This window comes from Streptomyces sp. GLSS-08 (assembly GCF_056387915.1).
This window is the reverse complement of sequence record NZ_JBWJAQ010000008.1, coordinates 113,805-170,043: the sequence shown is the minus strand read 5'-3', so window position 1 is coordinate 170,043 and position 56,239 is coordinate 113,805. Positions and strand designations below refer to the sequence as shown.

Annotated in this window: 50 protein-coding genes and 2 pseudogenes (2 of these 52 only partly in view); 22 read left to right on the top strand and 30 right to left on the bottom strand. The window is 72.5% G+C overall.

Features of this window, described 5'->3' with window-relative positions; genetic code table 11:
• From AC0ZLC_RS16610 to AC0ZLC_RS16600, 3 genes are all read left to right on the top strand, one after another.
• A protein-coding gene (locus AC0ZLC_RS16610; protein ID WP_476752726.1) for a hypothetical protein crosses the window boundary here: on the top strand, positions 1–120 show its 3' portion. The gene continues 99 nt to the left of window position 1, outside the view; only the last 120 of its 219 coding nucleotides appear in the window; its start codon lies beyond the left edge, outside the window; it ends in the stop codon at positions 118–120.
• A 135-nt stretch (positions 121–255) separates the two neighbouring features.
• Positions 256–1,743, top strand: coding sequence for a flotillin family protein (locus AC0ZLC_RS16605; RefSeq protein WP_476752725.1), 1,488 nt, complete (start codon positions 256–258; stop codon positions 1,741–1,743).
• A 134-nt stretch (positions 1,744–1,877) separates the two neighbouring features.
• On the top strand, positions 1,878–2,321 hold the full coding sequence (locus AC0ZLC_RS16600; protein ID WP_476752724.1) for a type II toxin-antitoxin system PemK/MazF family toxin: 444 nt from the start codon (positions 1,878–1,880) through the stop codon (positions 2,319–2,321).
• A 77-nt stretch (positions 2,322–2,398) separates the two neighbouring features.
• On the opposite strand, the gene AC0ZLC_RS16595 is transcribed toward AC0ZLC_RS16600, so the two are convergent.
• Positions 2,399–3,226 (bottom strand): TIGR02452 family protein, encoded by an 828-nt coding sequence (locus AC0ZLC_RS16595; protein WP_476752723.1) that lies wholly within the window; start codon positions 3,224–3,226, stop codon positions 2,399–2,401.
• 257 nt (positions 3,227–3,483) lie between these two features.
• On the opposite strand from AC0ZLC_RS16595, the gene egtA reads away from it, so the two are divergent.
• From egtA to egtD, 4 genes are read left to right on the top strand one after another with little or no spacing between them, the layout of a single operon-like run.
• Complete coding sequence (gene egtA, locus AC0ZLC_RS16590; RefSeq protein ID WP_476752722.1) at positions 3,484–4,758, top strand: ergothioneine biosynthesis glutamate--cysteine ligase EgtA; 1,275 nt, start codon at positions 3,484–3,486, stop codon at positions 4,756–4,758.
• Positions 4,755–6,077, top strand: a complete 1,323-nt coding sequence (egtB, locus tag AC0ZLC_RS16585; RefSeq protein ID WP_476752721.1) for an ergothioneine biosynthesis protein EgtB — start codon at positions 4,755–4,757, stop codon at positions 6,075–6,077. Before egtA ends, egtB begins: the two co-directional genes overlap by 4 nt.
• Positions 6,077–6,886, top strand: coding sequence for an ergothioneine biosynthesis protein EgtC (gene egtC, locus AC0ZLC_RS16580; protein WP_476752720.1), 810 nt, complete (start codon positions 6,077–6,079; stop codon positions 6,884–6,886). The genes egtB and egtC overlap by 1 nt, the downstream gene beginning before the upstream one ends.
• The gene (gene egtD, locus AC0ZLC_RS16575) at positions 6,883–7,845 is read left to right on the top strand and encodes an L-histidine N(alpha)-methyltransferase (protein ID WP_476752719.1); all 963 of its coding nucleotides are present in this window, start codon (positions 6,883–6,885) and stop codon (positions 7,843–7,845) included. The genes egtC and egtD overlap by 4 nt, the downstream gene beginning before the upstream one ends.
• 61 nt (positions 7,846–7,906) lie before the next feature.
• Here egtD and AC0ZLC_RS16570 read toward each other — a convergent pair whose 3' ends face one another.
• The gene (locus AC0ZLC_RS16570; protein ID WP_476752718.1) at positions 7,907–9,172 is read right to left on the bottom strand and encodes an extracellular solute-binding protein; all 1,266 of its coding nucleotides are present in this window, start codon (positions 9,170–9,172) and stop codon (positions 7,907–7,909) included.
• Positions 9,173–9,514: 342 nt separating this feature from the next.
• Between AC0ZLC_RS16570 and AC0ZLC_RS16565 the strand changes: the two genes are divergently transcribed.
• Positions 9,515–9,730 (top strand): dodecin, encoded by a 216-nt coding sequence (locus tag AC0ZLC_RS16565; protein ID WP_358850678.1) that lies wholly within the window; start codon positions 9,515–9,517, stop codon positions 9,728–9,730.
• A gap of 48 nt (positions 9,731–9,778) precedes the next feature.
• Here AC0ZLC_RS16565 and AC0ZLC_RS16560 read toward each other — a convergent pair whose 3' ends face one another.
• Genes AC0ZLC_RS16560 through AC0ZLC_RS16550 form a run of 3 tightly spaced genes read right to left on the bottom strand, consistent with a single transcriptional unit; the run spans position 9,779 to position 12,089 of the window.
• A complete protein-coding gene (locus AC0ZLC_RS16560) occupies positions 9,779–10,267 on the bottom strand; it encodes a phosphatase domain-containing protein (protein WP_476752717.1) in 489 nt (162 codons plus the stop codon).
• A 41-nt stretch (positions 10,268–10,308) separates the two neighbouring features.
• Complete coding sequence (locus tag AC0ZLC_RS16555; protein ID WP_476752716.1) at positions 10,309–11,082, bottom strand: TIGR03943 family putative permease subunit; 774 nt, start codon at positions 11,080–11,082, stop codon at positions 10,309–10,311.
• Entirely contained in the window at positions 11,079–12,089 is a 1,011-nt protein-coding gene (locus AC0ZLC_RS16550; RefSeq protein WP_476752715.1) for a permease, read from the bottom strand. The genes AC0ZLC_RS16555 and AC0ZLC_RS16550 overlap by 4 nt, the downstream gene beginning before the upstream one ends.
• Positions 12,090–12,345: 256 nt before the next feature.
• On the opposite strand from AC0ZLC_RS16550, the gene AC0ZLC_RS16545 reads away from it, so the two are divergent.
• Both AC0ZLC_RS16545 and AC0ZLC_RS16540 read left to right on the top strand, forming a co-directional pair.
• Complete coding sequence (locus tag AC0ZLC_RS16545; RefSeq protein ID WP_476752714.1) at positions 12,346–13,341, top strand: LLM class flavin-dependent oxidoreductase; 996 nt, start codon at positions 12,346–12,348, stop codon at positions 13,339–13,341.
• Positions 13,342–13,380: 39 nt separating this feature from the next.
• Positions 13,381–15,741: an ATP-binding cassette domain-containing protein gene (locus AC0ZLC_RS16540; protein ID WP_476752713.1), complete on the top strand. Its 2,361-nt coding sequence runs from the start codon at positions 13,381–13,383 to the stop codon at positions 15,739–15,741.
• 46 nt (positions 15,742–15,787) lie between these two features.
• Here AC0ZLC_RS16540 and AC0ZLC_RS16535 read toward each other — a convergent pair whose 3' ends face one another.
• The 5 genes from AC0ZLC_RS16535 to AC0ZLC_RS16515 all read right to left on the bottom strand — a co-directional run bounded on the left by AC0ZLC_RS16535 (position 15,788) and on the right by AC0ZLC_RS16515 (position 21,206).
• On the bottom strand, positions 15,788–16,726 hold the full coding sequence (locus AC0ZLC_RS16535; RefSeq protein ID WP_476752891.1) for a lysophospholipid acyltransferase family protein: 939 nt from the start codon (positions 16,724–16,726) through the stop codon (positions 15,788–15,790).
• Between the two features lie 68 nt (positions 16,727–16,794).
• The gene (locus AC0ZLC_RS16530; RefSeq protein WP_476752712.1) at positions 16,795–17,577 is read right to left on the bottom strand and encodes a GNAT family N-acetyltransferase; all 783 of its coding nucleotides are present in this window, start codon (positions 17,575–17,577) and stop codon (positions 16,795–16,797) included.
• A 260-nt stretch (positions 17,578–17,837) separates the two neighbouring features.
• Positions 17,838–18,587, bottom strand: a complete 750-nt coding sequence (locus AC0ZLC_RS16525) for a succinate dehydrogenase/fumarate reductase iron-sulfur subunit (protein ID WP_476752711.1) — start codon at positions 18,585–18,587, stop codon at positions 17,838–17,840.
• Positions 18,584–20,533 carry a fumarate reductase/succinate dehydrogenase flavoprotein subunit gene (locus tag AC0ZLC_RS16520; protein WP_476752710.1) on the bottom strand — a complete coding sequence of 650 codons (1,950 nt, stop codon included), beginning with the start codon at positions 20,531–20,533 and terminating at the stop codon, positions 18,584–18,586. The genes AC0ZLC_RS16525 and AC0ZLC_RS16520 overlap by 4 nt, the downstream gene beginning before the upstream one ends.
• Before the next feature lies 1 nt (position 20,534).
• The gene (locus tag AC0ZLC_RS16515) at positions 20,535–21,206 is read right to left on the bottom strand and encodes a succinate dehydrogenase (protein WP_476752890.1); all 672 of its coding nucleotides are present in this window, start codon (positions 21,204–21,206) and stop codon (positions 20,535–20,537) included.
• Between the two features lie 120 nt (positions 21,207–21,326).
• On the opposite strand from AC0ZLC_RS16515, the gene AC0ZLC_RS16510 reads away from it, so the two are divergent.
• A complete protein-coding gene (locus tag AC0ZLC_RS16510) occupies positions 21,327–22,208 on the top strand; it encodes a LysR family transcriptional regulator (protein WP_476752889.1) in 882 nt (293 codons plus the stop codon).
• A 125-nt stretch (positions 22,209–22,333) separates the two neighbouring features.
• Here the strand turns inward: AC0ZLC_RS16510 and AC0ZLC_RS16505 are convergent, their stop codons facing one another.
• From AC0ZLC_RS16505 to AC0ZLC_RS16485, 5 genes are all read right to left on the bottom strand, one after another.
• Positions 22,334–23,788, bottom strand: a complete 1,455-nt coding sequence (locus AC0ZLC_RS16505; protein ID WP_476752709.1) for a serine/threonine-protein kinase — start codon at positions 23,786–23,788, stop codon at positions 22,334–22,336.
• Between the two features lie 29 nt (positions 23,789–23,817).
• On the bottom strand, positions 23,818–25,953 hold the full coding sequence (locus AC0ZLC_RS16500) for a putative bifunctional diguanylate cyclase/phosphodiesterase (protein WP_476752708.1): 2,136 nt from the start codon (positions 25,951–25,953) through the stop codon (positions 23,818–23,820).
• Positions 25,950–26,762, bottom strand: coding sequence for an SAM-dependent methyltransferase (locus tag AC0ZLC_RS16495; protein ID WP_476752707.1), 813 nt, complete (start codon positions 26,760–26,762; stop codon positions 25,950–25,952). The genes AC0ZLC_RS16500 and AC0ZLC_RS16495 overlap by 4 nt, the downstream gene beginning before the upstream one ends.
• Before the next feature lie 359 nt (positions 26,763–27,121).
• On the bottom strand, positions 27,122–28,060 hold the full coding sequence (locus AC0ZLC_RS16490) for an SCO0930 family lipoprotein (protein ID WP_476752706.1): 939 nt from the start codon (positions 28,058–28,060) through the stop codon (positions 27,122–27,124).
• Between the two features lie 214 nt (positions 28,061–28,274).
• Positions 28,275–28,790: a hypothetical protein gene (locus AC0ZLC_RS16485; protein WP_476752705.1), complete on the bottom strand. Its 516-nt coding sequence runs from the start codon at positions 28,788–28,790 to the stop codon at positions 28,275–28,277.
• Between the two features lie 34 nt (positions 28,791–28,824).
• On the opposite strand from AC0ZLC_RS16485, the gene AC0ZLC_RS16480 reads away from it, so the two are divergent.
• The 3 genes from AC0ZLC_RS16480 (at position 28,825) to AC0ZLC_RS16470 (ending at position 30,480) form a co-directional block, all read left to right on the top strand.
• Positions 28,825–28,953 (top strand): hypothetical protein, encoded by a 129-nt coding sequence (locus AC0ZLC_RS16480; RefSeq protein WP_355794043.1) that lies wholly within the window; start codon positions 28,825–28,827, stop codon positions 28,951–28,953.
• 15 nt (positions 28,954–28,968) lie between these two features.
• Positions 28,969–29,733, top strand: a complete 765-nt coding sequence (locus AC0ZLC_RS16475; protein ID WP_476752704.1) for a bestrophin-like domain — start codon at positions 28,969–28,971, stop codon at positions 29,731–29,733.
• A 216-nt stretch (positions 29,734–29,949) separates the two neighbouring features.
• Positions 29,950–30,480, top strand: a complete 531-nt coding sequence (locus AC0ZLC_RS16470; RefSeq protein ID WP_476752703.1) for a hypothetical protein — start codon at positions 29,950–29,952, stop codon at positions 30,478–30,480.
• 88 nt (positions 30,481–30,568) lie between these two features.
• Here the strand turns inward: AC0ZLC_RS16470 and AC0ZLC_RS16465 are convergent, their stop codons facing one another.
• Positions 30,569–31,060, bottom strand: coding sequence for a hypothetical protein (locus AC0ZLC_RS16465; protein WP_476752702.1), 492 nt, complete (start codon positions 31,058–31,060; stop codon positions 30,569–30,571).
• 332 nt (positions 31,061–31,392) lie between these two features.
• Between AC0ZLC_RS16465 and AC0ZLC_RS16460 the strand changes: the two genes are divergently transcribed.
• Positions 31,393–32,061 carry a class F sortase gene (locus tag AC0ZLC_RS16460; RefSeq protein ID WP_476752701.1) on the top strand — a complete coding sequence of 223 codons (669 nt, stop codon included), beginning with the start codon at positions 31,393–31,395 and terminating at the stop codon, positions 32,059–32,061.
• A gap of 66 nt (positions 32,062–32,127) precedes the next feature.
• Here the strand turns inward: AC0ZLC_RS16460 and AC0ZLC_RS16455 are convergent, their stop codons facing one another.
• Positions 32,128–32,973, bottom strand: a complete 846-nt coding sequence (locus AC0ZLC_RS16455) for a polysaccharide deacetylase family protein (RefSeq protein WP_476752700.1) — start codon at positions 32,971–32,973, stop codon at positions 32,128–32,130.
• A 231-nt stretch (positions 32,974–33,204) separates the two neighbouring features.
• Here AC0ZLC_RS16455 and AC0ZLC_RS16450 point away from each other — a divergent pair, with 231 nt between their 5' ends.
• Positions 33,205–33,669 carry a universal stress protein gene (locus tag AC0ZLC_RS16450; protein ID WP_476752699.1) on the top strand — a complete coding sequence of 155 codons (465 nt, stop codon included), beginning with the start codon at positions 33,205–33,207 and terminating at the stop codon, positions 33,667–33,669.
• A 96-nt stretch (positions 33,670–33,765) separates the two neighbouring features.
• Positions 33,766–35,205 carry an amino acid permease gene (locus AC0ZLC_RS16445; RefSeq protein ID WP_476752698.1) on the top strand — a complete coding sequence of 480 codons (1,440 nt, stop codon included), beginning with the start codon at positions 33,766–33,768 and terminating at the stop codon, positions 35,203–35,205.
• Here AC0ZLC_RS16445 and AC0ZLC_RS16440 read toward each other — a convergent pair.
• Positions 35,129–35,599 (bottom strand): annotated as a pseudogene (locus AC0ZLC_RS16440) (hypothetical protein); the annotation flags it as partial. The gene AC0ZLC_RS16445 and the pseudogene AC0ZLC_RS16440 overlap by 77 nt on opposite strands.
• Positions 35,600–35,825: 226 nt before the next feature.
• On the opposite strand from AC0ZLC_RS16440, the gene AC0ZLC_RS16435 reads away from it, so the two are divergent.
• From AC0ZLC_RS16435 to AC0ZLC_RS16425, 3 genes are all read left to right on the top strand, one after another.
• Positions 35,826–36,374 carry a sigma-70 family RNA polymerase sigma factor gene (locus AC0ZLC_RS16435; protein WP_476752697.1) on the top strand — a complete coding sequence of 183 codons (549 nt, stop codon included), beginning with the start codon at positions 35,826–35,828 and terminating at the stop codon, positions 36,372–36,374.
• Between the two features lie 136 nt (positions 36,375–36,510).
• Positions 36,511–37,026 (top strand): hypothetical protein, encoded by a 516-nt coding sequence (locus AC0ZLC_RS16430; protein WP_476752696.1) that lies wholly within the window; start codon positions 36,511–36,513, stop codon positions 37,024–37,026.
• Between the two features lie 157 nt (positions 37,027–37,183).
• A complete protein-coding gene (locus AC0ZLC_RS16425; RefSeq protein WP_476752695.1) occupies positions 37,184–37,834 on the top strand; it encodes an anti-sigma factor family protein in 651 nt (216 codons plus the stop codon).
• A 39-nt stretch (positions 37,835–37,873) separates the two neighbouring features.
• On the opposite strand, the gene AC0ZLC_RS16420 is transcribed toward AC0ZLC_RS16425, so the two are convergent.
• Together AC0ZLC_RS16420 and AC0ZLC_RS16415 are read right to left on the bottom strand one after the other, a co-directional pair.
• On the bottom strand, positions 37,874–38,734 hold the full coding sequence (locus tag AC0ZLC_RS16420) for an Fpg/Nei family DNA glycosylase (RefSeq protein ID WP_476752694.1): 861 nt from the start codon (positions 38,732–38,734) through the stop codon (positions 37,874–37,876).
• A gap of 47 nt (positions 38,735–38,781) precedes the next feature.
• Positions 38,782–40,854 carry a SpoIIE family protein phosphatase gene (locus tag AC0ZLC_RS16415; protein ID WP_476752693.1) on the bottom strand — a complete coding sequence of 691 codons (2,073 nt, stop codon included), beginning with the start codon at positions 40,852–40,854 and terminating at the stop codon, positions 38,782–38,784.
• A 205-nt stretch (positions 40,855–41,059) separates the two neighbouring features.
• Between AC0ZLC_RS16415 and AC0ZLC_RS16410 the strand changes: the two genes are divergently transcribed.
• Positions 41,060–42,481: a lipase maturation factor family protein gene (locus tag AC0ZLC_RS16410; protein WP_476752692.1), complete on the top strand. Its 1,422-nt coding sequence runs from the start codon at positions 41,060–41,062 to the stop codon at positions 42,479–42,481.
• Here AC0ZLC_RS16410 and AC0ZLC_RS16405 read toward each other — a convergent pair.
• From AC0ZLC_RS16405 to AC0ZLC_RS16390, 4 genes and pseudogenes are all read right to left on the bottom strand, one after another.
• Positions 42,469–43,308: an amidohydrolase family protein gene (locus AC0ZLC_RS16405; protein WP_476752691.1), complete on the bottom strand. Its 840-nt coding sequence runs from the start codon at positions 43,306–43,308 to the stop codon at positions 42,469–42,471. The genes AC0ZLC_RS16410 and AC0ZLC_RS16405 overlap by 13 nt on opposite strands.
• Before the next feature lie 115 nt (positions 43,309–43,423).
• Positions 43,424–44,416 carry an aldo/keto reductase gene (locus AC0ZLC_RS16400; protein WP_476752690.1) on the bottom strand — a complete coding sequence of 331 codons (993 nt, stop codon included), beginning with the start codon at positions 44,414–44,416 and terminating at the stop codon, positions 43,424–43,426.
• Entirely contained in the window at positions 44,413–45,168 is a 756-nt protein-coding gene (locus tag AC0ZLC_RS16395; RefSeq protein WP_476752888.1) for an SDR family NAD(P)-dependent oxidoreductase, read from the bottom strand. Before AC0ZLC_RS16395 ends, AC0ZLC_RS16400 begins: the two co-directional genes overlap by 4 nt.
• Positions 45,169–45,182: 14 nt before the next feature.
• Positions 45,183–46,537 (bottom strand): annotated as a pseudogene (locus AC0ZLC_RS16390) (L-fuconate dehydratase).
• Between the two features lie 222 nt (positions 46,538–46,759).
• On the opposite strand from AC0ZLC_RS16390, the gene AC0ZLC_RS16385 reads away from it, so the two are divergent.
• Complete coding sequence (locus AC0ZLC_RS16385) at positions 46,760–47,533, top strand: FadR/GntR family transcriptional regulator (RefSeq protein WP_476752689.1); 774 nt, start codon at positions 46,760–46,762, stop codon at positions 47,531–47,533.
• A 314-nt stretch (positions 47,534–47,847) separates the two neighbouring features.
• Here AC0ZLC_RS16385 and AC0ZLC_RS16380 read toward each other — a convergent pair whose 3' ends face one another.
• The 6 genes from AC0ZLC_RS16380 to AC0ZLC_RS16355 all read right to left on the bottom strand — a co-directional run.
• On the bottom strand, positions 47,848–50,865 hold the full coding sequence (locus tag AC0ZLC_RS16380; RefSeq protein WP_476752688.1) for an alpha-mannosidase: 3,018 nt from the start codon (positions 50,863–50,865) through the stop codon (positions 47,848–47,850).
• A gap of 27 nt (positions 50,866–50,892) precedes the next feature.
• Complete coding sequence (locus AC0ZLC_RS16375; RefSeq protein ID WP_476752687.1) at positions 50,893–52,899, bottom strand: endo-beta-N-acetylglucosaminidase; 2,007 nt, start codon at positions 52,897–52,899, stop codon at positions 50,893–50,895.
• 63 nt (positions 52,900–52,962) lie between these two features.
• A complete protein-coding gene (locus AC0ZLC_RS16370; RefSeq protein WP_476752686.1) occupies positions 52,963–54,195 on the bottom strand; it encodes a glycoside hydrolase 5 family protein in 1,233 nt (410 codons plus the stop codon).
• A gap of 83 nt (positions 54,196–54,278) precedes the next feature.
• A complete protein-coding gene (locus tag AC0ZLC_RS16365) occupies positions 54,279–55,196 on the bottom strand; it encodes a carbohydrate ABC transporter permease (protein WP_476752685.1) in 918 nt (305 codons plus the stop codon).
• The gene (locus AC0ZLC_RS16360) at positions 55,193–56,140 is read right to left on the bottom strand and encodes a carbohydrate ABC transporter permease (protein WP_476752684.1); all 948 of its coding nucleotides are present in this window, start codon (positions 56,138–56,140) and stop codon (positions 55,193–55,195) included. The genes AC0ZLC_RS16365 and AC0ZLC_RS16360 overlap by 4 nt, the downstream gene beginning before the upstream one ends.
• Positions 56,141–56,146: 6 nt before the next feature.
• On the bottom strand, positions 56,147–56,239 hold the 3' portion of the coding sequence (locus AC0ZLC_RS16355; protein WP_476752683.1) for an ABC transporter substrate-binding protein. Its footprint extends 1,194 nt past the window's final position; 93 of the gene's 1,287 nt are visible here — the last part of the coding sequence; the start codon falls outside the window, past its right edge; its stop codon occupies positions 56,147–56,149.

The following is a 56,239-nucleotide window of genomic DNA, read 5'->3' as shown; positions in this document are numbered from 1 at the left end:
GAGCACTTCCTCGCGTATCCGGCCGCCGCGACGGAGCGCATCGAGCGGGGCACGGTGGTGATGGTGGTGGAGTACCTGCCGCCGAGGACGGTCTACGTGTCGGCGGCGTACGGCAGTTGAGCCCTCCGCGGCCCAGGTGAGCGGCTTTGGGCATCAAGATTGCAACAAGGATCAGCCGACTGCTGTACCCGGCCTCTCGTCAGGAGCACACTCCCCTTCGTTCGGTGCCGACAGGGCACCATCCAAAGGGGGCGTATGCCGATGATCGTCGGCGTCGTGGCGGGGGCTGTTCTCCTCGCACTGATCTTCATCGTTGTGGTCTTCAAGCTCATGTGGCGCGTCGCGGAGCCCAACGAGGCACTGATCATCTCCGGTTCGAAGCATCGGACCGAAGGCCTTGAGGAAGGCATGGGGTTCCGCATCGTGACGGGACGCGGCACGCTCGTGACGCCCGGCGTCCAGGCGGTGCGCAAGCTGTCGTTGGATCTCAACGAGACCGAGCTGTCCGTGGACTGCGTGACGCACCAGGGCATCCCGCTCAAGGTGCGGGGCGTGGTCATCTTCAAGGTGGGCGACGACTTCGTGTCGATCGCCAACGCGGCCCGCCGTTTCCTCGATCAGCAGAAACTGATGGCGGAGCGGGTGCACAACGTGTTCGCCGGTCATCTGCGGTCCATCGTCGGCGGGTTGACGGTCGAGGACATGATCCGCGACCGGGAGAAGCTCACCGGGCAGACCCGTGCCGCCTGCGGCACGGAGATGGAGAAGCTGGGCCTGATCGTCGACTCGCTGCAGATCCACGAGATCGAGGACCCGACCGGGTACATCAAGAACCTCGCCATGCCGCACGCCGCCGCCGTGCAGCGCGACGCGCGGATCGCGCAGGCCGAGGCCAACCGGCTGGCCACCGAGGCCGAGCAGCAGGCCGCGGCCCGGATGTCGGAGGCGACCCGGGACAGCGAGATCCTCCAGGCCGGCTACCAGGCGGAGCGCGACAAGGCGGCGGCGAAGTCCCGGCAGGCGGGACCGCTCGCCGACGCCGCGTCCCGGCAGGAGGTCGTCGTCCAGGAGACCCGCGTCGCCGAACTGGAGGCGCAGCGCCGTGAGCAGCAGCTCCAGGTGGACGTGCGCAAGCCGGCGGACGCGAAGGCGTACGAGAAGCGCACGCTGGCCGAGGCCGAGCGCGACGTCCGGATCTCCGCCGCCGAGGCCAAGGCGAAGGAGACGGAGCTCGCCGCGGCGGCCGAGGCGACCCGCGTCAAGACGGCCGCCGGGGCCGAGGCCGAGGCGACCAGGGCCCGGGGCGCGGCCGCCGCGACGGCGACCCGTGCGACGGGTGAGGCCGAGGCGGCCGCCGCCCAGGCGAAGGGCCTCGCGGCCGCCGAGGCGACCCGCGCGCAGGGGCTCGCGGAGGCGGAGGCCATCGCGGCCAGGGCCGCGGCCCTGGCCGAGAACCAGGAGGCCGTGGTCGCCCAGCAACTCGCCGAGAACTGGCCGGAGATCGTCCAGGCGGGAGCGAGCGCGTTCAACAACGTCGAGCACATGGTGCTCCTCAATGGCGCCGACGGCATGTCCGACATGTTCGCCAAGGCACTCACCATGGGCGGTACGGGGCTCGGCCTGGCCCGTCAGCTGCTCTCCTCGATGAGCCAGAACGGGACGCCGGCCGAGGGAGCCGCCGGACTCAACGGCTTCGTGCCGCCGCGCACTCAGAAGGTGCCGGTGGAGAAGGGCGACGAGTGAACTGATCCCGGTCGGGGGGCACGCCCGGCATCCCTGACGGGACGAAGGCCGCGGCCACTGTCGGGAGGGGTCGCGGCCGCTGTCGTAGGGACCCGTGGGGCGGGGCGGCGTGAGCGGGCCCTACCGTGCTGCCTGTGACTGCGAACATCGACGAAGTCCCCGGCCGCCACGGACCCTCGGCGACCACCGAGGCCGAGCCGCGCGAGGTGGGCCGGGTGCGCACCGAGTACTCGCCCGCGCACGACGGTGACCCCGACCCCGGCGAGATCGTCTGGACCTGGGTGCCCTACGAGGAGACCGACGGCCGGGGCAAGGACCGCCCGGTGCTCGTCGTCGCGCGGGAGGCCGGGGGCACGCTTCTCGCCGTCCGGCTGTCGAGCAGGCGGCACGACGGCGAGCGCGAGTGGGTGCCGATCGGCAGCGGGCCCTGGGACCGCTCGGGGCGGGACTCGTGGGTGGCCGTGGACCGCGTCCTGCGCCTGCACGAGGACGGCATGCGCCGGGAGGCGTGCGCACTGGACCGGATGCGGTTCGATCTGGTCGTCCACCGGCTCCGGGAGCGCTACGGCTGGCGCTGACAGCCCGGCCGGGAGCGCTACGGCCGGCGCTGGCAGCCCGGCCGGGGACGCGGACACGGCCCCGGCGGCACGGCCCCCTACAGCCGGGCCCCCTCGCTCAGGGCGAACGCCTGCTCGAAGGCGCGGCGGGTCACCGAGCCCCGGGTCCGGTCGAGCACGCCGAAGACGACGTGCTCGAACGCTCCGGCGAACCGGCCGCCGTCGCCCAGCAGGGTCCGGAAGGCGCCCGCCACCTGCGCGGGATCGTTCTGGAAGACGCCGCAGCCCCAGGCGCCGAGCACCAGCCGCGGGTAGCCGTGGGCCAGCGCCGTCTCCAGCACGCGCTCGGCCCGGACGGCGAGGGCCCCCGGCAGTGCCTCGGCGCGCTCCGGCGCCGTACGCAGGACGACTCCGGCGTTGGGGGCCGCCGCGGTCAGGAAGCCGACCGGGTACGGCTCGTCCAGCAGCCGGCCGCGGTCGTCCCGGAAGACGGGCACCCCGGGTGAGTGGATGACACGGTCCGTGTAGAACGGGTCGCGGTGCGCGCGGTGGTGGTCGTAGAACGCGCGGGAGCGCAGCACGCACGTGTAGAGGGCGGAGGCCCGGCAGAGGGCCTCTTCCTGGGCCTGCGCGCCGTTCAGATAGCCGCCGCCCGGATTGCGGGCCGAGGCGTAGTTCAGCACGGCGACGGGTCCGGCGAGGCGCCGGGCGGCCTGAAGGCTGCTCTCGCCCGTGACCTCGACCACCGTGTCCACCGGGCTGACCTGCGGTGTCCGCACCGGTTCCGGCCCGTGCAGGCGGGTGCCGGCGCGGGCGGCCTCGACCGCCGCGGCGATCGACACCGTGCGTCCGTCGGACGCGCGGTACCGGCCCGCCGCGACGATCTCCTCCGTCTGATGCGCGATCCCGCGCAGCCGCGCGCTCATGGCGCGACCCCCGTACACGCCTCGAACGCGCCCTGCGCGAGCTCCCCCGTCGTGCTCATGAACGCATCGTGAGCGATGCTGGTCATGCGACGCAACAGAGTTTTCCGGGTGCTCGTACACCGGTCACCGGACCCCGAATGCGGCGATCTGCACTCTTGTGCGAACCGGCTCGGTTGGTCTTGGGTGGTACGAGCGAGCCGGTCCGGCGCCTCGAAAGCCGGGTCGGCGGCATGATGGCATCTCAGGAGGATCCCGACATGTCCGATTCGGTGAGTGACTGTACGGAGCACCGCTCCGTGGTCACCGAAGCAGAGGTGGAGGCGCTGGTCCGGGGCATCTGCTTCAAGACAGGACCGCCCCGCTACCTCGGCGTCGAAGTGGAATGGCTCGTCCACGAGCTGCGCGGCCCGCAGCTCCCGGTAACACCCGCACGACTCGAAGGGGCTTACGCCGCCCTGCGGACCCTGCCCCTGCGTTCGGCGCTCACCGTCGAACCGGGCGGCCAGCTGGAGCTCAGCTCCCTCCCCGCCACCTCCCTGATGGAGTGCGTCGGGTCCGTGTCCGCCGACCTCGCCGCCGTACGCGAGGTGCTGAGCGAGGCGGGGCTGGGCCTGAGCGGATACGGCCAGGACCCCTGGCGCCCCCCGAGCCGCTTCCTCCGTGAACCGCGTTACGACGCCATGGAGCGCTGCCTCGACCGCGCCGGCCCCGAGGGCCGCGCCATGATGTGCTCCTCCGCCTCCGTCCAGGTGTGCCTGGACGCCGGGTACGAGGAACCGGGCCCGCTCGGACACGGGCGGCGCTGGTGGCTGGCCCACCAGCTGGGCGCGGTCCTGGTGGCCGCGTTCGCCAACTCCCCGATGGCGGAGGGCCGCCCGACCGGCATGCGCTCCACTCGCCAGTCGCTGTGGGCGGCGATGGACCCCGGCAGGACCGGCGCACCCGCCCTCGGCGGGGACCCGCGGGCCGCCTGGGCCCGGCACGTCCTGGACGCGCCGGTGATGTGCGTACGGCGCCCGAGCGGTCCCTGGCCGGCGCCGAAGAACCTCACCTTCCGGGAATGGACCCGGTCCGGCACGCCGCCGGACCGGACCGACCTGGAGTATCACCTCACCACCCTGTTCCCGCCGGTGCGTCCGCGCGGGCATCTCGAACTGCGCATGATCGACGCGCAGCCGGGCGACGACGGGTGGATCGTGCCGCTCGCCGTCACGACCGCGCTGTTCGACGACGCCGAGGCCGCCGAGACCGCGTACCGGACCGTGAAACCCCTGGCGGAACGTGCCGGTCCGCGGTCCGCTCCGCGCAATCCGCTGTGGGCCGAGGCCGCCCGCGGCGGTCTCGCCGATCCCGAGCTGCACGAGGCGGCCGTCGTCTGTTTCGCGGCGGCGGCCGAGGCGCTGCCCCGCCTCGGCGCCTCCCGCGAGGTGCGGGAGGCGGTGGCGCGGTTCACCGGCCGCTATGTGGCCCGGGGGCGCTGCCCCGCCGACGATCTGCTCGACCAGTTCCACGGGAAGGACATCCGCACATGACCGCCGCCGAACCCCTCACGGACCCGGAGTCGCTCAGGGAGCGCGCCCTGGACGCGCTGGTGACGGCCCGCGACCGCACCGCGCTCCTGACCTCCTGTGTGGAGGAGCCCGAACTGACCGCGCAGCACTCCCCGCTGATGTCCCCGCTGGTGTGGGACCTCGCCCACATCGGCAACCAGGAGGAGCTGTGGCTGCTGCGCGCGGTCGCGGGGCGGGAGCCGATGCGCCCGGAGATCGACGGTCTCTACGACGCCTTCGAGCACCCGCGTGCCGAGCGGCCGACGCTGCCGCTGCTGCCGCCCGAGGAGGCCCGCCGCTATGCCGCGGACGTGCGCGGGCGGGCACTGGACGTCCTGGAGGGCAGCACGCTGCGGGGCACGCGGCTGACCGAGGCGGGTTTCGCCTTCGGCATGATCGCGCAGCACGAACAGCAGCACGACGAGACAATGCTGATTACCCATCAGCTGCGCCGGGGGCCGGCGGCTCTGACCGCGCCGGACCCCGTCGCCGGCCCCCCTTTCACGGGGCCGGCCGAAGTCCTGGTGCCGGGCGGCCCGTTCACCATGGGCACGTCGGCGGAGCCCTGGTCCCTGGACAACGAACGCCCCGCGCACCAGCGCGAGGTCCCCGCCTTCCACATCGACACCACACCGGTGACCAACGCCGCCTACCAGGCCTTCATCGAGGACGGCTGCTACCAGGACGCCCGCTGGTGGGCGCCCGGGGGCTGGGACCACATCCGCGAGCACGCGATCGAGGCGCCGCTGTACTGGCGCCGGGAGGGCGGGCAGTGGCTGCGCCGGCGCTTCGGCGTGACCGAGGTCGTGCCGCCCGACGAGCCGGTGCTGCACGTGTGCTGGTACGAGGCCGACGCGTACGCCCGCTGGGCGGGGCGGCGGCTGCCCACCGAGGCCGAGTGGGAGAAGGCCGCCCGTCACGACCCGGTCTCGGGCCGTTCCACGCGCTACCCGTGGGGTGACGCCGACCCGACCCCCGACCACGCCAATCTGGGCCAGCGCCATCTGCGCCCCGCGCCGGCCGGCAGCTATCCGGCCGGCGCGTCCCCGCTCGGCGTACGGCAGTTGATCGGCGACGTGTGGGAGTGGACGGCGAGCGACTTCGAGCCGTATCCGGGCTTCGCCCCGTTCCCGTACAAGGAGTACTCGGAGGTGTTCTTCGGACCCGAGCACAAGGTGCTGCGCGGCGGCTCGTTCGCCGTGGACCAGGTGGCCTGCCGGGGCACGTTCCGCAACTGGGACTACCCGATCCGGCGGCAGATCTTCTCCGGGTTCCGCACCGCCCGTGACGGGGCCGCCTGATGTGCCGTCACGTGGCGTACCTGGGGCCAGAGGAACCGCTCGGCTCGCTGCTCGTGGCACCGCCGCACGCCCTGTACCGCCAGTCGTGGGCTCCGCGCAGACAGCGCCACGGGACGGTCAACGCCGACGGGTTCGGCGTGGGCTGGTACGCGGAGGGGGACCCCGTGCCCGCCCGCTACCGCCGGTCCGGGCCCATCTGGGGCGATCAGTCCTTCACCGACCTGGCGCGGGTGGTGCGTTCGGGAGCGGTGCTCGCGGCGGTCCGGGACGCGACCGTGGCGGGCGCCGACGGGGAGGCCGCGGCGGCGCCGTTCGCCGCGGGCCGCTGGCTGTTCAGCCACAACGGCGCCGTCACCGGTTGGCCGCACTCCCTCGCCGGCCTCACGACGACCCTGCCGGCCGCCGCCCTGCTGTCGATGGAGGCACGCTGCGACTCGGCGCTCGTGTGGGCGCTCATCCTCAGCCGGCTCACCGGCGGCGACGACGAGAGCCAGGCGCTGTCGGACACGGTCCTGGAGGTCGCCGCGGCGGCTCCCGGATCGCGGCTCAACCTGCTGCTCACCAACGGCGAGACGATCACCGCGACCGCCTGGGGCGACACGCTGTGGTACCTGGCCGAACCGGGCCGCCGCACCGTCGTGGCCTCCGAGCCGTACGACGACGATCCGCACTGGCAGGAGGTGCCGGACCGCACGCTGCTCGCGGCGAGCCGCACCGACGTCCTGCTGACCCCGCTCAAGGACCCGCAGGAACAGAGCGCGCCGCAGGCGCACATGGCACCCGCCCCACCCAAGGAGCCCCGCACGTGAGCCCGTTGCTTGTCACCCGCAATCTTCCCGAGGACGCCACGGAGGCGGCGCTGCGCGCCGACGTCCTGCACGGCCTCACCCGCACCCCCAGGACGCTGCCGCCCAAGTGGTTCTACGACGCGCACGGCAGCGAGCTCTTCGAGAAGATCACCGAACTGCCCGAGTACTACCCGACGCGGGCCGAGAGGGAGATTCTCCGTGTCCGGGCCGGGGAGATCGCCGGGGCGACCGGTGCCCGCACCGTCGTGGAGCTCGGGTCCGGCTCGTCCGAGAAGACCCGGCACCTGCTCGACGCGCTGTCCGGGCTGCACACGTACGTGCCGGTCGACGTGAGCGAGAGCGCCCTCACCCAGGCGGGGCAGGCCCTGGTGGCCGAACGCCCGGACCTCGACGTGCACGCGCTGATCGCCGACTTCACGGGAGGTCTCACGCTGCCCGACACGCCGGGGCCGCGCCTCGTGGTGTTCCTCGGCGGCACGATCGGCAACCTGCTGCCCGCCGAGCGCGCGGCGTTCCTGTCGTCCGTACGCTCGCTGCTGGCGCCCGGCGACGCCCTGCTGCTGGGCACGGACCTGGTGAAGGACCCCTCGGTGCTGGTGGCCGCCTACGACGACGCGGCCGGGGTGACGGCCGCGTTCAACAAGAACGTGCTGTCCGTCGTCAACCGCGAACTCGGCGCGGACTTCGACCTCGACGGATTCGAGCACGTCGCCCTCTGGGACGCCGGGAACGAGTGGGTCGAGATGCGGCTGCGCTCGCGTACGGCGCAGACCGTGAAGATCCCGGCGCTCGGCCTCGCCGTCGACTTCGCGGACGGGGAGGAACTGCACACCGAGATCTCCGCGAAGTTCCGCAAGGAGAAGGTGCGCGAGGATCTCGGCGCCGCCGGGCTGGAGCTGACGCACTGGTGGACGGACGAGGAGGGGCGGTTCGCGCTGTCGCTCAGCGTGGCCCGGTGAAGGGACCTCGGCAGGGCCGGGACCTTTCGAGGTGGTGCCTTTCTCCGCGGGCCGGCGCGGGTCACCCCCCGCCGGCCGCCAGTGTCTCGGTGATCCGGCGTGAGGCGCGGGTGGCCTCTGCCGCGGGGTCGGATCCGGTGAGGACCTTCGTCATGTAGTCCTTGATCGGGTTGTCCGCCTCGACGGCGGCCCATTCGGGTGAGGGAGGGGTCGCCCGGCCCTGTGCGGCGCCCGCCGCCATGGCCGCGACCCCCTCCTCGCCCGCCACCGCGCCCGCCAGGTTCGTCTTGTTGGGCACGTAGTCCATCGTCCGGGCCAGCTCCTTCTGCCATTTCGCGCCGGCCAGCGCGGCGATGACGGCGGTGGCTCCGGGGCGGTCGTCGGTGTTCTTCGGCACCACGAGGTCGGAGCCGCCGGTGAACACGGCCCCGGGCGCGGCCGCCGTCCGGCCGGGCACCGGGAAGTAGCCGAGCCGGCCCTTCAGTTCGGGGTTCGCCCGCACCACGGCCTGGGCGAGGCCGGGCACGGCCACGATCTGCGCGATCCGCCCCTTGGCGAACACCCCGGCCTGCGGGGGGTGTTCCTCGTCGGAGTCGACGGGGCCCTGGCCGAGGGCCTGGAGACGCCGGTAGAAGTCCATCCCGCGCAGCGCGGCCGGCGTCCGCAGGGCTCCCTTCCAGGTCCCGTCGGTCTCCTCGGCCAGCTCGCCGCCCTCGTCCCAGACGAATCCGGCGAGGGTGTACCAGTCCTGCCCGGCCAGGTAGATGCCCTGCGTGCCCCCGGCGTTGAGCTCGCGGGTGTCTTCGAGCCACTGGTCGCGCGTCTTCGGGGGCTTGCTGATCCCGGCCCGCGCGAAGAGGTCCTTGCGGTAGATCACGACGCGGTTGGCGGCGTACCACGGGATGCCGTACTGGCGGGAGATGTGCCGGCCCGGTTCGGCGAGACCGGGCAGCCAGTCGTCCATGCCCCAGTCGCGCATCGACTCCAGGGTCAGGTCGAGCAGTCCGTCCCCGGCGACGTACTGCGCGACCTGCGTGTTGCCGACCTCGATCACGTCGGGGCCGTCCTGCCCGCGCTTCCTCAGCGCGGCCTGCACCTTGTCGCCGATCCCGGTCCACTCCTGGATCCGGATGTCGAGTTCGATATCGCTGTGCGTGCGCTCGAAGTCGTCAGTGAACCGGGCCAGGAACTCCCTGGACGCGCTGTCCTTCATCAGCCACACCGTCACGGTCCGCCGCGCGCCGCCTCCCTCCGCGGTGGTTCCGCACCCGCTCAGCAGCAAGGCGGACACGAGGGCGGCGGCGAGGAGTGCGGGGCGACGCTTCACGAGGGGTCCTGTTCTGTCTTGCGGACAGGGGAAGGGAGCCCGACATGGGGGGACGAGCGGGGTCGCTCGCACGGGTGTGCTGGATTTTGGTATGGACCAATAGAACCGTCAAGGGCTGAGCCGTCCACAGCCGCTCGGGAGCGGGTGAGAAGGCCACGGACGGCGGCTCCGGTCGTCGAGGCCGTCACCGGGACCGCCCGGCGCGGGCGCCGGCGAGGAAGCGGGCGGCCCGGGAACGGCGGGCGGCTTCCCACGGGTGTCCGACATCTCGCGCACGGCCGCGCTCTGGGGCACCGTGGAGTGACGCGTGGCACAGGCGCCACGGCGGAGAGGAGCACCCGCATGTCCAACCACACCTATCGGGTCACCGAGATCGTCGGCACCTCCACGGAGGGCATCGACCAGGCCGTCCGCAACGGGATCGCCCGGGCCTCGCAGACCCTGCGCAACCTCGACTGGTTCGAGGTGACGCAGGTCAGGGGGCAGATCGAGAACGGCCAGATCGAGCACTACCAGGTCGGCCTCAAGGTCGGCTTCCGCCTGGAGGACGGCGACTGACGGCCTCCTCGCCGACGCGACGTCCCGTGCGGGAGGGAGACGGCCCGGTCAGGTCCGCCCCTCCCGTTCCTGTGCCACCTTCAGCGCCGCCGACGTGGCCGCCCAGCGGGCCCGTACGACGGTGAACCCGGCCCGTTCGGCGTCCTCGCAGACGAGTTCGTCGTCGTCCACGAGCACCCGGATCTCGCGGCCTCGGGCCAGCCGGCGGAGGGTCTCCAGCTTGGTGCGGCGGGCGGGCCTGCGGTCGTTGTCGCCGCGCATCCGCAGGGTCCCCTCGGGCAGGCCCTGGGCGGCGAGCCAGGCGACGGTGTCGCGGCGGCAGCGCTCGGGACGGCCGGTGAGGTAGACGACCTCGCACTCCTCGGCGCTCTCCAGCGCCAGCGCGACGCCTTCGGCCAGCGGCGGGTCGTGCGGCGCCGCCGCGAAGAACGCGTCCCAGTCCCGCGGCCTGCGCTCCAGGAACCGCTGCCGGTGCGCGGTGTCGGCGAGGGTGCCGTCGAGGTCGAATACGGCCAGTGGCCTGCTGTTCGTCGTCACGCCGACCACCTTATGAGGAGCACGGCCGCTCGAACGGGGTGTCAGCTGTTCCAGCTCTCGTCGTACGGGTCGTGCGGCGTCGGGACGGGCTTGGCCAGTTCGACCTCGATGAACGGGATCACACCGCCGTTGACGGGGTCCTCGGCCCGCCGTCCGGTGTAGGTGCCGACGACGTCCAGCCACGTGTCGGGCTGCAGGACGGGCGGAATCCGTCCCGTCAGGCCGACCTTGACCGGCTGGGCGTCCGCGGCACAGCAGTTGAGGGCCATGCGGACCAGATAGGGCGTGCCGCCGCGGTCGAGCGCCACGAACCCGGTGATCTCGACCCGCCGCCCGTCCAGCGAGCGCCCGTGGCCGTAGGCCGCGCGGCCGGCGTAGTCGACGACGCTGAGCCTCAGCGGGTCGCCGGCGGGCAGTTCGGGGTAGCCGAACGGCGCCTGCAGGGCCGTACCGGTGTGCATGGCGCTGTAGGACCCGAGTGCGGGCGGGGCGACCAGGATGAGCGCGAGCAGCGGCAGGACGAGCAGCCAGGCGATCCGCGGCTCCCGGTGGGCGTGACCGTGCCCGTCCCCCGCCTCAGCGTGTCCGTCTCCTGCCTCAGCGTGTCCGTCTCCCGCTTCCGCGCGCTCGGCCGGCGGTCGCCGCAGTTCGTACCGGACGGTGGCGGCGGCGGTGGCGATCAGGACGATCCCGGCCGCGATCAGCAGCGGGCGCAGACCGGCCTTGACGTAGCGCAGATAGAGGTCGGTGAACGCGGCGTGCAGCACCGCGGCGCCGGTGAGGAATAGCACGGCCGCCTGTGCCTGCCGGTTCACAGGAGCACCGACCCGACGAGGGCCGACATCAGGACGGCCAGGGTGAAGGTCGCGGGGGCGAACCGGAGGGCGAACCCGCGCCCGAAGGTGGCCGTCTGCATGGCGAACAGCTTCAGGTCGATCATGGGTCCGACGACGAGGAACGCGAGCCGCGCGGTGAGCGGGAACGGGGACAGGGACGCCGCCACGAACGCGTCCGCCTCGGAGCAGATGGACAGCAGCACGGCGAGGACCGCCAGGGCCAGGACCGCGACCACGGGGTTGCCGGCCGCGGTGTGCAGCCAGTCCGCCGGCACCACGGCCTTCAGGGTCGCCGCGGCCATCGCCCCGACGACGAGGAAACCGCCCGCGTGCACCACGTCGTGCCGCACGGACCCCCAGAACGCCGCTCCCCTGCCGAGGCCCTCGAAGGAGGGACGGGCGGGCGGACGCAGCCAGTCGGCGCGCCCCAGCCGTTGCCACAGCCAGCCCATCACGCAGGCCACCAGCAGGCTCGCCACGAAGCGCGCGAGGACCATCCGCGGTTCGCGCGGGAACGCGACCGCGGTGGCCGTCAGGACGATCGGGTTGATCGCCGGGGCGGACAGCAGGAACGCCAGCGCCGCCGCCGGGGTGACACCGCGGCGCACCAGCGCCCCGGCCACCGGTACGGACGCGCACTCGCAGCCGGGCAGGACGGCACCGGCCAGCCCCGCGACCGGCACCGCGAGGGCCGGCCGGGCGGGCAGGGCCCGGGCGAAGAACGACGCCGGGACGAACACGGCGATGGCAGCCGACAGCAGGACGCCGAGGACGAGGAAGGGCAGCGCCTGCACGACCACCGCGACGAAGACGGTCATCCAGCTCTGCATCACCGGCACGGACAGCGCCCGGCGCACCGGCCCCTGGAACGCGACCAGGACGAGCAGCAGCATGGTGAGCACGAGGGGCGAGCTGAACTGCCAGCCCCGCGGATCGTCCGCGTCCCGCCGCGCGGCCCGCGTCGGGGCTTCCTTGATGGTCGTCACGGGTGAGGTACCTCCGGCGTGCAGGGCTGCGTGGGGCATGGACCGAGGCCCCTCCCCTTCAGTACGCCGCCCGGGGCGCACCTGTTCAGTACGCCGCCCGGCACGCACCTGCTCATCCGGGTTCGCATCGTCCTGGAAGTCGCGGGGCACCGGCGTTGTTGTACCCGGCGACCAACGGCGGCACAGCCGAACCAACGGACCGGTCCGGGACGCCCGTGCCGGCTCCGGGGACCGGCGCATCGGGAAGGGATCCCGCGTGGCAGCCACACGATTGTCCGTACTCGACCGCTCCCGCACCCGGGAGGGCCACGACGGGGCGCAGGCGCTGCGGGACACCGTGCGGCTGGCGCGCGAGCTGGAGAAGCTCGGGTACCACCGGATCTGGGTCTCGGAGCACCACGGTGTCCCCGGGATCGCCGGTTCGGCCCCGACGGTGCTCGCGGCGGCGGTCGCGGCGGCCACCCGCCGCATCCGGGTGGGCACCGGCGGCGTCATGCTCCCGAACCACCGGCCACTGGTGGTGGCCGAGCAGTTCGGAGTGCTGGAGTCCCTCTTCCCCGGCCGGATCGACATGGGGCTCGGCCGCTCCGTCGGCTTCACGGACGGCGTACGCAGGGCGCTGGGCCGGGACAAGGACGACGCGCAGGACTTCGCGGCCCAGCTCGACGAGCTGCTGGGGTGGTTCCGGGGCACGTCCCCGACGGGGGTGCACGCGCGTCCGGCGGAGGGTCTGACGGTGCCGCCCTTCGTGCTGGCCCTCGGCGAGGGTGCCACGACCGCCGCGCGGGCCGGGCTTCCCCTGGTCATCGGCGACCTCCGGGACCGCGAACGGATGCGGCGCGGCATCGACCACTACCGCGAGACGTTCCGGCCGTCCCCCTGGGCGCGGGAGCCGTACGTCGTCGTGTCCGGCACCATCGCGGTCGCCGGCACCCCGGAGGACGCGCGCCGCATCCTGGTCCCGGAGGCCTGGTCGATGGCGTACTCCCGCACCCACGGCACGTTCCCGCCCCTTCCTTCCGCCGAGCGCGTGGAGGCAATGGACATGAGCGCCAGGGAGCGCGAGTTCTACGAGTCCGGGCTCGCCGGTCACCTCGCCGGCACCGAGGACCAGGTCGCCCACGAGCTGGAGACCCTGGTCAAGGAGACGGGCGCGCAGGAAGTGCTCGTCACGACCAGTACGTACGACCGCGACGCGTTGCTGGACTCGTACCGCAGGCTGGCGCGGGTCGCCGGGCCGGCGACGGCCTAGGATCGTGGGGTTTTGTCCCCCGCACCCGGGAGCCCGGCCATGCACAGCCCCCACGACCCGTACGTCCGTGTGCGCGGCGCCCGCGAGCACAACCTCCGGGGCGTCGACGTCGACATCCCGCGCGACGCTCTGGTGGTGTTCACGGGAGTCTCGGGATCCGGGAAGTCCTCGCTCGCCTTCGGGACGATCTACGCGGAGGCCCAGCGGAGGTACTTCGAGTCGGTCGCCCCGTACGCACGCCGGCTGATCCATCAGATCGGGGCGCCGAAGGTCGGGGAGATCACCGGTCTGCCGCCGGCGGTGTCCCTGCAGCAGCGGCGCTCGGCGCCCGGTTCACGGTCCTCGGTCGGCACGGTCACCAACCTCTCCAACTCGCTGCGGATGCTGTTCTCGCGCGCCGGTGACTACCCGGCCGGCGCGGCGCGGCTGGACTCGGACGCGTTCTCGCCGAACACGGCGGCCGGGGCCTGCCCGGAGTGCCACGGACTCGGCCGCGTGCACCGGACGAGTGAGGAGTCACTGGTCCCGGACCCGTCGCTGTCGATCCGCGAGGGCGCGATCGCCGCGTGGCCGGGGGCCTGGCAGGGCAAGAACCTGCGCGACGTCCTCGACGCGCTCGGGTACGACGTGGACCGGCCCTGGCGCGAACTGCCCGCCGGGCAGCGGGAGTGGATCCTGTTCACGGACGAGCAGCCGGTCGTCACCGTGCATCCGGTGCGCGACGCCGACCGCATCCAACGCCCCTACCGGGGCACGTACATGAGCGCCCGGCGCTATGTCATGAAGGCGTTCTCGGACTCGCGGAGCGCGACGCTGCGGGCCAGGGCCGAGCGGTTCCTGGAGAGCGCGCCGTGTCCGGTCTGCGGTGGCCGGCGGCTGCGGCCGGAGGCGCTGGCCGTGACGTTCGCGGGCCGCACGATCGCCGAACTGGCGGCGCTGCCGCTGGCCGGGCTGGCCGAGGCGCTGGAGCCGCGCGGGGAGACGGCCCGTGTCCTCATTGACGACCTGCGGGCGCGCATCGCCCCCGTCGTCGAACTGGGCCTCGGCTATCTGAGCCTGGACCGCGCGACCCCGACCCTGTCCGCGGGCGAGCTGCAACGTCTGCGCCTGGCCACGCAGTTGCGCTCCGGACTCTTCGGGGTCGTCTACGTCCTGGACGAGCCGTCCGCGGGACTGCACCCTGCGGACACGGAGGCCCTGCTCACGATCCTGGACCGGCTGAAGGCGGCGGGCAACTCGGTGTTCGTCGTGGAGCACCACCTCGATGTCGTGCGCGGCGCGGACTGGCTGGTCGACGTCGGCCCGCACGCCGGTGAGCACGGTGGGCGGATCCTGCACAGCGGCCCGGTGGCCGGGCTGGCAAAGGTTGCGGAGTCGGCGACCGCACAGCACCTCTTCGACCGCTCCCCCGTGCCGGTCCGGGACGTGCGTCCCGCGCGCGGCCACCTCGAGGTCGGCCCGGTCAGTCGGCACAACCTGCGCGGCGTCACCGCCGAGTTCCCGCTCGGGGTGTTCACGGCGGTCACCGGGGTCTCCGGCTCCGGGAAGTCCACCCTGATCGGCGAGGTGACGCGGGAACCGCCGGGCGTGGAGCGGCTGGTGAGCGTCGACCAGAAGCCCATCGGGCGGACGCCCCGCTCCAACCTGGCCACCTACACGGGCCTGTTCGACGTCGTCCGCAAGGTGTTCGCCGCGACGGACGAGGCGAAGCGGCGCCGCTACGGTGTGGGGCGTTTCTCCTTCAACGTCGCGGGCGGGCGCTGCGAGACCTGCCAGGGCGAGGGGTTCGTCAGCGTCGAGCTGCTCTTCCTGCCGAGCACGTACGCCCCGTGTCCGGACTGCGGCGGGGCCCGCTACAACCCCGAGACGCTCGAGGTGACGTACCGCGGCCGGAACATCGCCCAGGTGCTCGACCTCACGGTGGAGGCCGCCGCCGGATTCTTCGCGGACACTCCCGCCGTCGCCCGCAGCCTCTCCACCCTCCTCGACGTGGGCCTCGGCTATCTGCGGCTCGGCCAGCCCGCGACGGAGCTGTCCGGCGGCGAGGCCCAACGCATCAAGCTGGCGAGCGAGTTGCAGCGGGTGCGGCGGGGTGCCACGCTCTACGTCCTCGACGAGCCGACGACGGGTCTGCACCCGGCCGACGTGGAGGTCCTGATGCGCCAACTGCACGGGCTGGTCGACGCGGGCCACACCGTCGTGGTCGTCGAGCACGACATGGCGGTGGTGGCGGGCGCGGACTGGGTGATCGACCTCGGGCCCGGCGGCGGCGACGCGGGCGGACGGATTGTCGCGGCGGGGCCTCCGGCGCGGGTCGCGGCGGTACGGGAGAGCCGCACGGCCCGCCACCTCGAAGCGTTCCTGTCCCGCACAGCGTCGACGGGACCGGCCTCGCCGTAGCAAACACCCGGATGCCGGTGGTTCGGCCGGGCGTCCCGCGTCGAGGTCAATCCCGGCCGAGGTGCCGGGCACGGGCCGGGCCGCCCCGGCGCCCCGGGGGCCGCGGCCCGGGCCCTGCCGGCCCGGCGGCGGAGGGACGGCCGCCGGCCGGTGCGGCGTCGGGCGACCCCGGCCGCACGGTCACCCCCTGCGGGGCTGCCACGGCGGACGCTCCCGCCACCGCCCGCTGGGCCGCGGCGGCCAGTGCGCGCCGGTCGGGGTGGGCGCCCGTGGCCAGCGCGGCCCGTACCTCCACCTCCGCCACCAGGCCGCGTGCCGACACGACCCGCCACAGCGACGCGAGCAGCGTGTCGTCACCGACGAAGGCGGGCGCCGTGCTGGCCGCTCCCCCGGCGAGCCGGTAGCGGACGCGCACCGGCTGGACGGGGACACCGGCGTCGAGCGCGGCCTGGAAGACGGCCGGCCGGAAGCGGCCCTGGGCGCGCCCGCACCAGGTGCTGCCCTCGGGGAAGACCACGACCGCTGCGCCCGCGCGCAGGGCCTGCGCGATCCGCGCGACCGTCCCGGGCAGCGCCCGCAGCCGGTCGCGTTCGATGAACAGGGAGCCGGCGCGCGCCGCGAGCCCGCCCGCGACGGGCCACCGCCGGACCTCGGACTTGGCGAGCATGCGGGAGGGCCGGACGGCGGCGAGGAGGGGGATGTCGAGCCAGGAGATGTGGTTCGCGGCGAGGAGCAGCCCGCCGGCCGGGGCGGCCCCGCCGGTGAGGCGCACGCGCACGCCCGAGGCCCGTACGACCGCCCGGCACCAGCTCCGGATCAGCGGGTCCCGGGGCCCCGCGGGGATCCGGGCGGCGACGGGGACCAGTACGACTCCCGCGGCGGTCAGCGCCAGGACCGCCACCAGCCGCAGCGCGGCGCGCGGCACGGCCGACGCCCCGGCCGTGCCCTGCACGCAGACCGGCGGGGTACAGGGCGCGCTGGGCAGCCAGGCCCCGGCCGCCGCGGGCGCCGCCGGGCCGTGGGACGGCGGGTGCGGCGCCCGCGGAAGCCGTGTCACGCCGGTACCAGGGAGAGGAAGTGCCGCAGGTAGCGCGGGTCGATCCGGCGCATCGACAGCAGCACGTACAGGTCGGCGACGCCGAAGCCCGGGTCGTGCGCGGGCTCTCCGCACACCCAGGCACCGAGGCGGAGGTATCCGCGCAGCAGCGGGGGCAGTTCCCGGCGCGCGGCCGGTGACGACGGCGTGCGGCCGGTGTCCGGCGACCACGGCAGCAGCGGCCGTACGCGGTACTCCTCGGGTGCCAGGTGCTTGCTCCTGACCCGGTCCCAGGTGTTCGCGGCGAGCGCGCCGCCGTCATCGAGGGGCAGGGAGCAGCAGCCGGCGAGCCATTCGTGGCCGCTGCGCACCATGTAGCGGGCGATGCCCGCCCAGATGAGTCCGATGACCGTGCCGTCGCGGTGGTCGGGGTGCACGCAGGAGCGGCCGACCTCGACGAGCCCGGGGCGGATCGCCGCCAGCGCTCCGAGGTCGAACTCGCCCTCCGAGTACAGGCGTCCGGCGATCGCCGCCCGTTCCGGGGGAAGCAGCCGGTAGGTGCCGACGACCTGTCCGCCGGCCGTGTCGCGTACCAGCAGGTGGTCGCAGTGGGCGTCGAAGGGGTCCGCGTCGAGGCCCGGCTGCGGAGAGGCCAGCAGTGCGCCCATCTCCCCGGCGAAGACGTCGTGACGCAGTCGCTGTGCGGCCCGGACGTCGGATGCGTCGCGGGCGAGGGTGACGGTGTAGCGGGCGGGGGACGTCGGCTGCGGAGGGCTGTCGAGGGTGGAAACGCCGGTCATGGCACTCTCCTGGTCACGGGCCGGTTCGGCGGGGCGCGGCAGACCCGATCGGTGCGGTCTGTGCGCTCCTGTTCTTCCGATGCCGATTGGCGTGCGCGTGACCTGTGCCGGGAGCCGGGATGTGGGGATGCTGAATGCCAGGGGGCGCCCGTGCGGGGCCGGCCGACGGGTGCCGGAAAAGCGAGACGGGACCGGGGATGAGCACCACTCCCGGTCCCGCCCGTCCGCACCCTGCCGGCGAACGTCGTGTGAAGAGCGTGCTACCGCCTGCCCGCCCTGCGGGTCGCGCGCAGCCACTCCTTGTTCATGCCGGTGATGGAGACCAGCGGGATGCCCTTCGGGCAGGCGGTGGCGCACTCGCCGGCGAGGGTGCAGCCGCCGAAGCCCTCGTCGTCCATCTGCGCCACCATGTCGAGGACGCGGGTCTCCCGCTCGGGGGCGCCCTGGGGCAGGACGTTGAGGTGGTTGACCTTGGCCGAGGTGAACAGCATCGCCGCGCCGTTCGGGCAGGCCGCCACGCAGGCGCCGCAGCCGATGCACTCCGCGTGCTCGAAGGCGAAGTCGGCGTCGGGCTTCGGCACGGGCGTCGCGTGCGCCTCGGGCGCGGCGCCGGTCGGGGCGGTGATGTAGCCGCCGGCCTGGATGATCCGGTCGAACGCGGACCGGTCCACGACGAGGTCCTTCACCACCGGGAAGGCCGAGGCGCGCCACGGTTCGACGTCGATCGTGTCGCCGTCCCGGAAGGACCGCATGTGGAGCTGGCAGGAGGTGGTTCGCTCGGGGCCGTGCGCGTCGCCGTTGATGACGAGCGAGCAGGCGCCGCAGATGCCCTCGCGGCAGTCGTGGTCGAAGGCGACGGGGTCGTCGCCGTCGAGGATGAGCTGTTCGTTGAGGGTGTCGAGCATCTCGAGGAAGGACGTGTCGGCCGAGATGCCGTCCACCTCGTACGTGGACATCGCTCCGTCGGCGTCGGCGTTCCGCTGACGCCAGACGCGCAGGGTGAGCTTCATGCGTAGCTCCGCTGGGTGGGGTGGACGTACTCGAAGACGAGGTCTTCCCTGTGCAGGACGGGCGCCTCGCCGGTGTCGGTGAACTCCCAGGCGGCCACGTACGAGAACGCGTCGTCCTTGCGGGCGGCCTCGCCGTCCGGGGTCTGGGACTCCTCGCGGAAGTGGCCGCCGCAGGATTCGGACCGGTGCAGTGCGTCGAGGCACATGAGCTCGGCGAGCTCCAGGTAGTCGACGACGCGGTTGGCCTTCTCCAGCGACTGGTTGAACTCCTCGCCGGTGCCGGGCACCTTGATGCGGCGCCAGAACTCCTCGCGGATCCGGGGGATGCGCTCCAGTGCCTTGCGCAGGCCGCTCTCGCTGCGGGCCATGCCGCAGAACTCCCACATCAGTTCCCCCAGTTCGCGGTGGAAGGAGTCGGGGGTGCGGTCGCCGTCGACGGCGAGGAGCAGCCGGAGCCGGTCCTCCGTCTCCGCCAGCGCCTCCTGGACGACGGGGTGTTCGTCGGTGACCGGTTCGTGGTGCGGGTTGCGCGCGAGGTAGTCGTTGATCGTGGACGGCAGCACGAAGTAGCCGTCCGCCAAACCCTGCATCAGCGCGGAGGCGCCGAGCCGGTTGGCGCCGTGGTCGGAGAAGTTGGCCTCGCCGATCGCGAACAGGCCGGGGACGGTGGTCTGGAGGTCGTAGTCGACCCACAGGCCGCCCATCGTGTAGTGCACGGCGGGATAGATCCGCATCGGCACCGTGTACGGGTCCTCGGCCGTGATCCTGGCGTACATGTCGAAGAGGTTGCCGTACTTCTCCTCGACCTTCTCGCGGCCCATGCGCCGGATGGCGTCGGCGAAGTCCAGGTAGACGCCCTGGCCGCCGGGGCCGACGCCGCGCCCCTCGTCGCAGACGTTCTTCGCGGCGCGGGAGGCGATGTCGCGGGGCACGAGGTTGCCGAAGGAGGGGTAGATGCGCTCCAGGTAGTAGTCGCGCTCGTCCTCGGGGATCTCGTTCGGCGGGCGCGTGTCGCCCTTGGCCCTCGGGACCCAGATGCGTCCGTCGTTGCGCAACGACTCGCTCATCAGCGTGAGCTTGGACTGGTGTTCGCCGGTGCGCGGGATGCAGGTGGGGTGGATCTGGGTGAAGCAGGGGTTGGCGAACCAGGCGCCGCGCCGGTGCGCCCGCCAGACCGCGGTCGCGTTGGAGTTCATGGCGTTCGTCGACAGGTGGAAGACGTTGCCGTAGCCGCCGCTGGCGAGGACGACGGCGTCGGCGAAGTACGTGTCGATCCGGCCGGTGACCAGGTCGCGGGCGACGATGCCGCGGGCCCGCCCGTCGACCACGATCAGGTCGAGCATCTCGGTGCGCGAGTGCATCTCGATGTTGCCCGCGGCGATCTGCCGGGACAGTGCCTGGTACGCGCCGAGCAGGAGCTGCTGGCCCGTCTGGCCGCGGGCGTAGAAGGTGCGGGAGACCTGGACGCCGCCGAAGGAGCGCGTGTCGAGGAGGCCTCCGTACTCGCGGGCGAAGGGGACGCCCTGGGCGACGCACTGGTCGATGATCTCGACGGAGATCTGGGCGAGGCGGTGCACGTTGGACTCGCGCGCCCGGAAGTCACCGCCCTTGACGGTGTCGTAGAACAGCCGGTGGACGGAGTCGCCGTCGTTGCGGTAGTTCTTCGCCGCGTTGATGCCGCCCTGCGCGGCGATCGAGTGGGCGCGGCGGGGCGAGTCCTGGTAGCAGAACTGGACGACGTGGTAGCCCTGTTCGGCGAGCGTGGCGCCGGCGGAGCCGCCCGCGAGGCCGGTACCGACGACGATCACGGTGTGCTTGCGGCGGTTGGCGGGGTTGACCAGCCTGGCCTCGAAACGGCGGGTGTCCCAGCGTTCGTTCACCGGCCCGTTCGGGGCCTTGTGGTCGACGGCCGGATCACCGGTCCGGTATGCGGCATAGGAGTTCATGTCAGCTCACCACTCCGGTCATCACGGCCACGGGTACGGAGACGAAACCGGCCGTCAGCACCAGCGCCAGAACGTCGGCGGCGGCCTTCAGGGCACGGTCGCGGGTGCGGCTTCCGGCACCCAGGGTCTGGGCGGCGCTCCAGAAGCCGTGCCGGACGTGCAGGCCGAGCGCCAGCATCGCGACGATGTAGACGGCGTTGCCGTACCAGGTCGAGAAGGTGTCGACGACGTTCTGGTACGGGTGCCCGGACCGGAAGCCGCCCGCGTGCACGGTGCCGGTCGTCAGGTCGAGGAGGTGCCAGACGATGAAGAGGCCGAGGATGATCCCGCCCCAGCGCATCGTGCGGGTGGCATATCCGGCGCGCGGCTTCTTGTGGACGTACTTGCTCGGGCGCGCCCTGAGGTCGCGGCGGCTCAGCTGGTACGCGGCGGTGGCGTGGGCGACGACGGCGGCCACCAGGACCACACGGATCAGCCAGAGCGTCCACTCGTAGTGCATGAAGGGCTCGCCGACGGTCCGCAGCCAGTGCGCGTAGTGGTCGAACTCGCCCTCACCGAAGAAGATCTTGAGGTTGCCGATCATGTGGGCGACCAGGTAGAGCAGCATGATCAGGCCGCTGACGGCCATCACCGTCTTCTTCCCGACGGAGCTGTCCCACACGGTGCGTGCGATGGACGGCCGTCGGTCCGTCCGCGTTGCCAGAGCCATGTGTCAGAACGCTAGGGCCACAGACCCTGATCGGTCCAAGACATGGTCCGGCTCGATTCCATAGGCATGGCCTATCGTGGTGGGGTGCAGTTCCACCAGCTCCAGTACTTCGTCGCGGTCGCCGAGACCCGCCACTTCACCCGGGCCGCCGACCTCGTCCATGTCGCCCAGCCGTCCCTGTCCCAGCAGATCAAGGCGCTGGAGCGGGAGCTGGGCGCGGATCTGTTCCAGCGGGCCCGCGGCAACATCACGCTCACGGACGCCGGGGAGGCCCTGCTGCCGCTCGCGCGCCGCATCCTCGCGGACGCGGACACCGCCCGCCATGAGGTGCAGGAACTCGCGCAGCTGCGCGGCGGCCGGGTGCGTCTCGGGGCCACTCCGAGCCTGTGCACCGGGCTGCTGCCGGACGTCCTGCGGGCCTTCCACGACCGCTATCCGGGTGTCCGGCTGCTGATCGAGGAGGGCGGCTCCCACGATCTCGTACGGGAACTGGCACGCGGCGCCCTCGACCTGGCGCTGGTGGTCCTCCCGCTGCCGACGCCCTCCCCGGCCCTGACCACGGTGGAGGTGCTGCGGGAGGACCTGGTGGTGGTGTCGTCGCCGGACGCGCCCGCGCCGGGCCGGGGCCGCACGGTGCGGATCTCCGACCTCGAAGGCGAGCGTCTGGTGATGTTCCGGCACGGCTACGACCTGCGCGAGCTGACCGTGGGCGCCTGCCGCGCCGAGGGCTTCGAGCCGGACTTCGCCGTCGAGGGCGGCGAGATGGACGCGGTGCTCGGCTTCGTCCGGGCGGGCCTGGGCGTGGCCGTCGTACCGCGCATGGTGGCCACCCGGTCCGGGCGCGGCCTGCGCGTGACCCCGCTGGCCCGGCCCGGCCTGCACCGGACGATCGCCCTGGCCCACCGCAGCGACGTGGCGCCGCCCCGGGCCGCCCGGGAATTCCAGCGGATGCTGCTGGAACGCTGAGCGGGCCTCGCGCCCCGCGACGGGTCACGGCACCGGCGGTCACGACCGGAGACGCCCGCCGGCCGTCGGCCCCCGCACCCGGCGCCCGGAGATGCGGGGCGTCACAGGGCGCCGGTCCCGGGGCGTCACTGGTGTTTGCCCGGCCGGAACAGTCCCCACCTGCGGGCGGCGACCCGCGCCCCGGCGGTCACGGCCACCGCGGCGACGACGACGGCCACCCACCAGGGCAGGAGGACCACCGTCACGAACAGGGCGACGGCCGCCCCGAGTCCCGCGGGCACGATGTCCGCGGCCCGCGGTTCGCGCTGCGACGGGACCGCGCCGCCGCCCGCCGGCGAACGGCCCGCACTCGCCTCGTCCGGCCGGCGCGGCACGAACCCCGGCGAACCACCCGGCCCCGACATCGTCCGCCCCGCTCCGGGTCCGGCGGAAGCGGGCGGCCCGAACACGGGTGGCGGGGCCGGTTCGGACCGGGGCCGTACGAGCTCGGGCGCCGATGACTCCGGCCGGACCGGACGAGGTGCGGATTCCGGTGCCGGCGGCGGCACGGCGGGCGGCGCCGGAGCCGGGGCGGGTACCGACGGCGGCGCCGTGGGCGGCCAAGGCACCGGTGCCGACGGTTCCGGGGCCGTGCGGGTCTCGGCCTCCGCGTCGGCCTGCGACGTAAATGCCCCGCGCCGGGGCGACGGCGGGGGCGGCGGACCGGCCGCCAGCGCGGCGAGCCGGTCCCGGACCTCCGTCGCGGTCCGCGGCCGGTCGGCCGGGTCCTTCGCGAGGAGCGCGAGGACCAGCTCGTCCCACCCGTGAGGGAGTCCGGCCCGCAGCCGGCTCGGCGGCGGCGCCGGTTCGTCGAGGTGCCGGCGGAGCAGCACGTGCCAGGCCGACGCCTCGAACGGCGGCCGCCCGGTGAGCAGTTCGTGCAGCACGCAGCCCAGCGAGTAGAGGTCGCCGCGCCCGTCGACAGGGACGTCCCCGCGCGCTTGTTCCGGCGACATGTAGGCCGGCGTCCCGACGAGGGACCCCGCGGCGGTGAGCACGGTCGGCGCACCGGTGCCGTCCAGGAATCGGGCGATACCGAAGTCCAGCACCTTCACGGAGCCGTCCTCGGCGTCGCTCGTGTCGCCCTCGGTCACCAGGACGTTCGCCGGTTTCACGTCCCGGTGGACCACCCCGGCCGAATGCGCGGTGCTCAGTGCCCGGCACATCTGGCCGGTCCAGCGGGCCACGTCGGCCAGCGCGGGCAGCCCCTCCGGGCCGTGGATCAGCCGGTCCAGCGGACGTCCGTCGACCAGTTCCATCACCAGGTACGGGACCGTCACGCCGCCGTCCGTGCGCGCGGCGCCGAGCTCGTACACCGTGACGATGTACGGGCTGGACAACCGGGCCGCGGCGCGCGCCTCCCGCACGAAGCGGGCCGCCACGGTGGGATCGCGGTCGTGGCCGAGGGCGGTGACCAGCTTGACGGCCACCGGCCTGTGCAGGTGCTCGTCATGGGCCCGCCACACCTCCCCCATGCCGCCCGCGCCGATCCGCCCGGCCAGGCGGTAGCGCCCGTCCAGCAGCCGGTCCTCGTCCCGCACGAGCCCTCCCCCTCACCCCCGCCGCCGGGTCAGCCCGTCGCGTCCACCAGCGCCAGCTCGTGCAGCCGTTCCGGCGGGCCGGGACGGGCGTAGTACCAGCCCTGGGCCGTGTCGCAGCCCAGGATCCGCAGCTGCTCGGCCTGGGCGCCCGTCTCGACGCCCTCGACGGTGACCGCCAGGTCGAGGCTGTGGGCCAGGGCGACGATCCCCTCGACGATCTTGAGGTCGACGGGGTCCGCCGGGAACTGCTGCATGCCCTGCGTGAAGGAGCGGTCCAGCTTGAGGACGCTCACCGGCAGGCGGCGCAGATTGGCGAGGTTCGAGTAGCCCGTACCGAAGTCGTCGAGGGCGATGTCGACGCCCATCTCGGCCAGCCGGCGCAGCGGCTTCAGCAGGTCGTCGTCGGCACCGATCAGCGCGGACTCGGTGACCTCGAGGCACAGGGCGTCGGGTTCGAGGCCGGCCCGCTCCAGGATGTCGACGGTGTCGGAGACCAGACCGGGATGAGTGAGCTGGCAGGGCGAAAGGTTGACGTTGATCCGCAGCGGGCCCGCGTCGGCGTGCCGCTCCTGCCACTGCCGGGCCTGGCGGACCGACTGGTCCAGGACCCAGCGGCCGAGTGGAACGATCAGCCCGGTGTGCTCGGCGAGCGGGATGAAGCGGTCGGGGCCGAGGACACCGTGCTGCGGGTGGAGCCAGCGGACCAGGGCCTCGGCGCCCCGGACACTGCCGTCGCCGAGGTGCACCAGCGGCTGGTACTCGATGAAGAACTCGTTGCGGTCCAGGGCCGCCGGCAGCGCGGTGGTGAGGCCGTGCCGGGTGATGGCCCGGAGGTCGGCCTCGGGGTCGGCCAGCTCGAAACGGTTGCCGCCCGCGGACTTGGCCCGGTACATCGTGATGTCGGCGCTGCGCAGCACCTCCGCGGGCCCCCGCTCCCCCGCGGGCCCCTCGACCACGCCGATGCTGCCCCGCACGGTGAGTTCGCGGCCGTCAATGCTGACCGGGGTGACCAGCGCGTTCATGATGCGTCCGACGAGTTCGTCGACCTCGTGCTCGGTGTCCGGGCCGGTGGTCAGCGCCACGAACTCGTCGCCGCCCAGCCGCGCGACCATCTCGCCGGGAGCGGTCGCGCAGGACTGCAGCCGGTCGGCGACCTCGACGAGCAGCCGGTCGCCGGCCGCGTGGCCGAGGCTGTCGTTGATGGTCTTGAAGCCGTCCAGGTCGAGGTAGCACAGTCCGAAGCGCTGGCCCTCGCTCGCGGACAGGGCCTTCTCAAGCCGCTCGAAGAACAGCGTGCGGTTGGGCAGCCCGGTGAGGGCGTCGTGCGTGGCCTCGTACCGCAGCCGCAGGTTGAGCAGCCGGCGCTCGGTGGTGTCCTCCATGAGCGCGAGCTGGTACTGGGGGCGGCCGTCCGCGTCCCGCAGCAGGGAGACCGTCAGGTTGGTCCACAGGGCGGTGCCGTCGGGGCGGTAGAAGGCCTTCTCGACGTGGTAGTGCTCGCGCTCGCCCCTGACCAACTCCTCGTACAGCGGCCAGACTTGAGGGGCGTCGTCGGGGTGGGTCCAGTCGCTGACCCGGCGGCCGCGCAGGGACTGCTCGGAGCCGCCGAACATCCGCAGCAGCGCGCCGTTGACCTGGAGGATGTTGCCTTCGAGGTCGGCGATGCCGATTCCTATGGCCGCGCCCTCGAACACCGCGCGGAAGCGCGCCTCGCTCGCGTGCAGCGCCTCGGCGACCACGCTGCGCGCGTTCAGGGCGGCGTGGGAGATGGCTTCCTGCTCGGATAGCGTCCGGTCCCGCAGGGCCTGCGCGAAACCGGCGGCGATCCCGTGCTGCAGCCGGGTGGAACGCGTCCGCAGGGCCTCCCGGTTCCCGTCACCGCCGCAGTAGAGGACCAGGTAGGCGTCCACGCACTCCAGGGAGCGGCTGAGCGCCTCCGGGTCGGTGCAGTGTGCGGCGACCAGCGCCGCGCCGACCGCCTTGCCCTCGGCGGCCTGGTACGACCTGGCCAGCAGGGCGTCGCTCAACCGGCGGGCGAGCGGCAGGAGTTGTTCCTCGACCTCCGGTCGGGTCAGCGACGTGGAGGTCACCGGGAAGACCGCCCGGCTCCAGATCGTCGCGAACCTGCGGAGTCTGTCCTCCGGTCCGTCCGGTTCCGCGGTCACGCCGCGCGCCCCACGCCCGCGAAACCGGAATAGGAGTACGGATCCTCGTCCTCGGGTGCCGTGTCGGGCCGCCAGTCCGGCATCGGCACCAGTCCGGGTTCCACCATGTCGTACCCCTCGAAGAACCGCGCGATGTCCTCGCGCGAGCGCATGATCAGCGGGCTGCGGGCTTTCCTGTACACGTCCACCGCACCCTCGGCCCGCTCCGGCGGGAGCGGGATTCCCTCGTACGAGGCGTGCGTGAGGACCAGCAGGCTGCCCGGCGCCAGTGCGTCGCGCAGCTCGGCCACCGCACTGTACGGGTCGTCCGCGTCCTCCACGAAGTGCAGTATGGCAACGAGGAGGAGTGCCACCGGACGGTTCAGGTCGATCAGACGCTGGACCTGGGGGTTCGTCAGGATGTCGCGGGGCTTGCGCAGATCCGCCGCGAGGACGTCCGCGTGCTCGTTGCCCTGCAGCACCGCCTGGCTGTGCGCGACGGCCACCGGATCGTGGTCCACGTACATCACGTGCGCGCCGGGGCTGGCGGCCTGGGCGACCTCGTGGACATTGCCGAAGGTCGGGATGCCGGAGCCGATGTCGAGGAACTGGGTGATGCCCTCACCGACGGCGTAGCGCACGGCGCGGCGCATGAACGCGCGGTTGGCCTGCATGATCTTGGGAAGTCCCGGCATGAACTCCATCGCCGCGCGTGCCGCTTCCCGGTCGACCTCGAAGTTGTGCGAACCGCCCAGGTAGTAGTCGTAGATGCGGGACACACTCGGCACCGAGATGTCGATGCTCCGGGGGGCCCAGGCGGGACGCTCCATCAATCTCTCCAGGCGTAGGCGGCGGCGTAGGCGATCCGGTGTTCGAGCTGAGGCTACTGATCGCCCGCCAAACGGGCGAGCCAAAACGGAAATTGACCATCCGTTACCGGTCACTGCCTCCGGCACATGCCGATTTGCGCACCTCGTGAACGGGGCCGCGAGGTCCCCACCGAGAGCACCCGAAACCCTTCCAGAGCATCGCGCACGCCGAGCGGTCCGCCCCCTCCGCGCGGTGCGGAGGGGGCGGACCGGGGTCGCGCGCGTTGTTCCGTTCGTCCGGCACTCGGTGCCTCTTCGTCAACTTCCTTCCGCGTTGCGTCAATGTCCGCGCGGGAGGATCAATCCCGTTGAGGCACGCCCTACTTCGAGGCGCCGACCGGCTTTCCCTCGGGCGAGACCGCGTACCACGTCCCGCCGACACCCTGGCCGTTCGTGTCCCCGGGGGCCTTGTCACCGGAGAAGGTGTAGACCGGCCAGCAGTCGACCGTCATCTGCTTGACACCGTCCGGCCGGGTGAAGGACATGAGGCCCTTCTTCACGACGCCCTTGGTGTCGTTCGCCTCGACCGGCGCGACCGCCGGCCACTTCTCCAGGCAGGCGCCCGTGCAGGCCGACTTGGAGACGGGCCAGGCCTGGTCCTTCATGAAGCGGTAGACCGTCATGCCGTTCTTGTCGACGACGACCTCGCCGAGCTTCGGGTCGTTGCGGACGGACAGGCCCGGCAGATCGGCCGCGGCTGCCTTCTTGCCGTCGGGCGCCGACGCGTACCACGTCCCGCCCACGCCCTGGCCGTTGGTGTCACCGGCCTTGGTGTCCTTCGCGTACCGGTACATCGGCCAGCCGGCGATCGTCAGCTGCTTGGTGCCGTCCGTACGGGTCACCTCGCCGAGCAGGGACTTGTCCACTCCGGCCGCGGCGGAGGCACCGTCGGCGGGGACCGGCGGCCAGGCCTTGGCACAGTCGCCGTCACAGGCCGACTTCGGCGGCTCCGCGGTGTCCTTGTCGAACCGGTAGAGGGTGAGACCGGCGCTGTCGGTGACGACCTCGCCGAGCTTGACGTTCTCCGTGACGGAGAGCTGACCCGCGGTCTCCGCCTTCGCGGCCGAGCCCTGCTCTTCCTTGGCATCGGCGCCGTAGCCGTCGCTGGAGCTGGACCCGTAACCGTCGGCGGCCGGTGCGGCACCCACGTTCTGGGTTCCCGTCGACTGGGTGCCCTGTTCCTGACCGCACGCCGTCGTGAGCGCCAGTACTGCCGCAGCTGCCGCTACGAGTGAGGCGCTCCGCCAGGAGGTCTTCATGTCAACTCCCGCTGTTCGCTTGGGTGTTGCAGCGTCCTAGTGCGCCGCTCATGGTCTTAGGTACGAGCGGGAGGGGGTGAAGTGTTCAACCGGCCCGCACATTTCTTTTCGGATCCCGTGTCGCGCGGGTGACGGATCGTACGGATGTACGCACCTCGGCAGATCCTTCGCGCGGCACGGCAAACCCGCCGAAGGCGCATGTCCCTCCTTCGGGTCAATCCGCGGCGGCTCCGGCGTGCCGCACCGCCGGGCGCCTCATGATCTCGGTCGTGCACTCACCCAAACGGACCCGGCCCGCGCTCGCCGTAAGGGTCCTGGCGCTGCTCGCGCTGACCTGGTTCCTCAGTGGCGCGCCGGCCGGGGAGGCGGCCGCCGACGCGTGCGCGTACGCCTCGGTCGGTCCGGACGGCGCGGTGGAGGCGATGGCGGTCGCGGGGGCCGGATGGTGCCGGCCGCCCCCGGAGATTCCCCCGCCCTGCCCGACACCCACGCCCGAGCCGCCACCACCGCCACCGCCCCCGAAGCCGAAACCGCCCGAGCCGACGCCACCGAAGCCCACACCGCCGCCACCACCGAAGCCCACGCCGCCCAGACCCACGCCGCCCGCGCCCCCGCCGCCTCCCCCGCCCGCTTCCAGGCCGCCGCGCGCGGCCCCGGCGCCGACACCGGTGGCCGTCGAGAAGCCGACGCCGGAACCGACGCCGGAACCGACGCCGACGCGCTCCCGCAAGCCGAGCCCGCCGCCCAGGGCGTCGCCGGCCCCGGTGAGCTATCCGGAGTACCGGACGTCGCCGCGCAAGCACCCGCCGCGCGGTGGCCCGCCACTGGTCTCGCTCACCCTGCTCATCACCGCGCCCGCCGTGCTCGCCGTCGCCGCGCTGCGCCCGCGCTGACCCCTGGAGACACCCTTGTCGGAATGGCTTGTTCTCATCCTCGCGATGGCGGCCGCGTGCGCCGTCGTCCTCATCGTGACCCTCGTCCGGCACCGCACCGCAAGGGAGGACGAGGACCCGTCCGAGACCCCGGACGTGATCGAGTACATGACGATGATGATCGGCGTGGTGTACGCCATCGTGCTGGGCCTGGCCATCGCCGGCGTCTGGGAGGGACGCGGGATCGCCCAGGACCAGGTACAGGCGGAGGCCCAGGCGCTGCACGAGATCTCGGAGCGGGTGCGGGTGTATCCCCCCGACGTCCGCGACCGTATCCGGGACGACGTCAACTCCTATGTCGGTCATGTCGTCACAAGCGAGTGGAAGAGCATGGCCGACGAGCAGAAGCTCAGCGCGGAGGGCGGCCGGCTCTTCGAACGGATCCGGCAGGACGTCACCGACTACCAGCCGAGGACGGACTTCGAGGCCCAGGCCTACCAGCCCCTCCTCGACCAGGTCACCGCCGCGGACGACGCCCGCAACGGCCGCGGCGCGTCGTCCGGGGCGACCATGCCCGGCGTGGTGTGGTTCGGGCTGATCACCGGCGCCGTGGTGACCGTCGGCATGATCTTCGCGCTGCAGATCAGGCGCACGGCACGCGAGTTGGTCCTCGCCGGGCTCTTCTCCGCACTGATCGCCTTCCTGCTGTTCCTGATCTGGGACCTGGACGCCCCCTACAGCCGGGGCATCGCGGCCTCGGCGGAGCCCTTCCGCACGCTGTTCCCGCACCTCGCCGGATGACGGGCCCCCGGCGGTAGCTGCGGGGGTGGACGCCACGCCGCCCCGTCCCCCGTCCGCACGTACGGCATCCCCTGTGCGGCCCACACGATTGCCCCATTCGCGCGACCGGGATCGCGCCGCAGCGCACACCTTCCTAGCGTTTCGGTCATCGAGGTGCATTTGTGACGCACGCGGAAAAGGTCCGCAGCAGGCTCCTCGGGGACCCGGAGGCACACCATGCGCGCGATAGGCGTCGCTTCGGCCGCACTGCTGGGCGTGACCGCCCTGACCCTGACCGCACCCACCGCGACGGCCGGCGAGGAAGAACGCAACATCACCCCGTTCGGCTTCAGCGTCCAGCCGTCGACCGTCGCCGCCGGCGGCCAGGTCACGCTGCTGCTGCGGCGGGACGGCGGCTGCAAGGGCAACGCCACGGTGTCCTCGGGCGTCTTCGACACCGTCACCATCCCGCACCGGCAGTCGTCGGCCACGGCCACCGTGGACCGGGACGCCAGACCGGGCGCCGTGTACCAGGTGACGTTCACCTGCGACGGCGTGAGCGGCCACACGGACCTCGGCATCGCCGCCGGACACCCGGACGGCCCGACCCACCCGTCGGCCCCCGTGCACCGGGGCGTGAAGGCCGGTATCGGCGGCAGCGTGGCCGGGTTCGACGTCCAGCAGATCGGTCTCGGGGCCGCGCTCATCGCCGGTTCGGTCGGCGCCGCGTGGTACGCGTCCCGCCGCCGCGCCACCGGCGACTCCTGACGGCGGACCGCACAGCCCTTCGCCCCGGACCCCTTCGGAAGGGTTCGGGGCGAAGGGCTGTCACGTGCGGTCTGCCGAGGGCGGCCGGTCAGATCTGGCTCTCCGACCTGCGGCGCATCCAGAACACCCCGCCGCCCACGACGGCCGCCGCGACGAGCGCGCCGCCGATCGCCATGTCGGTGGGGGTCGCCCCGGCGGAGCTGCTGCCGCCGAGACCACCGCGGGTACCGCCGATGACGGTGAAGGCGGCGGGCCGGGTGAGGGTCCTGCCCTCCCCGCAGCGGGCCGTGATGTCGTACGAACCCGGTTGGGCGTTGCGGTCGACCGTGACCGTCGCCGAGGAGGTCCGGCCGCTCACGTGGCGCAGCGGTGTGGCCGGGAAGACCCTCGACGAGACGGTGCTGCCGGGCATCTGGCAGGACGAGCCGTCCACGGTGATGGTCAGCTGCCCGCCCCGCGCGATGACGCTGGGCATGGCGACGATGTTGCTCGGGCTGTCCCACGCCGTGGCCGCGGGGGCGGCTAGCCCCACGACCGCGACCGCGGCGGCAGAGACCGCCAGGGCACGAGTAGTACGCATGTGATCCTCCGCGGAAGGCGCCCCGGGAACCGTCCCCGGTCGATCGGCGAGTAAGCGCCTCCCAGACAGACCCTCAGATGCCTTGCGCAGAGCCGCATTTCGGGAATGGTCCGTCCTGGTGAGAGAACACGCCGTGAGAATTCCACGCAGAGGGCTGTCGCCGCAGGTCACGGACCGTCAGAAATTTCCTGCGCACGGCAACTCGGATGGCTCACGCCGGTGTCGCGCACCACCCGTTCGCACCTTCCCCCGTCGCCCGCCGGGCGTGCTGCGCTTAGCGTTCTCATATGCGCGACGGACACGGCGACGGCCGCGTCGAGAGGGGATTGCGAATGCACGCGTCCGAGCTCGCCGAAGAAGAGGAGCGGCAGAAGAAGCGCGCGCCGTGGGGCGTGATAGCGCTTGTGCTGCTGACCGGCCTCGCTCTCATCCGGAACGGTTCCGGGGAGTTCGATGTCGGACCTCCGCAGCCGGCGACGGCGGCGGCCGCGGACAGCCGTACCCAGAACGGCGACACCTTCCGCAAGGCCGCGCCCGCTCCCCTGCCGTACTCCGAGGTCGACCGGGTCCGGATCCCCGGCATCCAGGTCGACGCCCCCGCCATGCCGGTGGGACTCGACGCGGAGGGCTGGGTCGACGCGCCGCCGGCCGAGGACCCCAATCTCGCCGGCTGGTTCACCGGCACGGTCTCGCCCGGCGAGAAGGGCACGGCCGTGGTCGTCGGTCATGTCGACAACCGGCTCGGACCCGCCGTCTTCTACGGGCTCGGTGCGCTCAAGAAGGGAAACCGGGTCGAGATCCAGCGCAAGGACGGGAAGACCGCCGTATTCGAGATCTACGGCATCGAGGTCGTCGAGAAGAGAAATTTCCCCGGAGACCGCGTCTACGGAAACAAGGGGACGCCGGAACTGCGGGTCATCACCTGCGGAGGCGGTTTCTCCAAGCAGCATGGATACGACGGAAACGTGGTCGTGTTCGCCCGCCTGACCGAGGTCCGCTGAGCGTCCCGGCCGGGCGGGCGGAATCATTCGGCGATCCGGGCAATATGCTCGGCCCGGGCGCCGTTCCTACGTGTACTGCCTCCGCGGCACGGTGATGTGGTACCCGGAATCCAGCAGTTCCGGAAGATATGCGCGCAGCGCCCGGACGCTCTGCGAACGGTCGCCGCCCGCGTCGTGCGAGAGCACCACGACGCCCGGCCCGGCACCGCGCTCCACCCGGGCGACGATCGTGCGGGTGCCCGGTGTCGTCCAGTCGAGCGTGTCGACCGTCCACGCCATGGGCTCCATGCCCAGCTCGGCACCCAGCTGGAAGGCCGCCCGGTTCCAGGCGCCGTAGGGGGCGCGGAACCAGGCGGGCGGCTCACCGTACGTCTTGTCGATGACGTCGCAGGTGCGCTCCATCTCCGAGCGGATCGCCGGACGGGAGAGCCGGGTCAGCAGCGGGTGGGTCCAGGTGTGGTTGCCGACGACATGCCCGTCGTCGGCCATCTCGCGCAACAGGTCCTTGTTGTCGGCCGCCATCTCGCCGCACACGAAGAACATCGCGCGGACGTCGTGCGTGCGCAGGGTGCGCAGGATGTCCGGGGTGTAGCGCGGGTCGGGCCCGTCGTCGAAGGTCAGCACCATGCTGCGCCCGCGTCCGGACATCCGCAGGAACGGTTCGTGCCGGACGAGGGTCCTGGCGGGTCCGCCGTGCGGCGGGCCGTATCCGGTGATGGGCTGGAGGCGGTAGGCGGAGGGCGCGAACGCGCGCCGCGCCTGAGGACCCGAGACCGGCGCGGGGCGGTGCACCGGGTGCGCGCCCGGGTCGGCGGTGAGCAGCCTCGCCGTGCCCGCCGCCCCGGCCGCGCCCAGCACGGCGGCGCCGGCGAGCATCGCCGCGCGCCGCGTGAGCAGCTGATCCTTTTTCATGACTCATCAGTCGCCCATTTGACCGCTGGTGCCGCTCCGCAACACGGCTGCGGACCCCCGAATGCACCCGATGGAACCATCCAGCGGCGGCGCGGCGATGCAGCGGGCACCGTCCGGCCGGTGCGGGTGCCGGCTGCGGGTGCGAGGTGCGGGTGCGGGTGCCGACTGCGGGTGCGAGATACCGGTGCCCGCGCCGTCGGCGGTGGACAGGCCTCCGATAGCCTCACCGCCGTGACGGAACAGCAGCACTCGCCCCAGTTCGAGCGGGGCACCGACGGTCCCAAGGTCATCGTGGTCGGCGTGGACGGCTCCGACCCCTCGCTGCGCGCGGCGGCGTACGCCTCCGGCCTGGCGCGGCGGCAGCACGCGCTCCTCGCCGTCGTCTACGTCCAGCCCGTGATGGCGGCGGGAGCGGCGCTCGGGGTGCCGGTCGCTGAGACGACCGACGAGATCGCCGAGGACCTGGTCGCCCAGATCCGGGAGGCGGCCGAGCGGGTCAAGGACATATTCGACGTGCGCTGGGAGTTCCACACCTTCCGCGGCGACCCCTACGGCGGCCTGGTCAAGGCGGCCGACGAGCTCAAGGCGGACGCCGTGGTGGTCGGCGCCTCCGAGCAGGCGGGGCACCGGATCGTCGGCTCGGTCGCTATCCGCCTGGTGAAGGCGGGGCGCTGGCCGGTGACGGTGGTGCCGTAGCCGCACGCGGATGTGCGTGGCGTCTTCCGTCGCCGCCGCGGCAGGAGCATCATGATCCGCCGTCAGCCGATTGCCGTCCGCGACGAGGTGAGGCTCATGACCGGGCTCCGCATGGGTGAAGGCATTCTCCGCCGCAAACCCATCGAACTGATCGACGAGACGGAGGCCCGCGAGGGCACGGGCCTCGACCGTACGCTCGGCCTGTGGCAGCTGACCGCCATCGGGGTCGGCGGCATCATCGGCGCCGGCATCTTCACGCTGGCCGGCACCGTCGCCAACGGCACGGCCGGGCCCGCGGTCCTCGTCTCGTTCCTGATCGCCGGCATCGCGAGCGCGGCGGCCGCCCTGTCGTACGCGGAGTTCGCGGGCCTCATCCCGAAGGCGGGCTCCGCCTACACGTACGGCTACGCGGTGCTCGGCGAGTTCGCGGGCTGGTTCATCGGCTGGGATCTCCTCCTCGAGTACACGGCGATCGTCGCGGTGGTCGCGATCGGCATCTCCGGGTACTTCAGCTTCCTGGTCGAGGAGATGGGCGCCGACCTGCCGGACTGGATGCTGGGGGCGCCAGGCACCGGCGACGGTCACCGGGTCGACCTGTTCGCCGCGGTCCTGTGCCTCCTGATCGCGTATCTGCTGAACCTGGGCATCAGGAACGCCGCCCGGTTCGAGACGGTCGTCGTCGTCCTGAAGGTTCTGGTGGTGCTGCTCGTGATCGGCGTGGGCGTCTTCCACATCGACACCGGCAACTACGACCCGTTCTTCCCGTACGGGGTCGGCGGGGCGTTCACGGGGGCGGCGACCGTCTTCTTCGCGGTCTTCGGGTACGACGCCATGTCGACGGCTGCCGAGGAGTCGAAGGACGCCCAGCGTCACATGCCGAAGGCGATCCTCTACTCCCTCGGCATCTCCATGGTCCTGTACGTGGCCGCCTGTCTGGTCCTGACCGGCATGCAGAACTACCGGGACATCGACAAGGAGAGCGGCTTCTCCACGGCCTTCAAGTCGGTGGGCCTGAGCGGGCTCGCGGACGTGATCGCGGTCGGTGCGATCATCGGCATCCTCACCGTGATGTTCACGTTCATGCTCGGCGCCACCCGGGTCTGGTTCTCGATGAGCCGGGACGGGCTGCTGCCGAAGTGGTTCGCCAAGACGCACCCGACCCGGCACGTGCCGACGCGTGTGACGTGGATCGTCGGGTTCGCGTCGGCTGCCATCGCCGGGTTCCTGCCGATCGGCCAGGCGGCCGAACTGACCAACATCGGGATCCTGCTGGCGTTCGTCGTCGTGTGTGTCGCGGTGATCGTGCTGCGCTACCGGCAGCCGGATCTGCCGCGCACCTTCCGCACGCCGTGGATGCCGGTGGTCCCCGCGCTTGGCGTGGTCTTCTCCATCTGGCTGATCACGTTCCTGGAGTGGCGGACGTGGGTGCGGTTCGCCGTGTGGTTCCTGGTCGGCTGCGTCATCTACTTCGGGTACTCGTACCGGCGCTCCGAGCTCGCGAAGAGCCCCGTGCCGCCGTCCGCCACCGGCCCATGACGAGGCCGTCCTGGGCCGCGCCCCGGCTCAGGACGACGTCCCGGATCCGGTCGCGTACGGCGGCGTCCGCCCCTCGGTCCGTTGCCGCGCCGAGACCGGCCACGCGGCCGGAGCGGACGTCGAAACGCCGCGTCAGGAACTCGGCCCTCGTCACCTTCCAGCGGCTGCCCCGGCGTGCGGGCGGGGCGAAGGTGAAGCATCCGATTGTGCCGTGATCGCCGCGCGGGTCCGGGACGCCCTCGTGGTTGGACATCTCGCCGGCGATCTGATCACCCGTGCCGTGGACGACCCAGGTGCCGTTCACCTTCTCGTACGCCTGCGGGACGTGGGCGTGCGTCCCGAGGATCAGGTCGTTGTCGGGGCGGCCGCCGCGACGAGTACTGCCGCGAGACCGATACCGGCCAGTCGCGCGGTCCCAGCCCGACCGGCGCTCGAGGACGAGCCCGCCGGAGCGAGCAGTGACCCCAGCCCCGCGGCCGGCCCGGCCCCCTCGGGACGAAGGAGGACCCCCACCCCCGGTGGACCGTTCGTCGTACCGTTCACCGACCGCATCGACCGCCCACCGCACACCCGCGCCCCGCCCCTGTCCCCGCGGAGCGCCACCCGCTGGCATACAGGCCATGACGGCCGGAACCACCACCATCACCCGCGGCACGACCGCGGAACACGAACTGGCCGCGCTGCAGCGCGAGCACGGCCGACCGCTGTTCGCGCTGCTGCTGCGGCTCTCCGACGGAGACCGCCAGCGCGCCGAGGACCTGCTCCAGGAGACACTCGTCCGCGCCTGGCAGCACCCCGAGGCGCTGCGCGCGCACGACTTCACCTCCGTCCGCCCCTGGCTGCTCACCGTCGGACGGCGGCTCGCCATCGACGCGCGACGAGCCCGCCGGGCACGCCCGGACGAGGTCGGGGACGAGGTGCTGGAGAGCGCCCGGGTGTGCGCCGACCACGCCGAACGGTCCGCGGCCACGCTCGATGTGCGGGAGGCTGTGAAGACACTCACTCCCGAGCACCGTGAAGTCCTGGTGCAGGTGTACTTCCGGGGGGCGAGTGTGGCGGAGGCCGCTCAGGCGCTCGGGATCCCGCCCGGTACCGTGAAGTCCCGCGCGTACTACGCACTGCGCGCCCTGCGCCGGGTTCTTCCGGGATACGCGGCCGACCTGCGGTGAAACCGGGGGATCAGTCAAACCTCCGTAAAGCGCCTTGCTGAAACCCATGGTTGGGCCATGAGCTGTCCTCATCCGGATTTCCGGACCGGGACCCGGGGGCGGGCGACGCGCACGCACCGGAGGAGGGCAGGAAGGGATGCTGCACAGAGGTCAAGAGAGCACGGGCGGCACCGGAGGCGGTGAACTGGCCGTCCCCATGGCGTGGTTGTACGCCGAGTACATCGCCGACGAACTGCTGAGAACCGGCGATCTGATGCCGCCCACGTCCTTCGAGTTCCGCGCCGGCCGTGACGCCCTGGCGCTGACGATCTTCCTGTCCGACACCGGCGGCGAGCTCTCCGGCATCCGTGTCGTCTCGCAGCTGGAGACCTGGCTGTCGCTGACGGCGTACGACCAGCCGTGGCAGGACTGGGTGCGGGGGCGGATGGCGCGGGTCGCGAAGGAGTCGGCCGAGGCGGGCGGACCCGCGCCGGACCTGGAGCTGGCGGAGGCGGCCTGGCGCTGGCTGGAGGAGACCGAGCTGCTCGCGCCCGACCTGGACGCGGTGCCCGGCGGCGGTCCGGTCCCCGGCGAGGACGACGGGCCGAAGGTGTGGACTCCGGCCTGGCAGCTGGGGCTGCCCCTGGGGCACCTCGCGATCCATCTCTTCTGACGGCGGAAATTTTCCGGCTCCGACCAATCCGGGGGCCGCTCCGCTCCGAACATCTCGCCCCGTTTCCCCACCGGGCTTGAATGATTCGGCGGTCTGGTCCGTACCGATGGGCAACAGCAACACCACCCCACCCCGCCCCCCGGCACGAGGATTTGGTATGAGGTCCCTGGAACGCCATCGCGACGTCGGCGCCTACACGCTCGGCGTGCTGGACGAAGCGGATGCCTTCCGCTTCGAGGACCACCTCATGGGGTGTCCGAGCTGCACCGCCCACGTGAGCGAATTCCGGCCCGCGGCACGGCAGTTGATGCTGTACCGGCGGGCGACACCGCGCGCCGTGCATCCCTTCGCCGCTCCCGGGCCCCGGCTTCTTGACCGGCTGCTCGGCGAGGTGGCGTCGCGCCACCGGGCGGGACGCAGGCGCTGGCTGTTCGCCGTGGCCGCCACCGTGGTCCTCGCCGCGGGCGGGCCCGCCGTCGCGGTCGTTACGGCGCACGACTCCCCGCCCGACCGGGTCGCCGCGACCGACGCGCACAGTGGCGTGTGGGCGCAGGTCACATGGACGGACCGGGTCTGGGGCAGTGAGTTCGACGTGCGGGTCAAGGACGCCGGCGGTCCGCGCGCCTGCCGGCTCGTGGTGGTGGGCAAGGACGGCTCGGAGGAGACGGCGACGAGCTGGATGGTCCCCGGGCACGAGTCCCACGCGTCCGGCATGCACGGCGGCGCCGCGTTCAAGCCGGGGGAGATCAGCCGGTTCGAGGTGCGCACGAAGGACGGCGAGCGCCTGGTGACCCTCGACCCCCGCTGACCTGTGCCCCGCGGCCGGACGGACCGGACCGGCCGCCCCCTACTTGAGCAGCCGCGACAGTCTCCGGTCCGCGAGTGGCTTCCCGCCCGTCTGGCAGGTGGGGCAGTACTGCAGCGAGGAGTCGCTGAAGGACACCTCGCGGATGGTGTCCCCGCACACCGGGCAGGGCTCCCCGGTGCGGCCGTGCACCCGAAGGCCGCTCTTCTTCTCGGCCTTCAGCCGGCCCGCGGCCACCCCGCGGGACCGCTCGACGGCCTCGGTCAGCGTGCCGCGCAGCGCCTCGTACAGCCGGCTGGTCTCCTCGGGTGCCAGTGCGGACGCCAGCTTGAAGGGCGACATCTTCGCGGCGTGCAGGATCTCGTCGCTGTAGGCGTTGCCCACGCCCGCGATCAGGCTCTGGTCCCGCAGGGCGCCCTTCAGCTGCCGCCGCTCGCCTTCGAGCAGCCGCGTGAACCGTCCCTCGTCGAAGTCGGCGGCGAGCGGGTCCGGCCCGAGCCGGGCCACGCCGGGGATCTCAGCCGGGTCCCGTACCACGTACACGGCGAGGCGCTTCTGGGTGCCGGCCTCCGTCAGGTCGAAGCCCTCGCCCGTCCCCAGGGCCACGCGCAGGGCCAGCGGACCCTTGCCGGGGCGGGGCGGCCCGTCGGGCAGGCTGTCCTTCCAGTGCAGCCAGCCCGCGCGGGCCAGATGCGTCACGAGGTGCAGGCCGCCCGCCTCGATGTCCAGGAACTTGCCGTGCCGGCGCACCGCGGTGACCTCGCGGCCCTCCAGGGCGCCGAGCGGCGGGTCGTACGTCTTCAGGACGCTGATCGCGACGGGCAGGACACGGACGATCTCCCGGCCGACGAGATGGCCGTCCAGGAAGTCCTTGAGCGCTTCGACCTCGGGCAGTTCCGGCATAGGTCCAGGGTGCCACCCGGCACCGCCGGCGCCAGGGGAACCGTCCGTCAGTCCCGGTCCGGGACCGCGAACTCGCACCACAGGCACTTGCCGCCGCCCCGGGCCTCCACGCCCCATCCGTCGGTGAGCAGGTCGACCAGCAGCAGGCCGCGCCCCGAGACACCGGACTCGCCCGCCTCGCGGCGGCGCGGCAGCGCGCTGGAGGAGTCCTCGACCTCCACGCGCAGCCTGCGGCCGGGACCGGTCAGTGCGCGCAGGGTGACGACGGCGGCGCCCTCGGTGTGCATGAGGGCGTTGGTGATCAGCTCGTCGGCGACCAGTTCGATCTCGTCGGCGCGGTCGCCGGCGCCCCAGGCGCGGACCGCGGCGCGGATCATGTGCCGCGCTTCGGTGAGTGCCTCGGGGTCGCCGGGCGCGACGTGCTGCTGGAGCCGTCCGCCGGTCTGCCGGGTGGGGCCGCGGCGGCGCAGCAGGAGCAGGGCCACGTCGTCGTCGCCGGAGCGCTCCTCGGCCACCTCGATGAGGCGGTCGGCGAGGTCGCTGACGTCGTCGGGGCCCGAGCGGACGAGCTCGCGGAGGGTGCGCATGCCCTCGTCGAGGTCGATGCCGGGCTGCTCGACGAGTCCGTCGGTGAAGAGCAGCAGGGTCTGGCCGGGGTCGAGCTCGACGGTGTCGACCGGGTATTCGAGGCTGCCGAACTCCGCGGACAGACCGAGCGGCAGTCCCCCCTCGACGGGGAGCCGCCGGCAGGTGCCGTCGGTGTGCCGCACGATCGGATCGATGTGGCCGGCCCGGACCACCTGGACGACTCCGGTGGACAGGTCGGCCTCGGCGTACAGGCAGGTCGCGAAGCGGTCGGTGTCGAGTTCGTGAAGGAAGACGGAGGCGCGGGCCATCACGGTGGCGGGTGTGTGCCCCTCGGCCGCGTAGGCGCGCAGCACGATGCGCAGTTGGCCCATGACGGCGGCGGCGTGGGTGTCGTGGCCCTGGACGTCGCCGATGACGGCGCCGACGCGCCCGCCGGGCAGGGGGATCAGGTCGTACCAGTCGCCGCCGATGTCCCGGCCGAGGGCGGCGGAGCGGTAGCGGACGGCGAGGTCGGCGCCGGGCACGCTCGGGATCGAGCGCGGCAGCATGGCCTGCTGGAGGCCCTGGGCGAGGTCCTTCTCCTGCTCGAAGAACATGGCCCGCTGGAGGCTCTGGGCGATGCTGCTGCCGAGGGCGACCAGGACGTTGCGCTCCTCCGCCGTGAAGCCGCGCCGGTCGTTGTAGAGCAGCCCGATCGCGCCGATGGGTCTGGCCTGCACGATGAGCGGGAGGTAGGCGGCCGAGGTGATCTTCAGATCGGTGATGTTGGGCCAGAGCAGGGGGTAGGCCTCGGCGAACTCCTCGGGCGACTCGATGAAGTGCGGCACGAGGGTCCGGACGACTTCGTTCATCGGGTATCGCTCGTCGATGCGGGTGACCCGGGTGCCGGGCACGTAGCTGTCCTCGGGGCCCGCGGCGACGAGGCGGATCCGGCCGGCCTCCAGCAGGCCCATGACCAGGCTGGTGGCGCCCAGGTGGGTGACGCCCTGGGTGTCCTCGAGGACGTCGATGACGTCCGCGACGGTGCGGGCGTGCGCGAGCGCGGCCGTGGTGATCTGCACGACGTTCGTCTGCTGGCGCCGCGCCTCGTCCCCGGCGGCCTGCTCCCGGCGCTCGGCGCTCTCGCTCAGCTCCTGGGTGGCGTCGCGGACGATGCCGAGGATGCGGCGGGGGCGGCCGGTGCCGTCGCGGTGGATGTAGCCCTGGGTGTGGGTCCAGTGCAGGGAGCCGTCCCGGTGGCGGACGCGGAAGTAGACGCCGTAGTTGGCGCTGCCGTCCTTGAGTGCCTGGGAGACCATGGTGTCCAGGCCGTGGGCGTCGGCATGCGGTACCCGCGCACCCAGGGTCTGCGGGTGGCCGTCGTAATCGTCCGGGCTCATGTCGAACACGGCCAGTGCCTGGACGTCCATGTACATGACAGCCGTGTCCAGGTTCCAGTCGAAGCTGCCCATGCGGTTGAGCGCCATGATCGGATCCGGGCGGGCGGGCCAGTCGTCCGGGAGTGACAGGGCGCTCGCTCCCCGATCAACCATGCGCCCACCTTGCCAGGATCTGCCCGATTATTCGACTTGTGGGCGCTTTCGGGACGCGCTGTGGTGCGGCCCGGCACGCTGCCGGGGCCGGTTGCGGCGTACGGGTGACGGGTGAGGGTCCGACGGCCGGGACGCGGTGTCGGGGTGTCCGGCGGCGGGGACCCGTTCGGTGAGCGGCGGACCGGGCAGGAGTGAGGAGGCGGGCGTGGAGTGGTTCACGGCACCCGAGTACTGGGTGAGCCGGGTGGTCTTCCAGCGGGGGCTGGCGGCTGTGTACCTGGTCGCGTTCCTGACGGCGGCGCTGCAGTTCCGGGCGCTGCTCGGAGAGCGCGGCATGCTGCCCGTGCCCCGCTTCGTGGCCCGGGTGCCGTTCCGCAGGGCACCGAGCGTGTTCCAGCTGCACTACTCCGACCGGTTCTTCGCGGCCTGGTCCTGGGCGGGCTGCGCGGTGTCGGCGGCGCTGCTGGGGGGCCTCGACGCGCGGCTCCCCCTGTGGGGCGCGATGCTGCTGTGGCTCGTCCCGTGGGCGCTGTACCTGTCGATCGTCAACGTCGGTCAGACCTGGTACGGCTTCGGCTGGGAGTCCCTGCTCCTGGAGACCGGGTTCCTCGCGGTGTTCCTCGGCAACGACGAGGTGGCGCCGCCGGTCGTCGTCCTCTTCCTGCTGCGCTGGGTGCTGTTCCGGGTCGAGTTCGGGGCGGGGCTGATCAAGCTGCGCGGTGACGTGTGCTGGCGCAGGCTGACGTGCCTGGACCACCACCACGAGACGCAGCCGATGCCCGGTCCGCTGAGCTGGTTCTTCCACCACCTGCCGAAGCCGGTGCACCGCGTCGAGGCCGCCGCCAACCATTTCACCCAACTCGTGGTGCCTGTGCTGCTGTTCGCGCCGCAGCCGGTAGCCACGGTGGCCGCGGCGCTGATGATCGTCACCCAGCTGTGGCTGGTCCTGTCGGGCAACTTCTCCTGGCTGAACTGGGTCACGATCGTGCTGGCGCTGTCCGCGCTGGAACTCCCGGCCACCACACCGAAGACGCCCGCGGCACCGCTCTGGTACGAGGTCGTCGTCCTGACCGTCGCCGCACTGCTGCTGGGCCTGAGCTACCGTCCGGCACGCAACCTGGTGTCCCGGCGTCAGGTCATGAACCGCTCGTTCGACCCGCTGCACCTGGTCAACACGTACGGCGCCTTCGGCAGTGTCAGCCGCATCCGGTACGAGGTGGTGGTCGAGGGCACCGCGGACGAGGTGGGGCGCGCGGACTCGGACTGGCGGGAGTACGAGTTCCGGGGCAAGCCCGGTGATCCGCGGCGCTGGCCGCGCCAGTTCGCCCCGTACCATCTGCGGCTCGACTGGATGATGTGGTTCGCGGCCCTCTCCCCTGCGTACGCGGAGCCGTGGTTCGGCGCCCTGGTCGAGCGGCTGCTGGAGAACGACCGTGACACGCTGCGGCTCCTGCGCCGGTCACCGTTCCCCCTGGACGCCCCGCCGCGCTTCGTGCGGGCCCGGCTCTTCCACTACCGCTGCACGACCTGGCGCGAGCTGCGGGAGACGGGAGCGTGCTGGGAGCGGACCTATGTGCGGGACTTCCTGCCGCCGACGCGGCTGGCCCCGGGGTCTCAGAGGCGGTAGACGCGGGCCGCGGTGTTCGTGAATACGTCGGCGCGTTCACTCGCGCTCAGTCGCCTGGTCAACTCCTGTGCGCATCGCACGACTTGGGGGTAGCTCGCCGCCAGGGTGCACACCGGCCAGTCCGAGCCGAACATCAGGCGGCCGGGGCCGAAGGCGTCCAGAACCGTGTCGGCGTAGGGGCGCAGGTCGTCGGCCGTCCACCGCGCGGGGTCGGCCTCGGTGACCAGACCGGACAGTTTGCAGACCGTGTTGGGGAGGGCGGCGAGTGCCCGGACGCCGGACGCCCACGGCTCCAGCTCACCGGAGGCGACAGGCGGTTTGCCCGCGTGGTCCAGGACGAAGGTGAGTCCGGGCAGGGCGGCGGCCGCCCCGACGCAGGACGGGAGCTGGTCCGGCAGGACCACCAGGTCGTACACGAGCCCCGCCGCCGCGACGGCGGACAGTCCCCGCCGCACGTCCGGCCGCAGCAGCCAGGCGGGGTCGGGCTCCGACTGGACCTGATGGCGGACGCCCTTGAGGTGCCGGCCGCCGGGCAGTTCCGCCAGGCGCGCCAGTTCCCCGGCGACGTCGGGCCGCGTGAGGTCGGTCCACCCGACCACTCCCCCGACCAGGTCGCTCTCCAGCGCTAGCGCCAGGAACTCGGGGGTCTCCTCGGGCACGGTGACCGTCTGGACGAGCACCGTGCGCTCGACACCCGCCGCCCGGGCCTGTGGCGCGAGGTCCGCGACCGTGAAGTCCCGCCGCAGGGGCCGCAGCTGCGGCCCGGTGATCCAGTCCTGGTCGCGGACGGTGAGGTCCCACACGTGGTGGTGTGCGTCGACGGTCACGGCAGCTTGCCCAGCACGGGCGGGCCCGCACCGGCACCCTCGCCGCAGTCATCGCGGTGAGCGGTCTCGCAGGCGGCGACGCGGTCCGCGCGGACCCTAGTGTGCGATGCGACTCTCACGACGGCTGCTCTCCCGGTACGGGTACGGGGGCGTCCTCGGGCAGCAGGCGGGCGTCGCGCAGTTCCTGCCAGAAGCCGGCCGGCACCGGTGTCGTGAACTGCGCCGCGCAGTCCCGGACTTCGGGGGACGAGCGGGCGCCGACCAGGACGCTCGCCACCGCCGGGTGCGCGGCGGAGAAGGCCAGGGCGGCGGCGCGCAGCGTGGTGCCGTGCCGCTCGGCGAGCGTCTTAAGGCGCAGGGCCCGGTCCAGCAACTCGGGTGGTGCGGCCGCGTAGTCGTACGTCGCGCCCGGTCTCGGGTCGGCCAGCAGGCCGGAGTTGAAGGCACCGCCCACGACGACGGAGGCGCCGCGGTCCAGGACGGCGGGCAGCAGATCGGTCAGTGCCCGGTGGTCCAGCAGGGTGTAGCGGCCCGCGCACAGGACGACGTCGACGTCCGTCTCGCGCAGGAAGCGGGTGAGCATCGCGGTCTGGTTCATCCCGGCGCCGATCGCACCCACCACACCTTCCGAGCGCAGCTTCTCCAGGGCGGGGTAGCCCTCGCGGAACGCCTGCTCGGCGTGGTCGTCGGGGTCGTGGAGGTAGACGACGTCCACGTGGTCGACGCCGAGGCGGGTCAGGCTCGCGTCCAGGCCGCGCCGTACACCGTCCGCGCTGAAGTCCCAGACGCGGCGGTGGGTCGCGGGCACGGCGAAGCCGTTGGCGAGGTCGTCACCGCCCGCGTCATGGGGCTCCAGGCGGCGGCCGACCTTGGTGGAGAGGGTGTAGCCGGCGCGGGGCCTGTCGCGCAGGGCCGCCCCGAGGCGGCGTTCGGAGAGACCGAGACCGTAGTGGGGCGCGGTGTCGAAGTAGCGGATGCCCGCGGCCCAGGCCGCGTCCACGGCCTCACGCGCCTGCTCCTCACCGACCGCGGTGTACAGGTTGCCGATGCCCGCGGCGCCGAAGCCGAGGTCACCGACCTCCACACGGCTGCTCCCGAGCCTGCTCACCGGGCCGCCGGGCGCAGGCGCAGTCCCTGCATGCCGCCGTCCACGGCGAGGGCGGTGCCGGTGGTGGCGCCGGAGAGCGGGCTCGCCAGGTACGCGACGGCGCCGGCGACCTCGGGCGCCGAGACGAGGCGTCCGGTGGGCTGACGCGCTTCGAGCGCGGCCCGTTCGGCGCCGGGGTCGGGGGCCGCGTCGAGCAGGCGTCCCACCCAGGGAGTGTCGACGGTGCCGGGGTTGACGCAGTTGACGCGGATGCCCTCCCGGACGTGGTCGGCGGCCATCGCGAGGGTGAGGGAGAGGACCGCGCCCTTGGAGGCGGAGTAGAGGGCGCGCTGGGGCAGGCCGGCGGTGGCGGCGACGGAGCAGGTGTTCACGACGGCCGCGTGCGCGGACTCCCGCAGGGCGGGCAGCGAGGCGCGGGTCGTGCGCACGATGCCGAGGACGTTGACGTCCAGGACCCGGTGCCACTGCTCGTCGTCGTTGTCCTCGACGGTGCCCTGGGCGCCGATGCCCGCGTTGTTGACCAGGACGTCCAGGCCGCCGAGGTCCGCGACCGCAGCGGCCACGGCGTCCCGGACGGACGCGTCGTCGGCGACGTCGGCCCGGTACGCGAGCAGGGGCTCCTCCACACCGCTCGGATCGAGGTCGAGCACGGCGACCCGGGCGCCGCGGGCGGCGAGGAGGCCGGCGGTGGCGCGGCCGATGCCGGAGGCGCCGCCCGTCACGAGCGCCCTCAGTCCCGCGAAGTCGTCCATTCCCTGAATGTTCGTCATGCCGTCTCGTCCTCCGGGCCGGTGAGTGAGTGCTGCGCGAGGTCGGCTGCCCAGAAGGTACCGCCGGGGAAGGTGAACTCCGCGACGGACTCGGGCCGCATGGTCGCCGAGAAGCCGGGCGCGGTGGGTGCGGTGTAGTGGCCGTCGCGGATCACCACGGGGTCCACGAAGTGGTCGTGCAGATGGTCGACGTACTCGATGACCCGGTCGTCGGTGGTGCCGGCGAGTGCCACGAAGTCGAACATCGAGAGGTGCTGGACGAGTTCGCACAGCCCGACACCGCCGGCGTGCGGGCAGACGGGCACGCCGAACTTGGCGGCGAGCAGCAGGATCGCGAGGTTCTCGTTGACGCCGCCGACCCGCGCCGCGTCGAGCTGGAGGATGTCGACGGCGCCTGCCTGGAGCAGCTGCTTGAAGACGATGCGGTTCTGCACGTGCTCACCGGTGGCGACCTTCACCGGTGCGACGGCCCGGCGGACGGCCGCGTGTCCGAGGATGTCGTCGGGGCTGGTCGGCTCCTCGATCCAGTAGGGCGCGAACTCGGCGAGAGCGCCGACCCAGGTGATCGCCTCGTCGACGTCCCAGCGCTGGTTGGCGTCGATGGCGACGCGGATGCCGGGTCCGACCACGGAACGGGCGACACGGCAGCGGCGCAGGTCGTCCGCCAGGTCCGCGCCGACCTTCAGCTTGATCTGGGTGAAGCCGTCGGCGACCGCCTGAGCGGCGAGGCGGGTGAGCTTCTCGTCGCTGTAGCCGAGCCAGCCGGGCGAGGTCGTGTAGGCGGGGAAACCCTGCTCGCGCAGGGCCACCACGCGTTCGGCGGCCCCTGCCGGCCGTGGCGCAGCAGCTCCAGCGCCTCGTCGGGGGTGAGGGCGTCCGTGAGGTAGCGGAAGTCGACCTGCCGCACCAGCCATTCCGGTTCGGCGTCCGCGAGCAGCTGCCACAGCGGCTTTCCCGCACGTTTGGCGGCCAGGTCCCACGCGGCGTTGACGACGGCGCCGATCGCCATGTGCATCACGCCCTTCTCGGGCCCGAGCCAGCGCAGCGGGCTGTCGCCGATCAGATCCCGGCTCAGGGAGCCGGGGTCGGCGCACAGCTCGTCGACGGACCGTCCGGTCACGTGCGCCCGTAGCGCTTCGATCGCGGCGACCTGGACCTCGTTGCCCCGCCCGATGGTGAAGGCGAAGCCGTGGCCCTCGATGGCGTCGGCCGCGTCGGTGCGCAGCACGACGTACGCCGCCGAGTAGTCGGGGTCCGGGTTCATCGCGTCGGACCCGTCGAGCTCGCGCGAGGTGGGGAAGCGGATGTCGTAGGTGTCGACCGCGGTGACGCGGGCGGCGGTCGGGGACATTGGAGGCCTTCCGGTCCGGGGCTCGGGTTGGGCGCGAACGCAGGCCGGGGGTCGGTCTCCCGGGCCCGGCCAGGGAAGCCGCCTTGCCAACCGGACGAATATTTATCAGACCACTTGAGGCCCACACCACCCTCTGGAGTCAAGTCGTCCCGGTTTCCGACGGCAGTGGTCCGACCACCTGGCTGGTTACACTGCGCGCACCCAGCAACAGGAGGAAGCGGCGTGGACGAGAGCGAGCCCCAGGAGACGGAGGCCGCCCCGCCGAAGGGCACGGTGACGCAGCGCGCCATCGAGCGGATCAAGGCGATGATCGGCGAGGGCCGCCTGGAACCCGGGCAGCGGCTGCCGACCGAGCGGGATCTCGCGGCCCGGCTCGGCATGTCCCGCAGCTCGATGCGCGAGGCCATCCGTGCGCTCACGGTCCTCGGGGTGCTGGAGGCCCGGCACGGATCGGGCATCTACGTCACGCAGTTGCAGGCCGGGGACCTCCTGGAGACCTTCGGGATCGTGGCCGACCTCTCCCGGGGACCGCGACTCGTCGAACTGCTCGAGGTGCGCCGGATCCTCGAATCGACTGCGACCGCGCTGGCCGCCGCGCGGATCACCCCCGACCAGCTAGCCGAGGTCGGGGAACACCTGCTGGCCATGAACGCGACGGACGACCCCGAGGAGATCCTCGCGCACGACCTGTCCTTCCACCGCGCCGTCGTGGCGGCGGCAGGCAACGAGACGATGGCCGCGATCCTGGAGGGACTCTCCTCCCGCACCTTCCGCATGCGGGTGTGGCGCGGCTACCAGGAACAGGGCGCCTTCGAACGCACCCGCCGCGAGCACGCGGCGATCCACCGCGCCCTGCTCGCCCACGACCCGGAAGCGGCCCGAGCGGCAGCGGCGGCCCACGTGGGCGAGGTGGAGCAATGGCTGCGGACGCAGCTGGAACCGCAGACGGAGCGGCATCGAGCGCCGACCGATAATTTCAAGCCCTCCGGCACTTGAGGAGCGGGGCCCGAGTCGGGACCGCTCCCCCAGCCCCTCCGGCGCTTGAGGAGCGGGGCCCGGGGCAGAGCCCCGAGTCGGGACCAATCCCCCAGCCCCTCCGGCGCTTGAGGAGCGGGGCCCCGGGCAGAGCCCCGAGTCGGGACCAATCCCCCAGCCCCTCCGGCGCTTGAGGAGCGGGGCCCGAGGCGGAGCCCCGAGTCGGGACGGGAAGGGGGAAGGCGCGAGCCCCACCGGGACCGGCGCAGGGAACCCCCGGGGACGGGTCAGGAAAGCGGGCCGGGGAAACCCCGGCCAGCCACGGCAGGGACCCGTCACCCCCGCCCGAACCGAAGCGTCACCAACTCGAACGGCCGCAACGCCACCCGCAGCCGCGCCCCGTCCCGCTCAGGCGCCCCCGCCCCGGCAAGCGGCCGCTCCAGCAGATCCGTCACCACGACCTCCTCGAACGCGAAACCCGGCGTGAGCGTCGCCCGCGACCGCCCGCCCCGCGACTCGTGGAACCGCACGATCACGTCCCCGCTGCCGTCGTCGGCGAGCTTGACCGCCGTCACCACGACCGCGTCCTGCTCGACGGTCACCAGCGGCGCGACCTCCTGGGAGCCGGTCACCCGGCGCTCGGGCAGGTTGATCCGCCACCCCTCGCGCACCGCGTCGCCGACCGCCGCGCCCGGCACCAGCGCGTGCCGGAACCGGTGCACACCCTGGTCGGTCTCGGGGTCGGGAAAGCGCGGGGCGCGCAGCAGCGAGACCCGCACCGTGGTGGTCGTACCGGAGTCGCTGTCGCGCACGGTACGGGTCACGTCGTGGCCGTACGTCGAGTCGTTCACGACCGCCACGCCCCACCCGGGCTCCTCGACGTGCACGAAGCGGTGGTTGCACGCCTCGAACTTGGCGGCCTCCCAGCTGGTGTTGGTGTGCGTCGGCCGGTGGACGTGCCCGAACTGGGTCTCGGACGCGTACCGTTCGGCGTGCACGTCGAGCGGGAAGGCCAGCTTCAGGAACTTCTCGGTCTCGTGCCAGTCGACCTCGGTGTCGATGCCGAGGCGCTGCTCGCCGGGCGCCAGCGACAGCACCTGGGTGACCCGCGACGCCCCGAAGGTGCGGACGACCCGTACCGAGACACCGTCCTCCCCCGGCGCGACCTCGTCGGCGTCGACCAGGTCGGTGACCGTGTTCCGGTAGAACTCGTCGACGTCCCAGGCGTCCCACATGTTCGGGAAGTCGGGGTGGATCTGCAGCAGGTTGGCCGCCTGTCCAGGGGCCACCGTCTCCCGGTCGGCGGACAGGTCGTAGGCGGAGACGACCAGCCCCCGCGCGTCGATCCCGACCCGCATCATCCCGTTGTCCAGGACGTAGCCGCCGTCCGGGCGGGGTTCGAGGGCGGTCTCGCCCAGGACGGCCGGGGTCCGGGCGCCGCCCGCCGGGACCCCGTCGCGGCTGTGCGGCGCCGAGTTGAAGACCAGCGGGGCCGAACCCTCGCCGGCCAGCGCACGCTGCGCCGAGTCGATGACGGCGTTCAGCTCCTCGGCGACCCGCTCGTACGTCCTGCGTGCCTCCCGGTGCACCCAGGCGATGGACGAGCCGGGCAGGATGTCGTGGAACTGGTGGAGCAGGACCGTCTTCCAGATGCGGTCCAACTCCTCGTAGGGGTAGATGAATCCGGTGCGTACGGCCGCGGTCGCCGCCCAGAGTTCGGCCTCGCGCAGGAGGTGCTCGCTGCGGCGGTTGCCCTGCTTGGTCCTCGCCTGGCTGGTGAGCGTGGCGCGATGCAGTTCCAGGTACAGCTCGCCCACCCATACGGGCGCGTTCGGGTACTCGGCCTCCGCCTTCTTGAAGAACTCCTCGGGAGCTTCCCAGACGACGGTCGCGGAGCCCTCCAGGTCGCGCAGCCGGGCCGCTTTGGCGACCATCTCGCGTGTCGTGCCGCCGCCGCCGTCACCCCAGCCGGTGGGTGCCAGGGAGTGCCGGGCGACCCCCTTGTCCTTGAAGTTGCTCGCGGCGTGCGCGATCTCGCTGCCCCTCATGGAGCAGTTGTAGGTGTCGACGGGCGGGAAGTGGGTGAAGATCCGGGTGCCGTCGATGCCCTCCCACTGGAAGGTGTGGTGGGGGAACCTGTTGGTCTGCGACCACGAGATCTTCTGGGTGAGCAGCCATTTGGAGCCCGCCGCCTTGATGATCTGCGGGAGGCCCGCGGCGAAGCCGAAGGTGTCGGGCAGCCAGGCCTCCTCGTTCTCGATGCCGAACTCGTCCAGGAAGAACCGCTTGCCGTGCACGAACTGACGGGCCATCGCCTCCGAGCCGGGCATGTTCGTGTCGGACTCGACCCACATGCCGCCGGCGGGTACGAACCGCCCGTCCGTGACGGCCTTCTTCACGCGCGCCCACACCTCGGGCCGGTGCTCCTTGACCCACGCCCACTGCTGGGCCTGGGACATGGTGAAGACGAAGTCGGGCTCGTCCTCCAGCAGAGCGGTCATGTTGGCGGTCGTGCGGGCCACCTTGCGGACGGTCTCGCGCAGCGGCCACAGCCACGCCGAGTCGATGTGCGCGTGCCCGACGGCGCTGACGCGGTGCGCGGAGGGCACGGCGGGCGCGGCGAGTACTCCTTCGAGCCGGGAGCGTGCGGCGGCGGCCGTGCCGTTCACGTCCTGGAGGTCGACCGCGTCCAGGGCGCGTTCCACCGCGCGCAGCAGATCCCAGCGCCGCGCGGACTCCACGGGCAGCTCGGCCATCAGCTCGCCGAGCACTTCCAGGTCGATGACCAGCTGCCACACCGTCTCGTCGAAGACGGCCAGATCCATGCGGGTGAGGGTGTACTGCGGTTCGCTGCCCGCCGTCTCCTTGTCGCCGAGCCGGGTCGGCACGAAGGGGTGGTAGTCGAGGATGACCGGGTTGGAGGCGGCCTCGATGTGCAGCCGGACCTCCTCGCCGCCCTCGGCGGGCGCGCCGATCCGCACCCACTGGTTGCGGGGGTTGAGTCCCTTCACGGGGGTGCCGTCGGGCCGGTAGACGAGGCCCTCGCACTGGAAGCCGGGCATGTTCTCGTCGAAGCCGAGGTCGAGGATCGCCTCGACGGTCCGTCCCGCCCACTCCTTCGGGACGGTTCCGGTGACCTGGAACCAGCTGGTGCCCCACGGAGCACCCCAGCGCGCGCCGACCTCGACCGGTGTCGCGTCGGCCGCCAGTCCTTCGGCGACCGGCACGGGCTCGCCGGGCGCGTTCCACACCGCCACGTCCAGCGGTACGGACCGGGGATACACGGCGGGGCGGATGCGCTCGTCGAGGACGCGCTTGAGGCGGGCTTCGACCAGGGTGCGGTCGTCATGCATGGAGTGCTCCGTGGGTGTGGGTGCGGGCTACCAGGTATGGGTGGTCGTGGCGGCGGTGGAGATGGTGAACAGCTCCCCCACCGCGCGTACTTCGAACCGTGCGGCGGTCTCCTGCTGCTCGGGGGCGAGCCCCTTGACGAAGAACGCGCTCTGGCAGGTGCCGCCGAGGAAGCGGCGCGTGCCGTCGGGGAGGGTGCGGTACAGCTCGTAGTGGCGTACGGCGCCGGGGGCGGCCTGCCACGCGAGGCGCAGGTCGCCGCCGTCGGCGTCGGTGATCCGCAGGCCGGCGGGCGCTTCGGGGGTCGCCGACGCGTTCCGGACGGCGAGTCCGCCCAGCCGGTGGCGGACCGGGGTGCCGCCGCTCGGGGTGAGCCGGACGCCCAGCGCCCGGATGGTTCCGGTCAGGCCGGTCAGACGCACGGTGAAGGTCCGCCAGCCGCCGCTGCCCGCCTCGACGGGGAAGTAGGTGTACGGGAGTGCCCCGCCCGCCGTGCCGGGTTCGGCGGTGGCGACGGCCAGCTCGGTCCTGACCGCGCCCGCGTCCGTGCGGTGGGTCAGTTCGACGACGGTGTCCGTGCCGAGCGGCAGCCGGGTGACGTACAGGTCCAGGGTGACCGTCGCGTCGAGCGTGCCGGCGACGAGCAGGCTGCTGCCACCGCGCCAGGCGTCCGCGAAGTCGAAGGTGACGTCGGGGCGGCGGCCGGTGGTGCGCACGACCCAGCGGCGGGAGGGCAGCCGGTCCTGGAGCCCGAGATGGTTCCATGCCCGGTCCGAGGTGATCTTGCCGCCGTCGTACCACTTCTGGCCGTGGCCGGTGTTGAAGGTGGTCGCGAAGGGGAGCGCGGAGACGGTCGAGCGGTCGGCGACGGAGACGGCCGGAGCCCGCCAGCGGGCGGCCGGGTCGGGCGTGGAGGGGTCGCGTGAGGCGCCGGTCCAGAACGCGTCGTCGGCCGCGTGGAAGTCTCCCGGGGTGCGGTCCGCGGGCAGGTGGTTGCGGGTCCACTCGGGACGGTAGAGGCCCACGGAGACGACGTGGGCCTTGTCGGCCGGCACGACGGCGTCCCAGTCGACGGACGTGTTCGTGCCGTTCGCCTCGACGTCGACGCCCGCCCACAACTCATAGCGGCTGCGGCCGAGTCGCTGTGCTGCCGTGCCCGAGGTGGCGAGTGTGCTCCGCGACCAGCGGAAGTCGACGAACATGGAGTCGGCCGTCTGGAAGAACGCCCTGTTCCGGCTGTTCAGCGCGCCCTGCCAGCTGACCGAGCCGTCGGCGGTCATCGAGTCGTACCAGGTGACCCGCTGGCCCTTCGCCGTTCCGAGTGCCTTGAGCTCCTTGAGGAAGCCGAGCATGTCGGCGGCGAGGGCGGCGTCGCCGCCGCCGGTCTCGGCGTTGACGAACCAGCCGTCGAAGCCGTACGCGGCGGCGACCGCGACGAGTTGCGCGGCGAGCGGAAAGTTCCCGGTGGAGTCCCTCTGGACGAGGTCGCGGGTCCACCGCAGCTGTCCGCCGTAGGCGGCGGGCGGCAGGAAGACGTTGCCCAGGACGGGTACGCCATGGCGGTGGGCGGCGTCGACGACCGGCGCGTTGGGGGCGAGGATCAGGCCCTCTCCGGACGAGCCGCCCCAGAAGACGAGTTCCTCGATGTACGCCCAGTGCGTCAGGGCGTAGTAGTCGGCGGTCGGTGCGCCCTGGGAGGGGTTGCCCGCCGTCGGACCGAAGGAGACGAGGGACTGGATCCGGGCCTGGCCCGCACGCGCCGTCCGGTTCGCCGGTTTCGGTGTGAAGCGCGTGGCGAGCGGGACGGACGCCGCGTTGAACGCGAGGTCCGTGTCGTCCGCGGCGCGCCAGGTCTTCAGGCTGCGCCAGGTGATGCCGGCGCCCGGGGTGCCGGAGGGCAGCGAGTCGGGGTACCAGTAGGAGGCGTACGGCTGGAGGTCCCGGGTGGCCGCGCCGGCCGTGGCGGACGGGCCGGGGACGAGTCCCGCGACGGCGCCGGCTCCGGCGAGCAGGACGGTGCGTCTGCTGAGGTTCACGGTGTGCTCCGTAACGTTGGGGGACGGACTACGGTGCTTGCCAGGTGTTCGTGGTGCGGCAGGTCACGTGGTGACCTGGTCGGGGGTGACGGTCTCGGTGATGCCGCGGGAGGTGAGGTGTTCCGTGTCGTCGGCGCGGCTCGCCAGCACGGTGGTGGGGCGGGCGCCGTCGCCGGCCAGCCGGGCGAAGGCCTCGAAGACCGGTCCGCCGGGCGCGCAGACCGAGCGGCCCGGCGTGGGGTCGACGACCAGCGCGGTGGTGCGTGGCACGGGGCGGTGGGTCCGCCGCTCCGCGGCTATCCGCGCGAAGGTCTCCCCGGCGGGCTTTGTCCGCCGGTCGTTCGTCAACAGGCCGAGGGAGTACTCGAGTTCGGGGAAGTCGGCGAGGCCGCGGCTCACGTCGTGCGAGCACCACCAGGTGACGCCCCACAGGTCGGGGCAGTCCAGCACGTTCGTGACGGTCGCCTCGGTGAAGGCGGCCGCGTGCTCGGCGGGGATGACGGGCGCGGGCGCGCCGACCTCCTGGAGCCAGACGGGCCGGTGCGGGTCGTCCGCCCAGGCCTTGGACAGCTCGACGAGGTACGCGGCGTGGTGCTCGGTGGCGGGGGCGGCACGGCCGTGGCGCTGGGCGGTGCCGTTGAACACCCAGGAGTGCACGGCGGTGACCGCGCCGAGCCGTGCCGCGTGCGCGGGGGTGAAGGGCTGGTCGTCCTGGTACCAGGTGGCGTCGTAGGAGGCGTGCAGGTGCAGCTTGCCGGGGGCGCCCTTCTCGCAGGCGGCGAGCAGGGTCAGCAGCCAGGCCTCCGCCTCCGCGGGCGTGATGCGGTCCGGGTCGGGGTGCGGGCCCGCCGCGAACTGGCTGATCTCGTTGCCGACGGTCATGCCGATGAAGTTGGGCCGGTCGGCGAGTGCGGTGGCGAGCGTGCGCACGAACTCTGCCTCGCCCGCGGTCACTTCGGGGTCGGTGAAGATGTTCCGCCGGTGCCAGGTCCGGGTCCACGCCGGCAGGAAGTCGAAGCTGGACAGGTGTCCTTGCAGACCGTCCACGTTGACGTCGAGTCCCCGGTCGGCGGCGGCGTCGGCGAGGGCGACGAGCTGTTCGACGGCGCGCGGGCGGATGAGGGTGCGGTTGGGCTGGAAGTAGGGCCACAGGGGGAAGACCCGGATGTGGTCGAGACCGAGCCGCGCGATGGAGTCGAGGTCGGCGCGGACGGCGTCGAGGTCGAAGTCGAGCCAGTGGTGGAACCACCCTTCGCTCGGGGTGTAGTTGACGCCGAAGCGCACGGCAGAAGACATACGGGATCCTTGCGAATCGGGTGGTGGCGGGAGCGGCCCGGCGCGCCGCGAGGAGGACGGGGCACGGCCCCCTCTCCGCGGGTTCATCCCTTCACAGCGCCCTCGCCCACGCCGCGGAAGAAGTACCGCTGGAGGCAGGCGAACAGGGCGATCAGCGGTGCCACGGCGATGATCGTGCCGGCGGCGACCAGCCGTTCGTCGTTGGCGAAGGTGCCGTGCAGATAGTTGAGGCCGATGGTCAGGGTGAACTTCGACGGATCACTGAGCACGATGAGCGGCCAGAGGAAGTCGTCCCAGGCACCCATGAACGCAAAGATCGCGACCACGGCGAGGGTGCCCTTCACCGACGGCAGCGCGATGCGCAGGAACCGCTGCCAGGCGTTCGCCCCGTCGACGTAGGCCGCCTCCTCGATCTCGTACGGGAGGTTGCGGAAGGCGTTGCGCATCAGCAGCACGTTCATCGCGCCGATGCAGCCCGGCAGGACGACCCCGATGAGGGTGTTGTTCAGGCCGAGCTCACGCATGGTCGTGAACTGGGCGATGATGATGCCCTCGACGGGGACGAGCATCGCCAGGATGAAGACGAGCGTGGCGATGCGGCGTCCGCGGTAGCGCAGCCGGGCCAGGGCGTAGCCGGCGAGCGCCGAGCCCACGCAGTTCGTGACGACGTTGGCTCCGGCGACCTTGAGCGAGTTGAGGGCGTAGTCCCAGACCGGGATGGTGTCGGCGACGCGCCGGTAGTTGTGCAGGGTGGGGTCGTCCGGCAGGAAGCGCGGCGGCGAGCTGAAGATGTCCTCGGTGGGGCCCTTGAGCGAGGTGGACAGCTGCCAGCCGAAGGGGCCGACGGTGAGCGCGAGGACGGCGAGCAACAGGAGGTAGCGCAGGGCGAGTTCGCGGACGCTGATGCGCCGGCCGTACTCGTCGGTGACACGCCGCCGCGGGGTGCGGGCGGTTTCCCCGGGTGCCTGCCTGAGTCCGGGCGCCTTCTCGGGGGTGGTCACGCGTCCTCCTTCCGGTCGGTGCGCAGCACGAGCAGCATGAGCGCGACGGTGACGACGAAGACGACGACCGAGAGGGCGGACGCGTAGCCGACCCGGCCGGTGAGGCCGGTACCGGTGCGCTGGACGAGCATGACGAGCGTGGTGTCCTCGCCCGCCGGGCCGCCGTCCGGTCCCGCCATCAGGTACACCTCGGAGAAGACCTTGAAGGCGGCGACGGAGGAGAGCGCGCCGACCAGCACCATGGTGGAGCGGACGGCGGGCACGGTCACCGTGAGGAAGCGGCGCACCGTACCCGCACCGTCCACCGCGGCAGCCTCGTGCAGTTCGCGCGGCACGTCGGCGAGCGCGGCCAGATAAATGATCATGTAGTAGCCGAGGCCCTTCCAGACCGTGACGGCCATGGCGCTCATCAGCAGCAGCCACTGGTCGCTCAGGAAGCCGACCCGGTCGGCACCGATCCCCTCCAGCAGCGAGTTGATTAGGCCGCGTTCGTCCAGGAGCCACACCCAGATCAGTCCGACCACGACGACGGACGCGACGACGGGGGTGTAGAACGCCGACCGGAAGAAGGTGATGCCGGGGATGTTCTTCCGGACCAGCAGGGCGAGCAGCAGCGGCAGCAGGACGAGGGCGGGGACGACCCCGACGACGTACAGGGCACTGTTGCGCAGGCCGATCCAGAACATCTCGTCGTGCAGCAGCTCCCGGAAGTTGTCCAGGCCCACGAACCGGCCGGGGATCAGGGTCCGCCGGTCGGTGAAGGCGTTGACCAGCGTGGAGACGAACGGGTAGAGGATGAACGCGCCCGTGATCAGCAGGCCTGGCGCGGCGAACAGCCAGGGGCTGGACGGGAGATGGCGTCGCACGCGGCGGGGACGCCCCTTTGGACCGGGAGGCGTCTCGCGCCGCGGACCGCTCACCCGGGAGAGCGTGGAACTCGCCATGCCGGTTCAGCCCTGCTGCCGGAGGAGCCGGTCGCAGGCCTTGACAGCGTTGTCAAGGGCCACTTCGGGGCTCTGTCTGCCCTGCAGCGCCCTGGCGAC

Excerpts from the sequence above, each read along its gene's own strand:
- AC0ZLC_RS16435 (WP_476752697.1), top strand. The coding sequence starts at position 35,826 with ATGACGGCCGGAACCACCACCATCACCCGCGGCACGACCGCGGAACAC.
- AC0ZLC_RS16595 (WP_476752723.1), bottom strand. The coding sequence starts at position 3,226 with ATGAGCGCGCGGCTGCGCGGGATCGCGCATCAGACGGAGGAGATCGTC.
- AC0ZLC_RS16490 (WP_476752706.1), bottom strand. The coding sequence starts at position 28,060 with ATGAAGACCTCCTGGCGGAGCGCCTCACTCGTAGCGGCAGCTGCGGCA.
- egtA (WP_476752722.1), top strand. The coding sequence starts at position 3,484 with ATGTCCGATTCGGTGAGTGACTGTACGGAGCACCGCTCCGTGGTCACC.
- AC0ZLC_RS16525 (WP_476752711.1), bottom strand. The coding sequence starts at position 18,587 with ATGAAGCTCACCCTGCGCGTCTGGCGTCAGCGGAACGCCGACGCCGAC.
- AC0ZLC_RS16455 (WP_476752700.1), bottom strand. The coding sequence starts at position 32,973 with ATGAAAAAGGATCAGCTGCTCACGCGGCGCGCGGCGATGCTCGCCGGC.
- AC0ZLC_RS16605 (WP_476752725.1), top strand. The coding sequence starts at position 256 with ATGCCGATGATCGTCGGCGTCGTGGCGGGGGCTGTTCTCCTCGCACTG.
- AC0ZLC_RS16380 (WP_476752688.1), bottom strand. The coding sequence starts at position 50,865 with ATGCATGACGACCGCACCCTGGTCGAAGCCCGCCTCAAGCGCGTCCTC.
- AC0ZLC_RS16470 (WP_476752703.1), top strand. The coding sequence starts at position 29,950 with ATGCGCGCGATAGGCGTCGCTTCGGCCGCACTGCTGGGCGTGACCGCC.
- AC0ZLC_RS16430 (WP_476752696.1), top strand. The coding sequence starts at position 36,511 with ATGCTGCACAGAGGTCAAGAGAGCACGGGCGGCACCGGAGGCGGTGAA.
- AC0ZLC_RS16530 (WP_476752712.1), bottom strand. The coding sequence starts at position 17,577 with ATGACCGGCGTTTCCACCCTCGACAGCCCTCCGCAGCCGACGTCCCCC.
- AC0ZLC_RS16520 (WP_476752710.1), bottom strand. The coding sequence starts at position 20,533 with ATGAACTCCTATGCCGCATACCGGACCGGTGATCCGGCCGTCGACCAC.
- AC0ZLC_RS16445 (WP_476752698.1), top strand. The coding sequence starts at position 33,766 with ATGACCGGGCTCCGCATGGGTGAAGGCATTCTCCGCCGCAAACCCATC.
- AC0ZLC_RS16495 (WP_476752707.1), bottom strand. The coding sequence starts at position 26,762 with ATGGAGCGTCCCGCCTGGGCCCCCCGGAGCATCGACATCTCGGTGCCG.
- AC0ZLC_RS16370 (WP_476752686.1), bottom strand. The coding sequence starts at position 54,195 with ATGTCTTCTGCCGTGCGCTTCGGCGTCAACTACACCCCGAGCGAAGGG.
- AC0ZLC_RS16425 (WP_476752695.1), top strand. The coding sequence starts at position 37,184 with ATGAGGTCCCTGGAACGCCATCGCGACGTCGGCGCCTACACGCTCGGC.
- AC0ZLC_RS16460 (WP_476752701.1), top strand. The coding sequence starts at position 31,393 with ATGCACGCGTCCGAGCTCGCCGAAGAAGAGGAGCGGCAGAAGAAGCGC.
- AC0ZLC_RS16360 (WP_476752684.1), bottom strand. The coding sequence starts at position 56,140 with ATGGCGAGTTCCACGCTCTCCCGGGTGAGCGGTCCGCGGCGCGAGACG.
- AC0ZLC_RS16565 (WP_358850678.1), top strand. The coding sequence starts at position 9,515 with ATGTCCAACCACACCTATCGGGTCACCGAGATCGTCGGCACCTCCACG.
- AC0ZLC_RS16395 (WP_476752888.1), bottom strand. The coding sequence starts at position 45,168 with ATGGACGACTTCGCGGGACTGAGGGCGCTCGTGACGGGCGGCGCCTCC.
- egtB (WP_476752721.1), top strand. The coding sequence starts at position 4,755 with ATGACCGCCGCCGAACCCCTCACGGACCCGGAGTCGCTCAGGGAGCGC.
- AC0ZLC_RS16465 (WP_476752702.1), bottom strand. The coding sequence starts at position 31,060 with ATGCGTACTACTCGTGCCCTGGCGGTCTCTGCCGCCGCGGTCGCGGTC.
- egtC (WP_476752720.1), top strand. The coding sequence starts at position 6,077 with ATGTGCCGTCACGTGGCGTACCTGGGGCCAGAGGAACCGCTCGGCTCG.
- AC0ZLC_RS16540 (WP_476752713.1), top strand. The coding sequence starts at position 13,381 with ATGCACAGCCCCCACGACCCGTACGTCCGTGTGCGCGGCGCCCGCGAG.
- AC0ZLC_RS16415 (WP_476752693.1), bottom strand. The coding sequence starts at position 40,854 with ATGGTTGATCGGGGAGCGAGCGCCCTGTCACTCCCGGACGACTGGCCC.
- AC0ZLC_RS16420 (WP_476752694.1), bottom strand. The coding sequence starts at position 38,734 with ATGCCGGAACTGCCCGAGGTCGAAGCGCTCAAGGACTTCCTGGACGGC.